This is a genomic window from Streptosporangium sandarakinum, assembly GCF_013409935.1.
In the GTDB taxonomy this organism is placed as follows: domain Bacteria; phylum Actinomycetota; class Actinomycetes; order Streptosporangiales; family Streptosporangiaceae; genus Streptosporangium; species Streptosporangium nondiastaticum.
In genome coordinates this window covers 173015-230519 of sequence record NZ_JACCCO010000003.1, presented here as the reverse complement: position 1 = coordinate 230519, position 57505 = coordinate 173015, and the positions used below count along the sequence as shown (strand labels likewise).

The window sequence follows — 57505 nt, the reverse complement described above, 5'->3', positions numbered from 1 at the left end:
GGTCGTCGCGGCCAGCACGCCGGCCTTGACCAGCGCCTGCAGTTGCTTGGCGAGATAGGCCGCGGGCAGGTCGAAGTACTGGGCGAGCTGTGCCGCCGACGCGGTGTCCCCTGACTTGAGCTGCGCCAGCGACGCGGCGCAGTGCAACAGCCATTCCGTGCTCACGGGCAGCTTCATGACCCCGATCCTATCGGAGACATTGCGGATCTATTTAGTCCGAGATAATATCCGGCGGCAGCGGATAGACAGAGGAGAGATCACCATGCCGACCGTGCGAGTCGCCGTCGCCGGAGCGACCGGGAACATCGGGGCCCTCACCGCCACCGCCCTGGAACGGGCCGGGCACCACGTCATACGCGTCAGCCGTTCACTCGGTGTGGACCTGACCACCGGCGACGGCCTCGACGCCGCACTGACCGGCGTCGAGGTCGTCGTGGACGCCACGAACTGCACGGCGACCGACCGGGACGAGGCGGTGGCGTACTTCGGCGCCACCACCCGGAACCTGCTCGCCGCCGGGGAGCGGGCCGGCGTCCGCCACCACGTGCTGCTCTCGATCGCCGGCGTCGACCGCGTCGAGGGCAACGCGCACTACGCCGGCAAGCGCGAGCAGGAACGCCTCGTGGCCGAGGGCCCGGTGCCGTGGACGATCGTTCCGGCCACCCAGTTCCACGACTTCGCCGCGATGGTGACGAGCTGGACCGAGCGGGACGGCGCCGCCACCGTCGCGCCGCTGCTCATCCAGCCCATCGCGCCCGAGGACGTGGCGGACATTCTCGCCGAGATCGCCGTGGGCGCGCCTCAGGGGCGTCACCCCGAGATCGCCGGCCCCGAGCCGCAGGACCTGGTGGACATGGCCCGGCGCACCAACGACGCGCGCGGCCGCGTGGTCGAACTCGTGCCGACGTGGTCGTCGCTGTTCGGCCCGGAGATGGCCGGTGAGGTACTGCTGCCCCGCGCGGGCGCCCGCATCGCGCCGACCACCTTCGACGAGTGGCTCGCGAAGCAGCGATAGCCACCGGGCGACAGCCGCCCCGCCGCGTCGCCTTTCACCGCGATCGCGGCGGGTGGTACCGCTTCGGGCCTCCCGCGGAACTTCCCGGACGGCGTCTCAGCGGGCTCTCAGCGGGCGTCGGTAAGCTCGCGGGATGCAACGAAGGACGGTCACCTGGATCGCGGCGGCGGTCGTGCTGGTCATCGGTACCGCCGCCTGGCTGCTGTGGCCGTCCGCGCCGCCGGTACGGGCCCAGGACCGGTGGATCACCGTGACCGACGGTCCCCGCGACGACCAGCGGGTCAGGCTCGACACCAGCTTCTTCCCGCCCGCGGGCGGCGGCCGGGCGCCCGCGGTACTGCTGGCCCACGGTTTCGGCGGCAGCAAGCAGAGCGTCCGGGAGGAGGCGGCGCGGCTGGCCGGAGAGGGCTACGCCGTCCTGACGTGGTCGGCCCGCGGCTTCGGCCGCTCCGGCGGGCAGATCGCGCTCAACTCCCCCGACTACGAGGTCAAGGACGTACGGCAGCTCGTCGACTGGCTGGCGCGGCAGCCGCAGGTCCTGCTCGACGCCGCGGGCGACCCGCGCGTCGGCGTCGCGGGCGGGTCCTACGGCGGGGCGATCGCCCTGATGTCCGCCGCCCACGACCCCCGGATCGACGCGATCGTCCCGCAGATCACCTGGTACGACCTGGCCGACGCGCTGTTCCCGGACGCGGGCGGCGGCGGGCCGGAGAACGGCGTGTTCAAGCGGATGTGGGCCGGGCTGTTCTTCAGCCGGAGCGGCCCGGAGCCGCGGTCCGGACCGGGCGGCCCCGGCCTCACGGGCGGCGCGGACGACCCCGGCGACCCCGCCGTTTCCGGGGACTCCGGCGACACGGCCGGTTCCGGCGGTCCGGCCGGTCCCGGCGGTTCCGGTGACCCCGCCGGGACGGCCCCCGCCGTCCCAGCCACCGCGCAGGACGTCCGGTGCGGCCGGTTCCTGCCGGAGATCTGCGACATGTACCAGCGGGTCGCCGAGAGCGGCCGGGCCACGCCGGAGGCGGTCGGCATCCTGCGCCGTTCCAGCCCGGTCTCCGTCCCCGGGAGGATCAAGGTCCCGACGCTGCTGCTCCAGGGGCTGAGCGACTCGCTGTTCCCGCTCGGCCATGCCGACGCCAACGCCAGGGCCATCGCCGAGACGGGCGCGCCGGTCGGCGTCGCCTGGTTCGACGGCGGCCACGACGGCGGCGACGGCGAGGCCGACTGGCTGCACGAGCGGACCCTCGGCTGGTTCGACCGCCACCTGAAGCGGACACCCGGCGCGGGCGATCCCGGCGCCGCGTTCACCGTCACCCGCGACGGCGGCCGCGACCCGGGCACCCGGCGCCCGGTGCAGCTGCACGCCACCGCCGCCCGCTACCCCGGCCTGTCCGGTTCCGAAAGCGCCACGGTGCCGCTGCGCGGCGCGGAGCAGCCGGTGGCCAACCCGCCGGGCGGCTCCCCCGCCTCGATCTCCACCATCCCCGGGTTCGGCGGGCTCGCCGGGCTCGCGGGCGGCGCGGGCGGACTGGGCGGACTGGGCGTGTCGGCCGACATGCCCGGTCAGAGCGCCGTCTTCGACTCCGCGCCGCTCACCGCCCCGCTCCAGGTCACCGGCTCGGCCACCGTGAAGGTGCGGGTCCGCCCGGCGCCCGGCGCGGAAGGGGGGAAGACCTCCTCCGCCCCGGCGGCCGGGGACGAGGTGACGCTGTTCGCCAAGCTGTACGACGTCGCGGACGGGCAGGCGCCGGTGCTGCCCGAGGGGCTCGCCGCCCCCGTCCGGATCACCGTCCCGGCGGACGGCGCCGGAGAGGCCACGGTGCGCCTGCCGGCCGTCGACCACCGCTTCGACGCCGGACACCGGCTGCGCGTCGCGTTCACCACCACCGACCTCGGCTACAGCACCCCGGCCGAGCCGGCCGTGCACGTCGTCGGGCTGGCCTCGCCGTCGGTGACGGTGCCGACCGTCACGGCCCTGCGGACCCCCGCGACGGGCCCCGCCTGGTGGACCTGGGCGCTGCCGCTGGCCTCCCTCGTCGTCGCGGCGGTCCTGGTCCTCACGGGCCGGCGGCGCGGCGCCGCCGACCACGACCCGGCCCTGAGCGACGTCCCGCTGCGGATCAGCGGCCTGACCAAGGCGTACGGCAACGGCGAGCGGGCCGTGGACGACCTGTCCTTCACCGTCGGGCAGGGCCAGGTGCTCGGCCTGCTCGGTCCCAACGGCGCGGGCAAGACCACCACCCTGCGGATGCTGATGGGCCTGATCCGCCCGGACGGCGGCGAGATCCGGATCTTCGGCCACCGGGTGACGCCCGGCGCGCCGGTGCTGTCCCGGCTGGGTTCCTTCGTCGAGGGCCCGGGGTTCCTGCCGCACCTGACCGGCCGGGCCAACCTGGAGCTGTACTGGCGGGCCACCGGGCGTCCCGCCGAGGACGCCCGCTTCGCCGAGGCCTTGGAGATCGCCGGGCTCGGCGGCGCGCTGGACCGGGCGGTGCGCACCTACTCCCAGGGCATGCGCCAGCGCCTGGCCATCGCCCAGGCCATGCTCGGCCTGCCCGACCTGCTGGTCCTGGACGAGCCCACCAACGGCCTCGACCCGCCCCAGATCCGCGAGATGCGAGAGGTCCTGATCGCCTACGCGGCGCGGGGCCGTACGGTCATCGTCTCCAGCCACCTGCTGGCCGAGGTGGAGCAGACCTGCAGCCACGTGGTGGTCATGCGGCGCGGGCGGCTCATCGCGGCCGGGACGGTCGGCGACCTGCTGGCCGGGCAAGCCCCGGCCGGCGGCGCGGGCGCCCGACTGGAGGACGTGTTCCTGGACCTGATCGGGGAGAAGGCATGACCCGGGGAGAGACCGTGAACGGCTCCGCACCCGCCGCGGCGGGACCGCCCGCCGCGGACGGCTCCGCCCGCGGGTACGCGGCCCGGCGCACGCTGCCGCTGGCGGTGGAGGCCGTCCGCCAGCTCAGGCGGCGCCGCACGATGGTCGTGTTCGGCCTGCTGCTGGCGCTGCCGTGGGTCCTGGTGGTGGCGTTCGAGCTCGGCGCCGGGTCCGGGCGGCGGGGCGCGGCGACGCGCGTCTCCGACCTGGCGACCGAGGGCGGGCTGAACTTCGCGGCGTTCACACTGTCGGTGTCGGCGAGCTTCCTGCTGGCCGTCGCGGTGGCGCTGTTCTGCGGTGACACCGTGGCCGGGGAGGCGAACTGGTCCTCGCTGCGCTACCTGCTTGCCGCCCCCGTCCCGCGTGACCGGCTGCTGCGCCAGAAGGCGATCGTGGCGATGGGTTACTCGACGGCGGCGGTGGTCTGCCTGCCGGCGATGGCGCTGCTGGCCGGGACCCTCGCCTTCGGCTGGCACGACGTGCGGGTGCCCGGTACCGGCGAGACCGTCGCGGCGGCGGACGTGCTGCCCCGGTTCGCGGTCGTGGTCGGCTACGTGCTGGTCAGCCAGCTCGTGGTGGCGGCGCTGGCCTTCTTGCTGTCGGTCTCGACGGACTCGCCGCTCGGCGCGGTCGGCGGGGCCGTCGGCCTGGTGATCGTGAGCACCATCCTGCAGGCGGTGGAGGCGCTCGGGGCGCTCCGGGAGTTCCTGCCGACGTTCTGGAGCACGGCGTGGATGGACGCGCTGGCCCCGCAGCCCGACTACGGCGGCATGGTCAAGGGGGTGGCCGTCTCGGTCTCCTACTCGGTGATCCTGGTCGCCGTCGCCTTCCGCAGGTTCCGCCGCAGGGACATCGTCTCCTAGCCGGGCCTGGTCAGCCCCGCCGCCCCACTCCCCGGCGGCGCCCGACCCCGGCCGCGAGGATGCCGCCGAGGTGCAGTGGTCCGGATGCTTCACCCCGGTCGGGGTGAGCGACGGCGGGGCGGTCGACCTGTTCACCGGCATCTACCGCGACGGCCTCGAAGCCCTGCACGACGCGCCGGCGGGCTGAGCCCCCGGGCCCGGACGACGATCCCGGCCCCGCTTTTCTATTGTCACTTCTGTCCGTTTTCTACCTACATGTGTTCCAGTGCCGTTTTCACGGGTATGCAACCGCTAATTCGGGAGCCGCAGGCTTCCGGCACGTTCAACGCGGCAGGCGACCGCCTCGGCGGTGTCTTCCCTCGCATCCGGCCGGCGGAGCCTTCGGACGGGCGGATCCCATGACGGAGTGATCGACTGGGGAGTGGCGATCATGAAGTGCGGACTGCAGGTGGCCCTCGGTGTCGCCGCGGGTTACTTTCTCGGACGGCATCACAAGTTGCGCGCCGCGCTCGCGCTGGCGGCGGCGGGCGCGACCGGCAAGCTCGGAAAGCTGGGCGGCAAGGAAGGCGCCGGCGGCGACCTGCTCCAGCAGGGCATGAAGCTGCTCACCTCCTCCCCCGAGCTGGAGAAGATCACCAACGCCGTCCGCGGCGAACTGCTCGAGGTGGGCAAGGCCGCGGCCCGGGCGGCGGCCAGCAGGCAGATCGACACCCTGACCTCGAAGCTCCACGACCGCGCGGAGTCACTCAGGACCAAGGCGCAGGGCGCCGAGGAGGAACCCGAGGAAGAAGAGGAAGAGGAGGAGCGCCCCAGGCGCCGCGCCGCCCGAGGCAGGGGCAGGACAGCCCGGGAGGAACCCGAGGCCGAGGAGGAGGAGTACGAGGAGGAAGAGGAAGAGGAGGAAGAGGAGGAGCCTCCCCCGCGCCGCGCCGCGGGCAGGGGCAGGCAGGCCGGCAGGACGCGCGCCGCTCGGGAGGAGCCCGAGGAAGAGGAGGAGGAAGAGGAAGAGGAGGAGGAGGAACCGCCGCGAGCCAGGGGAGGCAGGCGCCGCGCCGTACAGCGCGAGACGACGCCGGCCCGTGAGCGGCCGGTCCGCAGGGCGCGGGGGTGACGTCCCATGGCCGAAACCTCCAGGGGCGGCGGACTGGTCCGTGAGGTCGAGCGGGCGCTGCCCGTCGACCAGCTCACCGACGAACTCCGCAACCTCGCCGAGGCCCTCGGTGACCGGGTCCTTTCCTCGGTCACCGACAAGGTCGACGACCTGACCGGTCGGCTGACCGACTACCTGCAGAACAGCGACTCCGGTCTGCTCGGGCTCGCGGGCTCCGTCATCGGTTCCAAGCATCCAGTGGCCTCCGGGCTGAAAGGGGTCGTCAAGATGGCGGGAGGCGGCCTGCTCAAGAAGATCACCGGTGGTAAGGGCGGCGGCGGCAAAGGCAAGAAGCTCAAGGTCACCAACATCGTCGAGTCCATCGACGTCGGCGCCCCGCGACGGCTCGTCTACGACCAGTGGACCCAGTTCGGGGGCTTTCCCAGCTTCATGAAGAAGGTGGAGAACGTCGACCAGGAGTCCGACGAGAAGAACCAGTGGCGGGCGCAGATCTTCCTCTCCCACCGCACCTGGAAGTCGACGATCATCGAGCAGGTGCCGGACCAGCGGATCGTCTGGCGGTCCGAGGGCCCGAAGGGCTACCCCAACGGCTCCGTGACCTTCCACGAGGTCACCCCCGACATGACCCGGGTCCTGCTGGTGGTCGAGTACTACCCCAAGGGGCTCTTCGAATACACCGGCAACCTCTGGCGGGCCCAGGGCCGGCGGGTGCGCCTGGAGCTCAAGCACTTCAGGCGGCACGTCATGCTGCAGACCGTCCTCAACCCCGACGACCTGGAGGGCTGGCGCGGCGAGATCCGCGACGGCGAGGTCGTCAAGGACCAGGAGACCGCGCTGCGCGAGGAGGAAGAGGAGCGCGAGCGCGAGGAGGCCGGCGGCGAGGAGGAGCCCGAGGAGCGGGAGGCCGCCGAAGGCGCCGAGGAGGAGGAAGGGGAGCCCGAGGAGGAAGAGGGCGAGGAGGAAGAGGAAGAGGAGGAGGAACCGCGGGCCGCGGGCGGACGGCGTCGCGTCGCGCCGCGCCGCGAACAGGCCGCGCGAGGTCGCCGGGCCGAACCGGAGCCGGAAGAGGAAGAAGAAGAGGAAGAGGAGCCTCCCGCCCGCCGGCCCCGCCGTAGGGCCGCCGCCCGGAACGCCTGACCGGGAAACCCGGGACGCCCGGCCTGGAAACCCGGGACGTCTGACCCGGAAGGCCGGGGCGCCTGATCGGGGAGGACCGGGACGCCTGACCCGGAGGCGCCGGAACGCGTGGCTCGGGAGACGCGGAGCGAACACGGAATCGGAGGAGGGCCAAATGACCATCGTGCAACCTTCGGCGGGTGGAGGCGGAGGAGGTGGCCGCGGAGGATCCTCGTCGGGCCTGGCAGACGTCATCGACACGATCCTCGACAAGGGCCTCGTGATCGACGCCTTCGTCAGGGTCTCGCTCGTCGGCATCGAGATCCTCACGATCGACGCGCGCATCGTCATCGCCAGCGTCGACACCTACCTCCGCTTCGCGGAGGCCACCAACCGGCTGGACCTGGCGGAGACCGGCGGCAAGGGGCTGCCGGAGGTCCTGGAGGGCACCACGCAGGGCATCAGCAGATCGAAGACCAAGGGGATCGCCCAGGGAGCCATCGAGGCCGCCGGGGAGAAGCTGCGTGACTTCGTCTCCGAGGCCGAGCAGGAGCGCAGGCCGGCGTCCCGTCGCCGGAGGGAGGAGTACTGACATGCCGGGCAGCACCGGAAAGACGGCGACCACCGGATCGGAGCAGACGGCGCGGGAGCCCGCGCGGAGGACGACCGGCAGGACGGCGGACGAGACCGACGGGAAGACGACCGCGAAACCGGCCCGCAAGACGACCGGCAAGGCGGCCGGCAGGACCAGCGGCAAGGCGGCCGGCAGGACCAGCGGCAAGGCGGCCGGCGAGACGAGCGGTAAGGCCGCGCCCTCCCGGTCCGGCGGAGCCGCCCGGCGCGGGCCCACCGGCTACGCCTACGTCTACGGCATCGTCCCGGCGGACGTCGAGACCGAGCCGGGCACGCTCGGCGTGGGCGACGGGGAGGTCACGCTGGTACGGCACGGCGAGATCGCGGCGCTGGTCAGCGACATCGTCCTGGACCGCCCGCTCGGCAGGCCCGACGACCTGCTGGCCCACGAGCAACTGCTGGACGCGACCGCCGCCGAGGTGCCCGTGCTGCCGTTCCGCTTCGGGGCGGTGATGACCGGGCCCAAGGAGGTGGTGGAGGAACTGCTGGCCCCGCACCACGACGAGTTCCTCGCCGCGCTGGAGGATCTCGAAGGGCGCGCCGAGTACGTCATCAAGGGCCGCTACGTCGAATCAGTGATCATCAGGGAGGTCCTCGACGAGATCCCCGAGGCCGGACGGCTGCGCGAGGAGGTCCGCGGGCAGCCGGAGGAGGCGACCTGGGACGCGCGGATCCGGCTCGGGCAGATGATCGGCGAGGCGGTGGCGGCCAAACGCGACGCCGACACCCAGGAGCTCGTCGAAGCCGTCGCGCCGCTGTGCGTCGCGGTCTCGGTGCGGGAGCCGACCCACGAGCAGGACGCCGCGCACGTGGCCGTCCTGGTGGACGAGGAGCGGCAGGACGAGTTCGACGAGGCGCTGGACGACCTGGGCGACCGCTGGGCCGGCCGGATCGACCTGCGGCTGCTCGGCCCGCTGGCGCCGTACGACTTCGTGGCGGCGCCACGACCGGAGGAGTGACACGGTGGACCTGCTGTTCGACCTGACCGTCGGCCTGCCGCTGCTGCCGCTCCGCGCGCTCGTCAAGATCGCCGAGGTGATCCAGGACCAGGCCGAGATGGAACTGCACCATCCGGCCGCGGTCCGGCGGCAACTGGAGGATCTGGAGGAGGCCAGACGCTCCGGGGAGATCTCCGAGGAGGAGGAGAGACAGGCCATGACGGAGATCCTTGAGCGGATGGTGACCCAGCCCGGCCTGCCCCGCGGCGCGCCCGCGCCGTACGACGGGGAAGAGGAGTGATCGGCGTGCCCACCAGGCGGAGAGCCCGCACCGGGGACGACAGGGCCGGCGCCTCCGGAGACTACGAGGACGAGCCGCTGGAGGAGCGCGGCGGTGCCGTCGAGGACGACCTGGCCGAGGACGAGGAGGAGTTCGAGGAGGAGCGCGACGAGCCGGCGGACGGGTCCCGGCGCGCCCGGCGGCGGCCGCGCGCCCTGACCGCGGCCACCGCCGGCCGTGCCGGGCTGGAGCAGATCGGCGACCTGACCGGCCGGGAGCCGGAGGGCGTCACGTTCGTGCAGCCGGACCAGGACGGCTGGAAGGTCGGGATCGAGGTCGTCGAGGACCGCCGTGTCCCCTCCTCCGGCGACGTCCTGGCGCTCTACGAGATCCAGCTCGACGCGGACGGCGACCTCCTCTCCTACCGCAGGACGCGGCGCTACAAGCGCGGCAGGGGCGACGAGTAGCGGAGGTGGCGAAGTGACCGATCCGACACGGTACGGCTCCGCCTCCCCCGCCTACGGGGGCAGGCCGCCCGCCCGGCGCGAGTCCACCACCAACCTCGGCGACATCCTGGAGCGGGTGCTCGACCGGGGCGTGGTGATCGTCGGTGACATCCGGGTGAACCTGCTGGACATCGAGCTGCTGACGATCAAGCTGCGGTTGCTGATCGCCTCGGTGGACACCGCCAGGGAGCTGGGCATCGACTGGTGGGAGCACGACCCGTGGCTCAGCCGGCCCGACCACGACCTCTCCGAGGAGAACCGCCGCCTGCGCAGGCGGCTCGCCGAGGCGGAGAACGACCTCGAATACCGGGACTACCCGCGTGACCTCCGCGAGGGCCGCGAGCGGCGGGAGGAGTTCGAGGAGCGCCGGCGCCGCCAGGAGCTGGGCGACGCTCCGGAGGAGCGCCGCTCCCTCCGGGGTTCGGGCCGGACCGGCGGCGGGCGCCCACGCGAGGCCGGGGAGTGAAGGGGAGAAAACAAAGGAGTGAGATATGCCGGACACCGGCACGTATGTCTATGCGATCACCCGGGACACGGACGCTCCCGGCTCCGCGGGCCTGACCGGCGTGGCCGGCACGCCCGTGCGGACGGTGGCGGACGCCGGCCTGGTCGCGTACGTGAGCACCGTGCCGCTGGACCGGTTCGGCGAGGAGCCGCTGCGGCGCTCCCTGGAGGACCTCGACTGGGTGAGCGAGATGGCCCGTGCCCACCACCGCGTCGTGGAGGCGGTGGCCGGGACCGCCCCGACGGCGCCGGTCCGGCTCGTGACCGTCTACGGCGGCGACGAGCAGGTCCGCGAGCTGCTGCGGGACCGGCGGAAGGACTTCACCGCGCTGCTGTCGCAGGTCGCCGGGCGCAGCGAGTGGGGGGTGAAGGCGTACGCGCGGCGCGAGACCGCCCCGCCACCCGGAGAGGAGGCCGCCGGGGCCGCCGGATCCGACAGCCCCGGCATCGCCTACCTGAAGCGCCGCAGGGCGAGCCTGCGCGGCCGGGAGGACGCGTGGCGGGTCGCGGCCGACCAGGCCGAGCACGTCCACGCCGCGCTGGCGGCCGTCTCCGTCGCGAACAGGCGGCACCGGGCCCAGGACCCGAGCCTGTCCGGCCGCGAGGAGGCGATGGTGCTCAACGGCGCCTACCTCGTCGACGACGACCGCGGCGGCGAGTTCGCCGCCGTCGTCGACTCGCTGCGGGGGCAGGGGGCCGACATCGAGCTGACCGGCCCCTGGGCGCCCTACTCGTTCACCGCCCTCGACCTCGGCGCGGTGGACGCCGGAGGCGTGCGATGACCCACGAGGGGCCGCGGGGCGCGGCGCTGGCCGCGGAGGGGCGCCTGCCCCCGGAGCGCGTGGCGCTCGTGGACCTGCTGGACCGGCTGCTGGCGGGCGGCGTCACCGTCAACGGCGACGTCGTGCTGTCCATCGCCGACATCGACCTGGTGCAGATCTCCCTGCGCCTGCTGATCATGTCCGTCCGCGAGTCCGAGCCCGCCGGGCAGGGGACCCGGCACGGACGGGAGACCTGGCATGGACCGCCGTGAGCCGCCCGGGAGGGGCCCCGGGGACCGCCCGTACGGCACGGCGCCGCCGGACGGCGAGGCCGCGGAGCCCGCGCGCGGGTTCGTAAGGAATCCTCCGGACGAGCCGGGGGCCGCGGAACCCACACGTGGCCTCGTGGGAGATCTGCCGGACGAGCCGGAGGCCGCGGGTCCCGCGCCGGGCGGGGGACGCTCGGCCCCCCGCCGCATCAGGACCGATCCCGAGCACGTCGAGCGTGACCTGAGCTGTCTCGTGCTCACCGTCGTCGAGCTGGTGCGCCAGCTCGTGGAGCGGCAGTGCGTGCGGCGGATGGATCACGGCGACCTGGCCGACGAGCAGGTCGAGGCGCTCGGGCTGACGCTGATGCGGCTGGACGAGGCGATGGACGACCTGTGCGACCGCTTCGGCCTGGAGCGGTCGGACCTCAACCTCGACCTCGGGCCGCTGGGCACCCTGCTCCCCCGCGACTGACGGGCCCGCGGGGAGGGCGGGGCAGGGCCGGGTGCGGCCACCGGGAGGCGGGCCCGCGCCGCCACGGCCGGGCCGGACCCGCCGTGTCCGCCGCCGGTCCGTGTCCGCCGTCAGCCCCAGTGGGGCGGGCGCTCCTCCAGCAGGCGGGCGTCGTCGTCGGACCGCCGCCAGTCGCCCCAGCCGACGTCGGTGTCGTCGGAGGTCTGGTCGGGCAGGATGGGCGGGCCGTCATCGGACAGGTCGACGGGCCGCAGGTCGTCGGGCTCGTACGTGCTCACCCGTCCATGCTAGTCAGAAACGGCCCCGTTTCGGCGTGAGCCTCCGGGGGAGTGAGGGGGCGAGCCGCCGCCCGGCGGTCTCCTCCCCCACCCGAAGGGCACCGCATGGGACAGCGCGCGCCGTACGACAGGGGTGGGCTCGCGGCCGGCGCCGGCTCCGCTCCCCCGGTCCCGGTCCCGCCGGAGGCGTCCGCGTGAGGCGGCGCGCGTCGTCCGGCTGGGACGGGCGGGAGGTCACCGCCGTCGCGGGGATCCCCATGTACGCCGCGGTGCTCGGCCCCGCGTCCGCGCCCGAGGTGGTGTGCGTCCACGGCCTGGGCTGCTCCCACCGCCACTTCCTTCCGCTGGCCCGCCACCTGGCCCCGGCGTCGCGAGTGGTCGCGGTGGACCTGCCGGGGTTCGGCCGGACCCCGGGGCCGCGCGAGCCGCTGGACATCCGCGGCCTGTCCCTGACGCTGGCCGGGTGGCTGCGCGCCACCGCGCGCGGCGGTGGTCCGGGCCCTGCGCTCCTCGGCGCTCGCCGGGGTGATCCCCGCGGCCGGCGCGTCACCGGTCACCGGTCCCGGGGTCCGGCGGAGTCGGGGCCGGGGCCGGGGCCGGCGGGACGGGATCCGGGCCGTCACGCGGGACCCCCGGCCGGGCGGGGCGGATGATCCGCGTGCGGGGACAGCCTGAGGTCCCGGCGGGTACGATGCCAGAGCAGGTGTGATCTCCCCCTGGCACTACCCCCGTGAGGCGGCCATGGCAACGCCATCTGGATGGCGGCGAGACGGCAATCTTCCCAACGAGCTGACCAGCTTCGTGGGGCGCACGAGGCTGCTGGCCACGCTCCGGCAGCGCCTCGGCCGGCACCGCCTGGTCACGGTGACGGGCATCGGCGGCGTCGGCAAGTCGCGTACGGCGCTGCGCATCGCGCACCTGATGCGCAGCCAGTTCAAGGACGGCGTGTGGTTCGCCGACCTGGCCCGGCTGCAGGACTCCGGGATGGTCCGGCACACGATCACCGCGGCCCTCGGGATCGCCGACCAGTCGTCCCGCTCGGCTAACGAGACCCTGATCGAGTGGCTCGGCGACCGCGAGATCCTGCTGATCATCGACACCTGCGAGCACCTGGTCGACGCCTGCGCCGAGCTGTTCGAGGAGCTGCTGAGCAACGCCGGGGGCCTGACCATCCTGGCGACCAGCCGCCAGTCGCTGAACGCCCGGGGCGAGCACACGATCGCCATCCCGCCGCTGGCCGTGCCCGGTGACACGCCCGGCGAGGACGTCTTCACCAACGAGGCCGTGCAGCTGTTCGCCGCCCGGGCGAGCGCCGTGGTGCCCAACTTCGTGCTGGACGAGCACAACATCGGCCCGGTCTCCGAGCTGTGCCGCCGCCTCGACGGCATCCCGCTCGCCATCGAGCTGGCCGCGGTCCGGATGCGGGCGCTGTCTGTGGAGCAGATCCTGGGCCTGCTGGCCGACCGGTTCAGCCTGCTCGCCGGGGCCAGCCGTACGGCGCTGCCCCGGCACCAGACGCTGCGCGCCGCGATCGGCTGGAGCCACGAGCTGTGCGAGCCCGCCGAGCGGCTGCTGTGGGCCAGGCTGTCGGTCTTCGCCGGCGACTTCGAGCTCGACGCCGCCCGCTACGTCTGCTCCGGCGACAACCTGCCCGCCGAGGACGTCATGGACCTCATCTCCAGCCTGGTGGAGAAGTCGATCCTGCTGAGCGACGGCACCCCCTCGGGGCACCGCTACCGGCTGATCGACACGCTGCGCCAGTACGGCGAGGAGTGGCTGGAGAAGCTGGGCGAGACCGACCGCGTCCGCAGGAAGCACCGCGACTACTACCTCCAGCTCGCCAGGCGGAGCGAGGACGCCTGGTCTGGTGCCCGCCAGGTGTACTGGTACGTCCGGATGCGCCATGAGCACGACAACATCAGGGTCGCCCTGGACCACTGCCTGCGCGACCCCGCGGAGGTCCAGGAGGGGCTGAAGCTGCTGTCGTCCCTGTGGTTCATGTGGGTGGACTGCGGCCTGGCCCGCGAGGGCAGGCTCTACCTGGAGAAGACCCTGGAGCTGGCGCCGCAGCCGAGCGCGGAACGGTGCAAGGCCCTGTGGGTGCTGTCCTACGTCCACAGCGCGCAGGGCAACATCGCGGGGGCCGTGGACGCGGCCGAGAAGTGCAGCTCCGACGCGGTCCGGGTGGGCGATTCCGGAGCCGTCATCCTCGCCACCAAGATGCTCGGCACGGCGGCCTTCCTCCAGGGTGACCTGCAGAAGGCCAGCGCGCTGCTCGGCGTGGCGATCGAGTTCCACAAGAGCGGCCGGGAGCTCAACCCGGGCCTGCTGCCCTCGATCGTCGAACTGTCGATGGTGCTGCTCATGCAGAACGACCCGGCGGAGGCCGAGACGCTGCTGCGCGACTGCATCGCGGTCTGCACCCAGCGCGGCGAGCTGTGGCTGCGCTCCTACGCCATCTACGCCCTGGCCAGCGTCTGCCAGGGGATGGGTCGCGTCTCCGAGGCCATGGACAACGCCCGCGAGGCGCTGCGGCTCAAGCGCTACTTCCACGACGTGCTGGGCATCGGCCTGGCGATCGAGGTGGTCGCCAGGCAGGCCCTGGACGCCGGGCAGCCGGGGCTGGCGGCGCTGCTGATGGGCGGCGGGCAGGCCAACTGGCGCACCTTCGGCATGCCGCAGATGAACTCGCCGTTCTTCAACTCCGAGCACGACCGGTGCGTCAAGGAGTGCAAGCGGGTCCTCGGCGAGGAGGAGTTCGAGGAGGCCTTCGCCCAGGGCAGGAGGCTCAACCTGGACGAGCTGATCGAGCTGGCCCTCGGCGGCGACCCCGACGACCCCGCCACCCAGCGGCGGTGACCGCGGCGGATCAGCGGAAGGCGTGACCCGGCCGCCCGGGACGGTCGGCGGAAGGCGTGACCGGCCGTCCCGGATGATCCGCGGCGGTCAGCCGGAGGCGAGCCCGGCCGCCCGTTCCCAGGCGCCGGTGTAGCGGGAGCTGGTCAGCGAGTAGTCGATGCTCCCGCTGATCCAGAACTCCAGGCCGCTCAGGTAGGCGAGCACCGCCTCGGAGCCGAGCGCCTCCAGCGACGGGCGGGCGGCCACCATGTCGGCGATGGCCCGGTCGCGCATCCCGGCGATCAGCTCCATCGCCCGCTGCCGGGAGCAGCGGCGGTGCCGGGCGAGCACGGTCACCAGGTTGTTGCGGGCGTTGACGCCCTCGTTCTCCTTGGCGTAGGAGATGAGGTCGTTGTCCCAGACGACGACGTCGTTGGCGTGCCCGGTGACCGCGCGCACGAGAGGGTGGCGCCATTCGCCGGGGGTGAGGCGGTGACCGTTGACGATGTCGATGAGCGCGAAAACGGTGAGCATCGCCCCGGTCCGCCGCCGCATGAAGACGTAGTCGGCGAGGGAGGGCACCACCCGGTCCTCGCGGTTGGCGGCCTCCCACACCTGCGCGGACAGGTAGTCCCTGGTGGCGGCGCACCAGCGTTCGAGTTGGTCGGCGTCGCCCGAGGCGGCGATCCTCCCCCTGATCTCCAGCAGCGCCCTGGCGAACGCGTCGCCGGGCCGGCCCGCGGACTCCGGCTCGTCGAGGACCGCGAGGAAGCGGGGCAGCGCGCGGGCGATCTCCGCGGCCCGCCGGTCCGACTCGCAGAAGACGTCGTCGAAGGCGAACAGCCACACGCACCAGTCGGTCACCAGGCGGAGCGCGTCATGGTCGGCATGGGGGTAGGTCCGGGCGCAGAGCCAGCCGTATCCGGCCCGGCGATAACGTTCCACCATTTCGTCGTCGAGCATCCCGGAGTCGGCGAGCCACTCCAGGGTCTCCTTGTCCGCCTGGTCGGCGTACGGACTGACCTGGCTGGGGAACGGGCAGGGAAGCGGTGGGATGCGAAGGGGCCGGGATGCCCGTCGGGCGGTCGTGGTCTCCACCCGTCAAGAATGGACGAACACCGAACGTTTTCCTATACACCCGTAAATACCAACTTCAGGTTTTCGGCCGGTTCTGAAACCATTTCAGATATTCGTCGTTTCCGAACATCCGCGCCGTGTCCGCCGCCGACGGGGTGCCCGCGTACGGATCGGCGCCGGCCTCAAGGAGCGCCCGGACCACCTCGGGCTCCTTCTTGAAGACCGCCCCGGCCAGCGGCGTCTGCCCGCGGTCGTTCGGCCTGCCGGGGTCGGCCCCCAGCTCGGCCAGCGCCCGGACGGTCGCCGCGTGACCGTGGTAGGCGGCGAGCATCAGCAGGGTGTCACCTTTGTCGTTGGCCAGATCGACCGGCACCCCGGCCTCGACGTAGGCCCGGAGCAGGTCGGTCTCCCCCGCTCTGGCCAGGCCGAACAGGCGGGTGGCGAACTCCTCCAGCTCCGGGTCAGGCTGCATGTGCTCCATTCTGCCCCGATAGGGTGCCCAGTGATCGCCGTGGACGGCGGAATTCACCGGACGCCCCACGGGTTCTCCTGAAGAGACGACTGACGAAAGGCTGGAAGTACGGTGTCAGACCCGACGGATCTCTACCGGCTCGGCGGTGACCTCCCTGAGCTGACCGATCCGGTGCTGCTCTACCACTTCGACGGTTTCGTGGACGCCGGCGCCGCGGGGCGCCTCGCCATCGGCCACCTGCTCGCCGAGCTGGAGCACCGGGTCATCGCGACGTTCGACGTGGACCGCCTGCTCGACTACCGCTCCCGGCGGCCGGTGATGACGTTCGACACCGACCGGTGGTCCGGCGTGGAGAGCTCCGAGCTCGTCCTGCGACTGGTCCACGACACCACCGGCACGCCGTTCCTGCTGCTGTCCGGTCCCGAGCCCGACTTCCAGTGGGAGCTGTTCGTCGCGGCCGTCGGGACGCTGGTCACCCGGCTGGGCGTGGGCACGCTGGTGACCGCGCACGGCATCCCGATGGCGGTGCCGCACACCCGCCCGCTGGGCGTGACGAGCCACGCCACCCGCCCCGAGCTGGTCGCCGGCCGGACCAGCGTCTTCGGCGAGGTGCGGGTGCCGGGCAGCGTCGCCGCGCTGATCGAGTTCCGGCTGGGCGCCGAGGGGCACGACGCCCTGGGGCACGCGGTGCACGTCCCGCACTACCTCGCCCAGGCGGAGTACCCCGCGGCCGCGGTGACCGCCCTGGAGTCGATCACCGGCAGCACCGGCCTGGTGTTCCCGCTGGAGGGCCTGCGCGAGGCCGCGGCCAAGACCGACGTCGAGATCGCCGAGCAGATCGAGGCGTCCGCGGAGCTGTCCACCGCCATCAGCGGCCTGGAGCAGCAGTACGACGCCTTCGCCGCCGGTTCCGAACGCGGCAACCTGATCGCCGAGCCGTCCGAGATGCCGACCGGCGACGAGCTCGCCGCCCAGTTCGAGGCGTTCCTCGCCGAGCGGGACGAGCGGCACGGTGACTGACGCGGTGACCGACGCGGCGGCCGGCCCGGCGACTGACGCGGTGACCGGTACGGCGGCCCCCGGGGACGGCGCGGCGGCCGGCCTGCGCGTCGGGCTGGTCGGCTACGGCGTGGCCGGGGCGTTCTTCCACGCCCCCCTGATCGCCGCGACGCCGGGTCTGCGCCTGTCGGCGGTGGTGACCGGCAACCCGGAGCGGGCCGTCGAGGTGCGCCGCAGGTACGGCGCGCGGGCGGTGGGCGACGCCGCGGAGCTGTGGGAGGAGAGCGACCTGGTGGTGGTCGCCTCCCCCAACCGCACCCATGTTCCGCTGGCCCGGGCCGCGCTGGAGGCGGGCCTGCCGGTGGTGGTGGACAAGCCGCTCGCCGCGACCGCGGCGGAGGCGCGCGACCTGGCGCGGCTGGCGCGCGAGCGCGGCCTGATGCTGACGGTCTTCCAGAACCGCCGCTGGGACGGCGACTTCCGGACCGTCGAGCGGCTGGTCTCCTCCGGCGAGCTCGGCGAGGTCACCCGGCTGGAGTCCCGGTTCGAGCGCTGGCGTCCCGTCCCCAAGGGCGGCTGGCGCGAGACGGGCGGCGCCGAGGAGCTCGGCGGCCTGCTGTACGACCTGGGCAGCCACCTGGTGGACCAGGCCCTGCGGCTGCTCGGCCCGGCCATCGAGGTCTACGCCGAGTCCGACGTGCGCCGTCCGGGCGTCGCCGCCGACGACGACACCTTCGTCGCCCTCACCCACGCGGGCGGCGCCCGCTCCCACCTGTGGGTCAGCTCGGTCGCCCCGGTGCTCGGCCCCCGCTTCCGCGTCCTGGGCTCCCGGGCGGGATACGTCAAGCACGGCCTGGACGTGCAGGAGGAGCGCCTGCGCGCGGGCGCCGATCCGGGCTCTCCCGGCTTCGGCGAGGAGCCGGAGGAGCGCTGGGGCGTCCTGGGCACCGACGACGACCATCGCCCGGTCCGCACCGAGCCGGGCGCCTACCTCGACTTCTACCGGGGCGTGGTGGCGTGCCTGCGCGAGGGCGCCCCTCCCCCGGTGGACCCGGAGGAGGCCGCCGGGGTCCTCGCCGTCCTGGAGGCCGCCCGGCGGTCCGCTGCCGAGCGCCGCGTCGTCCCGCTCTGAGGGCCCGGCGGCGAGGCTCGGCCCTCCCCGGGCCGAACCCTCGCCGGCGACCGCCGTACGGCCGCGCCGCCCCCGGGTTACCCGGCGGAGTCGTCACCGGTCCGCCGGGTCGCCCGGGGGGCGGGTCAGTCGCGCAGACGTGAGCGCAGGGCCTCGGAGTCGCGGCCGGTCCATCCCTTGGACTCCAGCCACACCAGCGGGCCGCCGAAGCGGTCGTCCAGGACGCGCAGGAACTGCCGGAGATACTCCGGCCGGGGGCGGTGGTCGTCGGCCGGGCGGGAGTCGAGGTCGTCGCGGTAGGTGGCGCTGGAGCGCAGGCGGGCCAGGATGCCCTCCAGACGGTCACCGGTGGCGACGTAGTCGGCGATGATCGCCTCCCGGGTGGCCCCGGCGATCTCCAGGGCCAGGGCGCAGACGACGCCGGTGCGGTCCTTGCCCGCCGCGCAGTGGACGATGGCGGCGCCGTCGTCGTGGGCCATGGCCCGCAGGGCGGCCACCACGGCGTCCGGCCGGTCGCGCAGGTAGCCGTAGTAGAAGCCGGTCACCCGCAGCTCGGCGAGGTCCTCCTCCCCCCGCTCCTTCCAGGGCAGCACCCGCGCGCCGTCGATCGTGTCGGCGTCGACGTCGGTGCTCCCGCCGCTCTCGGCGAACAGCGTGAGGTGGTGGATGTTCACCTCGGGGACGGCCGTGAGCGGCCCCGGCCCTTCCAGCGACACCTCGGCGACCGAGCGCAGGTCCACGACGTGGCGCAGCTTCAGCTCGCCGACCAGCAGCTCGACGTCGCGCTCGGTCAGCCCCTGCAGGTTGTCGGACCGGTAGACCCGGCCGAATCGTGTGGTCCCGCCGTCCACCGTCGCGAGCCCGCCGAGGTCGCGCACGTTGACGGCACCTTCAAGATCGATCCATCGCGTCAGCTCGTTCATCACCGGGAGCCTATACGGCGGAATATGTCCGCGCAGGGAACAACCAGCGCCCGTTGTCGTAAATGTCGGACCGCATCCCCGGAGTCCGGACCAACGGGCACGGCCAATATGTTGATCGGGTGCTTTCCGTATCCCTCGACACCGTCCGTGTCTTCCTTCATGTGCTGGCCGCCACCGTCTGGGTCGGCGGGCAGCTCACCCTCGCCTTCCTCGTCCCCTCGCTCCGTACGGCCGGCGAGGGGGTCACCGGCACCGCGGCCCGCGCGTTCAACAGGGTCGCCTGGCCGGCGTTCGCCGTCCTGGCCGCGACCGGCGTCTGGAACATGCTCGCCGTCGACGGCGGCGACCCGGCCTACAAGACCACCCTGCACGTGAAGATGGCGGTCGTGGTGGTCTCCGGCGTGACGGCGTTCCTGCACGCCCGCGCCCGGAGCCGGGGCGCGATGGCCGCCTTCGGCGCGCTCAGCGGCCTGTCGGCGCTGGCCGCGCTGTTCCTCGGCGTGCTGCTGGGCTGAGTCGCGGCGATCAGACGCTCGGCGCGGGGGACGGACGGTCCGTCCCCCGCGCCGCCGCGTTTACAGGCCGACCACGTGGCAGGTGGCCGTGGCCGTCCGGGTCGGGTCGCTCTCGGAGGTGGCGGTCAGGGTGACCGTGGCCAGGCGGCTGCCACCGTCGGCCCGCACCGCGTTGACGGTCACCGCGGTCCGGTCACCGAAGTCCGCGGTCGCGAGCGCGTTGGGCAGCGACGCCGTCCAGCCGCGGCCCTGGACGACGGCCGACAGCCGGTAGACGTCGCCGCCGAGGTAGGCGCGCACGTCCTCGGGGTGCCCGGCGCCGGTCCCCGCGGCCCGGTCGGTGTTGAACAGCGGGAACCGGCAGCTCGACAGGCCCTTGCCGGCCGGGACGCCGGCGGCCGGGAGCAGCCGCACGCCGCGCCGCTGCGGTCCCGCGCCGTCCAGGGAGCGGACCGCGACCTTGTAGGACAGGACGCCCGCCGCGTCGCGGCGCAGGTCGAGGACGTAGAAGTGGAGCCGGTTGGCCTCGTCCACGTACTCGAACTCCGAGCCGGAATCGGTGCCCGCGTGGAACAGCGCGTCCGACAGCTGGCGGTAGTCGCCGATCGTGATGGGCACGGCGGTGCCGTCGGGCAGGACGTAGTCGGTCATGCCGATGTCCTGCGGGTTGGCGTCGACCACCCACTCGAACGGCGCGCGGTCGGCGTTCTTGGTCTTGGCCAGCAGCACGCCCGAGTCGGGGGTGAAGGAGTCGGCGCCCATCCGGTCGACGACCTCGACGGTGTAGTTGTCGTAGCCGCCGCCGTCGCACATCGGATCCTTCGCGACGTCGCAGGCCGGGGCGCGGTCGCCGTCGCCGAAGGCGATGTTGACCCCGGACAGGCCCTTCGGCCCCGGCTGCGCCACCCGGGCGGTCACCTCGGCGATGACCACGCCCGAGTCGGCGAGCGCCCCGCGCGACAGGCGCAGCACGTTGCGCTCGTCCACCATCTCCAGCTTGATCTTGTTGCGGAGCATGTGCTGGGCGCCCATGGAGCCGCCCCCGGTGGCCGGGATCAGCCAGCGGCTGTGCGGCCCGCCGGGGCCGTTGAAGCTGCCGCGGCTGAGCATCTCCCAGATGCCGGTGTAGGCGCGCCGCGGCGGCACGCCGAAGGGGTTGTTGTAGTTGTCGCCGATGCCGAGGATGTGGCTGAGCTCGTGGGCGTAGACGCCCTGGCCGGAGCTCTCGGCCTGGGTGGACGACCCGCCCCCGGCGTTGGGCCAGATGGAGGCGGCCGAGGCCCAGGAGGTCCAGTCGACGTAGCGGGTGTCGGCCCAGTTGGGCAGGCTCGGGTCGGGCGGGCCGAAGTCGTCGGTCACCGCCTCCTTCGTCGGGAACTTCATCTGGCCGAACTCCTGCCAGGTGGACGACTCGTCCTGGCCGGCGCTCAGGAAGAAGACGAAGTCGAACCCGGCGGGCACCTCGGCGCCCTCGGCGGCGGCCCAGGCCGCCTTCCCGTCGGTCCGGATGTTCCGGTCGCAGGTGTCGCCGGCCGGGCAGGCGCCGCCGCCCTGGAACTCCATGCCGTACTCGTGCGACTTGCCGGGCATCCGGTAGGGGCCGAAGGCCGTCAGGTCGACGCCGTAACGACCGCCGGAGTCCTCCATCCAGTACTCGTGGATGGTGTGGCCGCGGTTGAGCGGGCCGGGGGTGTTGAGGAAGTCCTTGTAGAACCGGGCGACCTTCTCGCGCGGGATGTCGTGCGCCTCCGCGCTGGGGTTGCCGAAGACGGTCGAGCCCTGGGGCCGGGTGACCACGAACGACTGGTCGGGGTAGTCGAGCAGGACCAGCGCGCCGCGGAAGGTCCGCTTGGACCCCTTGACCGCGGGATCGGCCCAGTCGACGCCCGGGGGCTTGGTGTAGTCGGCCCACGTCATGTGGTCCGGGTTCTTCCAGTTCTGCGGGTCGATCGGGGCGGGGAGGCCGGGCTTGGCGCGCAACACGGTCGTGGAGCCGGCGGGGGCGTCCTGCTGCCAGGGCTGGGTCCGGGGCCACTGGTTCAGGCGCCAGGGGGTCGCGGGGTCGGCGGCGGAGGTGGCGCGGGCGGCGGCCTGGCCGGCGGGGTCGGCCGAGGCCGGGACGGAGGCGAGGCCGACCGGGATCAGCACCGCCGCCGCCACGAGAACTTTGAACAACCGTGGGGGGTGAGTCACGACAGACGACGCTATAGACCGCTCCGCCGTAGATCAACGGTCAGCCGCCCTCGTCTCTCCCGCATGCGAGCGGTCCGCCGCCCTCCGCCCCTCTCACACGCGAGCGGCCCGCCGCCGTCGCCTCTCCCACACGCGAACGGCCCGCCGTCCCGGAGGGAGGACGGCGGGCCGCCGCCGCACCTTCGGTTCCCAGGAGGGTGCGACGTCTCAGCGGGGTCATCCGGACCGGACCGCGTTCACGATCACGGCCAGGAAGACCAGTGTGACCGCCCCGGCCACCACCATGCCGCGGACCGCCGACCACGCCGCCGACTTCGCGTCCGTGATCTTCGCCGCGGCCTCGGCCGCCGCGCTCACCGCCTTGCCCCATCCGAGCCAGGCGTCCACCGTCCGCTGGAACCGCCGGCCGACGAAGAACACGACCGTCGCGACCAGGACGAGGATCAGGACCCGACCGTCCGAACCATCCACGGAGAAACCCCCAACCGGGACAAGCACGGGTAAGTTACTTTGCGTATTCTATCGGCTACACAAATGACAGGGAAGGCTCTCTCCACGTCTCCGCCCTCTCCCGCGTCGGGAACCGCCGTGATCCTCCGGGAGGTTTCTGGCAAAGTGACAACGCCCAACCCCTCAGCGAGGACGCGACGATGACCAACCCCTACCAGAGCCAGGACCCGCAGCCCGGTTACGGCCACTACTCCCAGGGCGGTTACACCCACCAGAGCGGTTACGCCCAGGGCGGTTACACCCAGGACCCGTACCAGGCCGGGCAGCCGTACGGCCAGAGCGGCCACACCCAGGACCCGGGGCCCCACTCCCCCGGCCAGACCCCCTACACCCCCGGCCAGTACACCCCGCCCACCTACCAGCAGCCGGCCCCTCCGCCCGGCGGCACGCGGAAGGGGTTCTTCGCCCGCCTCTTCGACCTGAGCTTCGACCACTACGTCACGACGAGCATCATCAAGGTGATCTTCGTCATCCTCGTGGTGGTCGAGGTCCTCTGGGCGCTCTCCACGCTGGCCCTCGCCTTCGACACCGGCCCGGAGAGCGGCGTGATCGCCCTGTTCCTCACACCGATCGGGCTGTTCCTCGCCATCCTGCTGACCCGCGTGTGGATGGAGCTGCTGGTGGTCATCTTCAAGATCAAGGAGGATCTGGGCGCCATCCGCGACCGCGGCGGCCTTTAGAGGGACCCCGTGCCACCGGGAAGGGGGATCCCGGCGGGGCGCCTGCCGCACGGGCCGTCCGGGTGACCCGCGGGGAACCCGCCCCGGGCCGCGCGCCGGGGTCAGAGGACCCGCAGCGCCAGCAGGCAGACGTCGTCGGTCGCGTTCTCCTCTCCGAGTTCCCGCAGGACGCAGACGAGGTTCTTCTCCGGGTCCCCCTCGGCGCAGCGCCCGGCGGCGTCGAGCATCGCGTTCAGGCCGACGTCCAGACTGCGGCCGCGGCGCTCCACGACGCCGTCGGTGTACAGCAGCAGCAGGTCGCCCCGGGCGAGCTGCGTCGTGGTCAGGGTGTAGTCCATGTTCTCGAACGCGCCGAGCATGGTGCCGTTGCTGGTCTCCAGGAAGACGGCCTTGCCGTCGCGGACGAGGACGGGCGGCAGGTGACCGGCCGAGACCCACTCCAGGGTGCGGGTGGCGGGGGTGAAGTGCCCGATGACGGCGGTGCCGGTGACGGTGATGTTCTGGTTGGCGTGGAAGGCGAGCTCGTTGAGCCACCTGGCGAGCCGGTCGGCCGGGGCGCCGGTGTAGGCGAGGCCGGCCAGGCCGCTGCGCATCTGGGCCATCAGGCTGACGGCGCTCAGGCCGTGGCCCATGGCGTCGCCGATGGCCACCAGCACCCGGCCGTCGGGCAGCGGGCGCACCTTGAACCAGTCCCCGCCGAGGTGTTCGAGCTCACCACTGGGCGAGTACCTCACGCCCATGTGCAGGCCGGGCAGGTCGAACACGCCGTGGTGGGTGGGCATGATCGTGTCCTGGAGGGCGAGCGCCACCCGGTGCTCCTCCTCGGCCCGGTGCCTGGCCTGGTGCGTCTGGTCGCGGGCCTCGGCCAGCGCCCGTTCCCGGCGGCGGTCCGCGGTGACGTCCTGGGCCATGGCGCGGACGGCGAACGGGAAGCCGGATCCGTCGAGCACCGGCTCGGCGGCCAGGCGCACGTGCCGGATGCCGTGCCGCTGCTGGACGCGGAACTCGTGCTCGACCGACTCCCGGTGCTCCAGCAGGGTGCGCACCACCTCCTCCACCGCGCCCAGGTCCTCCGCCACGACCGCCTCGGGGAGCTGCTCGAACGGCAGGGGCCCCTCCGCCGTGTCCCGGCCGAACATCTCGTACATCGGGAGGGTCCAGATGGTCCGGCCGCTGGCCAGGTTCCACTCGGCCCAGCCCAGGCCGGCGATCCGCTGGGCGCGTTCCCAGCCGGTGATGAGGCGCTCCTCCTCGTCCAGCTCCTGCCAGGTGAGCAGGATCCCGTCCGCGACCCGGCTCGCCCGGACGCTGATCGAGCGCGGCCACAGCCGGTCGTTCCTGGCCTCGACGTACTCGAACGGTCCCCGCTGGAACGACTCCCCCGTCTCGAAGACCCGGATGCACTCCTCCAGCAGCCCGGCGCGCATCACCCCCGGGGAGAACTCCAGGAGCCGGTGCCCCCGGAAGACCTCCAGGGGGCGGCCGGTGACGTCCTCGCCGCTCTCCGTGGTCGCGACGACGAGGAAGTCCACCAGCCGGCCCGTCTCGTCGGTGACCGGGCTCAGGTACATGGCGCACAGCGACATCGCCTCCATGACGGGGGCCGCCCATTCCGGCGGGTCCACCCGCGGTGCCTCCGGCGGCTCCCCGGCCCGTTCGTCCACGGATCGGGCGACCTCCAGCAGGTCCACCCCGCTCTCGTGCGACAGCCGGGCCAGGTGGGCCGCGGCCTCCTCCGGCCGCACGTTCATCCGTACGGCGAGGCGGCACGTCACCTGGTCGAGGATCGCCGCCCGGCGCATGCGCCGCCTGATCAGCTCGATCCTCTCGCGCACCAGCGCCTGAGCGGCGGCCCGGCGTTCACCGTCCCCCTGGTCGGGAATCGCCATTCCACCTCCCGGGTCCGATTCCCAGCCTGTCGCCAGGATGACCACGAAGAGGTTGGACGAACTTACAGATAGGCCCCTAATAATTCCTCAGCGCCAAATGATGTTTCTTTACTGACAAAAGAACCCTGACACGCCCGGCCGTGATCACCCTCCGGCTCCGTGCCCCCGTCGCGCCGAAATCCGGACGCGCAGGTCACGGGCGGTTCGCACGGCCGCTCCCCCCGTCTCAGAGCAGCCGTGTGCGAATCTTGACACGCACCCGCAACAAGTCCGTTATGTCCAGAGGTTGACCTTGAATGGCGATATGCGGGACCCTCCCTGAGGGTCCCGACCCGTCTCACCCGGAGCCGCCAATGAACAACCTGGCCTCTCCCGTACTCGTTGGACGCACCTCTGAGCTGCGGGTTCTGATCGAGGCGATGGCCCGCCCGCCGGCCGTGGTGCTGGTGGAGGGAGAGGCGGGCATCGGGAAGACCCGGCTCGTCCACGCCGCACTGGACCGTCTCGTGTCCGGCGACCGGCCCGTCCTCCTCGGCTACTGCCACCAGATCCGCGAGCCCTTCCCGTACGGTCCCGTGGTGGAGGCGCTCCGCGAGGTCGCGGGCCGGCTGCCGGCGGCCGAGGTCCTCAACCCGGTCACCGGCGTGCTCCGCGACTACCTGCCCGAACTGTCGCACGCGCTCCCGCCGCCACCGCCGCCGCTGAATGATCCGCGGGCCGAACGGCACCGGCTGTTCCGCGCGATGCGCGCCCTGCTGGCGGCCGTCGGACCGGCCCTGCTCGTGATCGAGGACCTGCACTGGGCCGACGACGGGACGCGGGACCTGCTGCGGTTCCTCGCCGACCAGCCGCCCGAGGGACTGACGGTGGTGGCGACCTACCGGCGGGAGGACCTGAACACGCCGGGCCTGCCGCTCGGCCGCGCCTACCGGCGCCCTCCGGGCACGACGAGCCTGGTGATACCGCTGCGGCCGCTGGACGCCCCGGAGGTGAACAGCCTGGCCTGCGCGCTGCTGGACCGCTCCGCACTGCCGCCCGCCTTCGTCGCGCGGCTGCACGAGCACACGGCGGGCATACCGTTCGTGGTGGAGGAGGTCGTCCGCTCCCTGCCCGACGCGGAGGGGCCCGAAGCGCTGGATCGCGCCGGGGTGCCACTGCTGCTGCGTGAGGCGATGGCCGAGCAGATGGCCGGTCTGCCCGCGGCGGCGGTGAGCGCCGCGCAGGCGGCGGCGGTGCTGCGGCTCCCCGTGGACGAGCGGCTGATCGCCGCGGTCAGTGGGGCCCCCTCCGGGCTGGGCCAGGCGCTGCGCGCCGGCGTGCTCCGTGAGCATCCCGGCGGCCGCTACGGCTTCCGCCACGCCCTCGCCCAACAGGCCGTTTACGACGCGATCCCGGGTCCGGACCGCCGCCTGGCGCATGAGCGCGCGATGGCCGCGCTCGCGGCGGTGACCCCTCCGCCATTGGTCCAGCTGGCCTTCCACTCCCGGCAAGCCGGGGACATCGGCGCGTGGCTGCGCCACGGCAGAGCGGCCGCCGACCGGGCGGCCGCGCTCGGCGACACCGCCCTGGCGGTCGAGGTGCTCGACGGCATGCTCGCCGATCCCGACCTGCCCGCGCCCGAGCGCGGCCCCCTCTCGCTGGCGCTGAGCCGCCTGGCGGCGACCGGGCTGTCGTACCAGCGGGTGGTGCGGCTGCTGCGCCGCCTGCTGCGGGACGACTTCCTCGCCCGCGAGGTGCGCGGCGAGGCACGTCTCAACCTCGGACTGATGCTGTCCAACCAGGCGGGCGACATCCCCGCCGGACGCCCCGAGGTCCTGGCCGCCGTCGCCGAGCTGCACGACCGGCCGACGCTGGCCGCCCGCGGCTGGGCCAGCCTCGCGCTGCCGGAATGGGGGACCGAGTCGCTGGCGACGCACGCGGAGTGGATGGCCCGCGCCGAGGCGCTCGTCGCGATCACCGACGACCCGGAGCTGGCGGCCGCGGTCCTGGCCAACCGCGCCTCGTTCGAGATGTCGATCGGCTCCCGGGACGCGTTCGCCATCGCCGCCACGCTGCCCGTCTCCGACCCGTCCGTGGCGGTCCGGCGACAGGTCGCCCGCGGTTACTGCAACCTTCACGACTCGGCGACCACGCTGGGCCACTACACCGCGGCGGAGGAGTTCGGCAGGCAGGGGCGGCGGCTGGCCGCGGAGACGGGGGTGCTGTTCCCCGCCTACACCGTCGATGTCGCGACGGTCCGCAGGCGTTGGCTGACCGGCCGGTGGGAGGGGCTCCGTGACCAGGCGATCGCCCTGGTGGAGCTGGCCACGGAGGCCCCGCTGATCGCGGTGGACGCCTGGCTGGTGCTGGGGCTGCTCGCCCTGGCCACCGGTGAGTGGGAGGAGGCCCGCAAGTGCCTGTACAGCGCCGGCATGGACGCGCCGGACGCACGCTTCCTGCCGATCGCGGTGGCCGCCGCGGGCGGCCTGGTGGAGCTGCACCTCGCCCGCGGCGCGCTGAAGGACGCGGTCACCGAGGCCGTGCAGGCGGCCGCCCGGATGCGCCGCAAGGGGGTGTGGGCCTGGGGCGCCGGCCTGATCCCCTCCGCCGTCACCGCGCTCGCCCAGGCCGGGCGTGTCCAGGAAGGGGCCGAGCTGGTGACCGAGTTCGCCGACGGGATCACCGGCCGTCTCGCCCCCGCCGCGCACGCCGCACTCGACCACGCCCGGGGCGCGCTGGCCGCCGACCGGCGGCCGGACGAGGCCGCGGACTTCTTCGCCCGCGCCCGGGAGGCGTACGCGGCCCTGCCCCAGCCCTACACCGCGGCGCGGGTAGGCGAGAGCGAGGCGCGCGCCAGGCTCGCCCTCGGCGACCGCTCCGCCGCCGCGGCCCTCGCCGAGACGGCGGAGCGGTTCGGCGAGCTCGGCGCCACCCACGACGCCGCGCGCTGCCGGCGCGCGCTGCGCGACCTCGGTGTGGAGTCCCCGCTGCCGCGGGGCCGCAAGGGCAACGCCGGCGCGCTGTCGCAGCGGGAGAAGGAGGTGGCCCGGCTGGTCGCGCTCGGCCGGACCAACCGGGAGATCGCCGACGTTCTGTTCCTGTCGACGCGCACGGTCGAGACCCATGTCGCCACCGTGCTGCGCAAGCTCGGCCTGCGGTCGCGCACCGAGGTCGCCCCGCCCGTCTGAACGCGCCCGGCCCGCGCGTCGCCCCGTCCGCCTCCGGGGACGGCACCCGTCCGTCGTCTCCGGCCCGGAGACGACGGACCGGAGACGACGGGGCCCCCGGGGCCGATCGCTCGGTCCCGGGGGCGTCTTCCGTTCGTGGGCCGGGCACTCAGACGGTGATGCTCCACCAGTCGAGTTTGCCGGTGTCTCCCGGATACAGGTCGTCGACCTCCAGGACCCACTGTCCGGCCGCCCGCTGAGCGACCGGGACCGTGTAGGTCCGTGTGCCGTACGGGGTGCAGATGTAGCCGCCGCTGGCCTGGAGCGGATACCACAGCCCGTTCGGGCCGCGGAGCCACAGTTGGAGGTCCTCGGCGCAGGGGTGGTTCATCGTGACGGTCACCTTGACGGGCGACGCCGCCGAGCCGGTCGCGGTGGAGGTGATCGGGCTCAGGACGGTGCCGTAGTCGTAGACGGTGTAGTCGGTGTCGTTGCGGAACGTGCGGCCACCCGAGGTGCCCTGCACGGTCAGCGTGTACGTCGAGGTGCGGGTGGCGGCCTCACCGGTGCCGGTCACCGTAACCTGGTAGGTGCCGGAGGGCGTCGCGGCCGTGGTGGCGATGGTGAGGGTGGACGAGCCGCCCGAGGTCACCGACGCCGGGTTGAAGCCGGCCGTGGCGCCGGTGGGCAGACCCGACGCGGACAGGCTGACCGTCTGCGCGGTGCCCGCCGTGGTGGCGGTGGAGACCGTGGCGGTGGCCGCCTGGCCCGCCTGGACCGTCCCCGAGGACGGGTTCATGGAGATCGAGAAGTCACGGCTCGTGGTGGTGCCCGTCGCGAGCTTCCAGATCGCGTACGCCGAGGCGTCGGCGGCCCGGTCCAGGACGGTGTCGTTGATGTTGCTCGTGGTGTCGCACGACTGGTGGTAGCAGGGGTCGTACGCCTGGCCCGCCGTACCGCCCCACTTGGCGGCCTGGGCCGAGGTCTTGGTGGCGCTGGCGCCGGCCGCCACGCCGGAGGTGGCGATCCCCGCGTTCCGGAACGGCGCGTCGTCGGACCGGTTGGCGCCCTCGGTGTTCTCCTCGGGCTGGAGGTTCAGGCCGTCGTAGAAGGCCTTGAGATACTGGGCCGCCTCGGTGTTGATGTTGTTGATGAAGTAGCCGCCGTTGGTCGAGGCCACCATGTCGTAGTTGTGGTAGACCTTGATCTTGCTGCGCTCGGTGGAGCTGAGCGAGTTGACGTAGAACTGGGCGCCGTTGAGGCCCTGCTCCTCGTCGGTCCACCAGCCGAACCGCACGTGCTTGGCCATCGTCGGGTTCTTCGCCGCCAGCGTCAGCGCGACCTCCAGCAGCGCCGACGAGCCCGAGCCGTTGTCGTTGATGCCCGGACCGGCCGAGACGCTGTCCAGATGCGCTCCTGCCATGACGACCTGGTTCGCGTCGCCGCCGGGCCAGTCGGCGATCAGGTTCGGCCCGGCCCCGGAGGTGCAGACGGAGGTGCAGGACTGCCGCACCACGGTGTAGCCGGCGGCGGTGAGCTTCTGCTCGATGTAGGACACCGACGCGGTGTAGCCGGCGCCCGTGGACCTGCGGGTACCGCCGTTGGCGGTGGCGATGCTCTGGAGCTGCTGCAGGTGGGTCTTGACGTTGGCGAGGCTGATGTCCGGCGGGTCGGTCGGGGCGGGCCCCCCGTTGCCGACCGTCAGGGTGTAGGACGCCGTGTGCGTGCCCGACGCGGCGGAGCCGGTGACCGTGACGGTGTACGTCCCGGCCGGCGTCGACCCGGCGGTGCCGATGGTCATGGTGGAGGTGCCGCCCGAGGTCACCGACGCCGGGCTGAAGCTCGCGGTGGCGCCCGCCGGCAGGCCGGAGGCGGTGAGGGCGACCGCCTGCGCGCTGCCCGAGGTGGTCTGCGTGCCGACGGTCGAGGTGACCTGCTGGCCGGGCTGCGCCGTGCCCGCGGCGGGGCTCAGCGTCAGGGAGAAGTCGTTGCCCGTCGCGGCGCAGGTCGGCTCACCGGTCTGCACCGGCACGCTGACCGCGTTCCAGGCCGCCTTGGTGGCGGCGCACTCGGGGCTGCCGTCGCCGTACAGCTCGACCGCCGCCGACAGCGACGCCAGCCTGGCGTTGGTGTACTTCCAGGTCGAGGTCTTGCGCATCAGCGCGCCCATGAAGATCTTTCCGGCCTTCTGGATGCCGATGCCGGTGACCGAGGAGGGCCCGCCGGAGCATATCGGGCTGTTCGGCTTGCCGCCGCCCGGCGCGGAGCCCTCGGCCAGCAGGTAGAACCAGTGGTTGAACGGGCCGGCCGCGGCGTGCACCTCGGTGCTCGAGATCGAGGAGGACCAGCAGTTGGGGTCGCCCACCTTGGACGGGTCGTACATGTACCGGATCGGGCCGTCGCCGACGAGGTCCACCTTCTTGCCGACCTCGTAGTCCGGCGGGTCGTTCGGGTTGTCGGCGTAGGCCTCGGTGAGCGCGCCGAAGACGTCGCCGACGGCCTCGTTGAGGCCACCGTTCTCGTTGCCGGAGCCGGTGCCGCCGGGGGTGTTCTGGAAGACGGCGTGGCCGAACTCGTGGGCCACCACGTCGATCGACGTGGCCTGGCGCTGGTTGTCCTGCGTGTGGCCGAAGTTGGTGGTGCTGCCGTCCCAGTAGGCGTTGACGTCGCTGAGCCCGACCTTGGTCGGGAAGCCGCCGCCGCTGCCGTTGATGCCGTTGCGACCGAGCCAGTCGCGCAGCATGTCCCATTCCTTCTGCACCGAGTAGAGCGCGTCCACACACGCGGTCTCCAGGTTCGTCCCGGAGCCGTTGCCCCAGGCGTCGTCGGTGCCGGTGTAGGCCGAGCCGTTCTGCCCGCCGCAGCGGATGCCGCTGCGGGTCGGGTCGGTCATCGAGTACGAGCTGCCGGAGCCGCTCGTGGAGAGGGTGACCTGGCCGTAGTAGTAGCCGTTTCCGGTGCCCGCCCGCACCTCGTCGTAGGCGTCGGCGATCTCGCCGGTGCGCGCGTCGACGAACACGTGCTGCCTGCTCGGCTTGCCGCCGGCGACGCCGGAGACCAGGGCCTCCCAGGCGAGGCGAGGCTTGGCGCCCCAGGCCAGGACCACCAGGCGCGGTTCGGCGCTGTCGTCGACCCGGGTCAGCCGGCTCTTCGCCTTGGTGCGGGCGTCCTCGGCGGTCACCTTCGGCGAGGTCGTCACCTTCGGGGTGGCGCCGGAGGCCGCCGCGGTGTCACGCACCCTCCCCGCGGAGTCGGTGATCACGACCGCGTCGCCGCCCACCACGGGCAGCCCCTTGTAGGTGCGCTCGTAGACGACGGAGTACATGCCTTCGGAGCCCGGCACCACGGTGGTGCGCCGGTAGATCTCGTCGGGCCCCTTGCGCAGGTCGTCCAGACCGCTCGCGACGGCCTGGTCGGCGGCGGCCACGGCGAGCTGGGGCGGGTCGGCGAAGGAGCGGACATGGAGGGAGCGGGCATGGTCGGCCGGCCCCGGGGAGGGTTTCGCGGCCGCTGGTGAGGAGGGTGCCACCGCGGCCACCACGGCCAGGCCGAGGGTGGCCGCGAGTACGGCTCTGCGTCTCACGCGTGTTCCTTTCGGTCTGTCTCCCGCGCCGCGGCCACCCGCGCGCAGGCGGGAGGGCGGCGACTCCGCAGGCGGGGATCACCCGGCGGCGGGCACGGCGGGAGGCAAGGGGGGTGAGGAGGCGAGGGGGCGGCGGGGTGCGGTGCCCCCGTTTCGTGACGTTAGATCCGCGCTCAGGCGCCGAACATCCGTAGCGACATCCGTATGCCTACCGAAAAAGCGGCCGGGGAACGGCGGCGGGTGGAGGGCGGGAATCATCGGGCCGGGGAGAATCCGTACCGGCCGGCCGGTGCGGTCCCGGCGGCGGAAGCCGTACGCTCTCGTCATGCTGAACACCCGTTACGCGCGTTCCGGAATGGTCTGCACCGTCGATCACCTCGCCTCCGGCGCGGGTGTGGCCATGCTGGAGCGAGGAGGTTCGGCGGCCGACGCGGCGATCGCGGCCAACGCCGTGCTGGCGGTGACCGCGCCGCACATGTGCGGGCTGGGCGGCGACCTGTTCGCGCTCGTCCACGACGGCCCCGGGGCCCCGGCCGCGCTCAACGCCTCCGGCCGGGCCGGTTCCGGCGCGGACCCGGACCGGCTGCGCGCCGAGGGGCACGAGCAGATGCCGCACCGCGGGGACATCCACTCCGTCCCGGTGCCCGGCTGCGCCGACGGCTGGCTGGCCCTGCACGAGCGGTACGGCCGGCTGACCATGACCGAGGTGCTTGCGCCCGCGATCGAGCACGCCATCGCCGGGTTCCCCGCCTCCCCGCTGATGGTGCCGTCCCTGGAGACGGTCGGCCCCCTGCACCACGACTTCGCCGCCGCCCGCCGTACCGGGGACCTGATCAGGCGGCCCGGCGTGGCGCGGGCGCTGGAGGCCCTCGCCGAGGGGCGTGAGGGGTTCTACCTCGGCGAGTTCGGCGAGGGACTGATCGCCCTCGGCGACGGCGAGTACACCGAGGACGACCTGGCCAGGAACAACGCCGACTGGGTCGAACCGCTCAGGATCCGCGCGCTGGGCCACGACGTGTGGACCGCGCCGCCGAACTCCCAGGGCTACCTGCTGCTGCTCGCGCTGGCCATCGCCGAGGAGCTCGACCTGCCCGCCGACCCGGCCGACCCCCTCTGGGCGCATCTGCTGGTGGAGGCCGCGCGGATGGCCGGGCACGACCGGCCCGACGTGTTGTTCGAGGACTGCTCGGTCGAGGCGGCGCTCGCCTCGGCCGCCGAGCGCCGGAGGATGATCGGCCGGGACAAGAGGGTCACGGTGCGCGACCTCACCTCCTCCGGCGACACCACCTACCTGTGCGCGGTGGACGGCGAGGGCATGGGCGTCTCGCTGATCCAGTCCAACGCCTCCGGCTTCGGCAGCCTCGTCTTCGAGCCGAGCACCGGCATCAACCTGCAGAACCGCGGCATCGGCTTCTCCCTGAAGCCCGGGCACCCCGCCGAGTACGGTCCCGGCCGCCGCCCGCCGCACACCCTCGTCCCCGCGCTGGTCACCCGGACCGACGGGTCGCTGCGCTCGGTGGTGGGCACCATGGGCGGCGACGCCCAGCCGCAGATCCTGCTGCAGATCATCACCCGTCTGCTGGCCCACGACCAGGCGCCGGGACAGGCGATCGCCGCCGCCCGCTGGCGGCTGGCCTCCGGCGGCACCGGCTTCGACACCTGGCTCGCCCCCGACCACGCGACGGTCGAGGTGGAGGAGGGCGCCCCGTGGAGCGGGGGTCTGGGCGAGCGCGGACACCCCGTCCGCACCGCGCCGTACGGCTCGTCGTTCGGCCACGCCCACCTGATCGACGTGCTGCCCTCGGGCATCCTCGCCGGCGCGGCGGACCCGCGCTCGATCATCGGGGCCGCCGCGGGCCTCTGACCGCGCCTCCCGCCGCGGGCGGCGCGGTCAGCGCCGGAGGAGGGCGGCCAGGGCGTGCAGGTCGTCGATGACGTGGTCGGCCTCGGCCGCCTCGGGCCGGGCGGCGTGCAGGTGGCCCCACGGGCCGCGGCGGATCAGCGCGGTCCGCATGCCCGCCGCGCGGGCGGGACGGACGTCGTTGTCGAGCCGGTCGCCCACGTAGAGGATCTCCGCCGGCTCGCGGCCCGACACCGCGACGACCTTGGCGAAGAACTCCGGGGCCGGCTTGGCCACGCCCCAGCCGTCGGAGGTGTGGATCGCGTCGACCGGCAGGTCCATCGCGGTCAGCGCGTCGTACGCCTGCGGCGGCTGGTTGCCCGCGATGATCAGCTCGTACCCGAGGTCGCGGAGCGCGGCCAGGCCGGGCCGTACATCGGGGTAGAGGTCGTCGGCGTCGAAGTTCACCCGGAGCCCGTCGGGGTCGTCGCGCTTCCACGCCTCCTGCTCGGCCTCCAGGTCGAACCCGGGCCGCAGCAGCTCGAAGACGTCGGAGAACGGCCGGTCGAGGGCGGCCATGCCGCCCAGCATGCCGAGCACCGTGAACCGGGTGAAGCCGAGCCGGTCGGCCCAGCGCGACCAGATCCGCGTCTCGTCGATCAACGTCTCCCCGACGTCGAACACCACCGCCCGAACCATGACATATCCCCTTTCGGCAGGCCGGACCGATCCTACGGGAGCCCGGCCCGCCGCCCCCGCACGCCCCTTTCCGGCCGTCCTCGGGCCCACCCCTGTCCGGGAACGCGCCGCTCCGGCACGAGCCCGCCGCGCCCCGGCACGAGCCCGCCGTACCCTCGGCGTGACGGAGCGGCCCGGAGCGGGACGCCCTGTTAGCGTGACGGGGTGAGCAAGGTCTTCCTGGAGCCGTCCGAGTGGTACGCCACACTGCCCAGCGTGTTCACCTCGGCCGCCGTGCTGATCACCGACGCCGACGACCGGGTCCTGCTGGTCAAGCCGAACTACCGGCCGGGCTGGAGCTTTCCCGGCGGGATCGTCGAGAACGGCGAGGCCCCGCACGACTGCGCCGCGCGCGAGGCGATGGAGGAGCTGGGCGTGCCGGTCGAGGTGGGCGGGCTGCTCGTGGTGCACTGGTCGCCCCCGGCCGGGGACCGCCCCCGCTCCATGGTGAACTTCCTGTTCGACGGCGGCGTGCTGGACGACCCGTCGCGCATCCGGCTGCAGGCCGACGAGCTGGACGACGCGGCGTTCCTGGCCTGGGACACCGCCGTCACACTGCTGCCGGAGGTCAGCGCGCCGCGCCTGCCCGCCGCCCGCCTGGCCCGCCGCGAGCGGCGCCCCGTCTACCTCCCCGGCGGCGCCCCCGCGGGCGGATGAGCCGTCCCACCGGCCCGGCCCGAACGGTCGCCTGAACCGTCCACCCGAAGGTCCGGTCCGGGGCTCCCGGGGGCACGACGGCGACGCGGATAGCCATCGCGCATACCTCGCGTTCCCCGAATGACTCCGTGGAACACTGAGAGTGTGTGTTCGACTACGAAGGGACATGAGCCATGGCGGTGACGGTACGCGGCGATCTTTTCTCCGGATACGCCCTCCGGGGCGCGTGGCCCCCTCGCACTGTGAGGGAGTTCCGCGATGCGCTCCCCCCCGAGCTCCCCGCGCGGACGGAGATCATCGACGGCAACCTGATCATCAGCGCCTCCGACCGCACAGTCCAGAAGTTCTTCGAATCCCTCTCCCCCGACATCCCCCTGCGCACAGAGATCATCGACGGGAACCTGATCGTGAGCCCTTTCGGAACCCCCCGGCACGCCCGCATCGCCAGAATCCTCAGCCGAGCGCTGATCCCCGTCGAAGACGCCAACGGCTGGGAGAGCTTCGACGGAAACGTCGACATCTGCATCGAAGGGCCCCGCGACGCCATGGCCCCCGACTACTGCATCGTGCCGCTGGACGCCCCCCTGTGGGGCGGCCGGGAGATCCTCTCGTCAGGGGTGATCATGGTGGCCGAGGTCGTCTCACCGGGAAGCACGCGGACGGACCACCTCGTCAAGCCCGGGGTCTACGCCGGATGCGGCATCCCGATCATGATGATCATCGACCCTGTCTCCTCCCCGCCGGCGGTCACCGTCCTCAGCGACCCCGAGGACGGCGCCTACCGGACCGCCGTGCACGCCGAGCTGGGCAAGCCCGTCCGCATCCCCGACCCCGTCGACTTCGACCTGGACACCTCGATCTTCCTGTGACACCCTCCCCCGCCTGAAAAGGCGGGGCCCCGCTCAGAGGCGTTCCATGGCCTTGCGGATGCGCTTGTCGGAGATCGGGTACGGCGTGCCGAGGGTCTGCGCGAAGTAGCTGACCCGCAACTCCTGGATCATCCACCGGACCTCCCGGACGTCGTCGTCCGCACGGCGGGCCGGGGGCAGCTTCTCCACCAGGTCGTGGTACTCGTCCTCGATGTCGTGGAGCTTGTACATCCGCTCCTCGTCGCGGAACGGGTCCTCGGCCATCTTCTCCAGCCGCCGCTCCGCCGCCCTGAGGTAGCGCAGCAGGTCGGGCAGGCGACGGTGGCCGGTGTCGGTCACGAACCCCGGGTAGACCAGGTCGCCCACCTGGTCGCGGACGTCCTCGACCGCGGGGGTGGAGCGCGCCTCGGCCAGGCGGGTGGAGAGGGCGTGCCAGACGGCCAGGATGTCCCGGGCCCGGGAGACCACCTCCTCGGTGGTGTCGAACAGCTCGGCGCGGACCTTGTCGTGCAGGGCTGCGAAGGCCGCCTCGTCCCAGACCGGCCCGCCGTACTCGCTCATGAGCTTGTCGGCGGCGCAGGCGACGCAGTCGTCGAACAGGGCGACGGCGCCGGCGTGCGGGCTGCGGCTGAGGGCGAGCTTGGCCTGGTTGTCCAGGCGGCCGAGCACCCACTTGGCCGGGGAGGGGGTGTTCAGCAGCAGCAGCCTGCGGGTGCCCTCCCACATGGCGCGGCGCTGCTCGGTCTCGGTCTCGAACATCCGCACGGCCACGGTCGCGCCCTCGTCGGCCAGCGCCGGGTACGCCTTCATCCGGCGCTGCTCGAACGTCTTCGGCAGCTCCCCCACGTTCCAGGTGGTCAGGCCCGACTTCTCCAGCCCGTCGGCGGCGCGGGAGAGGGTCTGGCGGAGCCGGGGGGCGAGCCGCCGCTTGAGGTCGGCGAGGTCCTTGCTCTCGGCGATCTTCTTCTTGCGGCCGTCGACGACCCGGAAGGTGATCCGCAGGTGGTCGGGGACCTGGTCGAGCCGCCACGCCTCGCGCGGCACCCACACGCCGGTGAGGGCGGCCAGCTCCCGCTCCAGCACCGTCAGCAGCGGCTCCCGGGTGGGCTCGGCCCGCTGGAGCACCTGCTTGGCGTAGTTGGGGGCGGGCACGAAGTTGCGGCGGATCTCCTTGGGCAGGGACCGGATGAGCGCGGTGAGCAGTTCCTCGCGCAGGCCGGGGATCTGCCAGTCGAAGCCGTCGGGGTTGACCTGGTTGAGCAGGGCCAGCGGGATGTGCGCGGTGACGCCGTCGGCGTCGGCGCCGGGCTCGAACTGGTAGGTCAGCGGGAAGCGCAGGCTCCCCTGGCGCCAGACGTCGGGGTAGTCGCGCTGGCTGACGTCGCCTGCCGCGTCGCTGATCAGCATCGACTTCTCGAAGCTGAGCAGGTCGGGCTGCTCGTTCCTGGTCTTCTTCCACCAGGAGTCGAAGTGGCGGCCGGAGACCACGTCGGCGGGGATGCGCCGGTCGTAGAAGTCGAACAGGGTCTCGTCGTCCACGAGGATGTCGCGGCGGCGGGCCCGTTCCTCCAGCTCCTCGACCTCCGACAGGAGTTTGCGGTTCTCCTTGAAGAAGGCGTGGTGGGTCTCCCAGTCGCCCTCGACCAGGGCGTGCCGGATGAACAGCTCGCGGCTCAGTTCGGGGTCGATGCGGCCGTAGTTGACCTTGCGCTGCGCCACGATGGGCACGCCGTACAGGGTGACCTTCTCGTACGCCATCACCGCGCCCTGGTTCTTCTCCCAGTGCGGCTCGGAGTAGGTGCGCTTGACCAGGTGCTGGGCCATCGGCTCGACCCACTCGGGCTCGATCTTGGCGTTGACCCGGGCCCACAGGCGGGAGGTCTCCACCAGCTCGGCGGACATCACCCACAGGGGCTGCTTCTTCGCCAGCGCCGAGCCGGGGAAGATCGCGAAGCGGGCGTTCCGCGCGCCGATGTACTCGGTCATCGGGCGGCGGGGGCCGTCCGCGCCCTTCTTGTCGATGTCCTTGACGCCGACGTGCGACAGCAGGCCGGACAGCAGGGAGATGTGGATCTTCTGCTCGTCGCCGGGGACGCCGTTCAGGGTGACGCCGAGGGACCTGGACATCTGGCGGAGCTGGCCGTAGACGTCCTGCCACTCGCGAACCCGCAGGTAGTTGAGGAAGTCGGCCTTGCACAACCGCCGGAACGCGCTGGAGGACAGCTCCTTCTGCTGCTCCTGCAGGTGGTTCCACAGGTTCAGGTAGGAGATGAAGTCCGACTCCTTGTCGGCGAACCGGCGGTGCTTCTCGTCGGCGGCCTGCTGCTTGTCGGCGGGGCGCTCGCGCGGGTCCTGGATGGACAGCGCGGCGGCGATGACCATGACCTCGCGGACGCAGCCGTTGTGGTCGGCCTCGATGACCATGCGGGCCAGGCGGGGGTCCACCGGCAGGCCGGCCAGCTTGCGGCCGAGCGGGGTGATCTGCCTGGCCTTGTCGAACGCGCCCAGCTCCAGCAGCAGGTCGTAGCCGTCCCTGACCTGGCGCTGGTCCGGCGGCTCGACGAAGGGGAAGGCCCCGATGTCGCCCAGGCCGATGGAGGTCATCTGCAGGATGACCGAGGCGAGGTTGGTGCGCAGGATCTCCGGGTCGGTGAACTCCGGCCGGGAGAGGAAGTCCTCCTCGCTGTAGAGGCGGATGCAGACGCCCTCGGAGACGCGGCCGCAGCGGCCCTTGCGCTGGTTCGCCGACGCCTGCGAGATCGCCTCGATGGGCAGCCGCTGGACCTTGGTGCGGTGGCTGTAGCGGGAGATGCGGGCGAAGCCGGGGTCCACGACGTACTTGATGCCGGGGACGGTCAGCGAGGTCTCGGCGACGTTGGTGGCCAGCACGATGCGGCGGCCGGAGTGGCGCTGGAAGACCCGGTGCTGCTCGGCGGCCGACAGCCGGGCGTACAGCGGCAGCACCTCGGCGTCCTTGCGTTTGGACAGGGCGTCGGCGGTGTCGCGGATCTCCCGCTCACCGCTGAGGAAGACGAGGATGTCGCCCGGCCCCTCGGCGCACAGTTCGTCCACGGCGTCGCTGATCGCCTGGATCTGGTCGTCGTCCTCCTCCACCGGCCGGTAGCGGACCTCGACGGGGTACGTACGGCCGGACACCTCCACGATGGGGGCGTCGCCGAAGTGCCGGGAGAACCGCTCCGGGTCGATCGTGGCCGAGGTGATGACGATCTTCAGGTCGGGCCGGCGGGGCAGGAGCTGCTTGAGGTAGCCGAGGATGAAGTCGATGTTGAGGCTGCGCTCGTGCGCCTCGTCGATGATGAGCGTGTCGTACTGGGCGAGGTCGCGGTCGCCCTGCAACTCGGCCAGCAGGATGCCGTCGGTCATCACCTTGACGAGCGTGCCGTCGCTCACCTGGTCGGTGAAGCGCACCTTGTAGCCCACGGCCTCGCCGAGCGGGGTGTCCAGCTCCTCGGCGACGCGTTCGGCGACGGTCCGGGCGGCGATCCGGCGCGGCTGGGTGTGCCCGATGAGGCCCTTGACGCCCCGGCCCAGCTCCAGGCAGATCTTCGGCAGCTGGGTGGTCTTGCCGGAGCCGGTCTCGCCGGCGACGATCACGACCTGGTGGTCGCGGATCGCCTCCAGGATGTCGTCCCTGCGGCGGCTGACCGGCAGGCTCTCCGGATAGGTGATCGTGGGCACGCCCGCGCGGCGCTCGGCGACCCGGCGCTCGGCCTTCTCGATGTCGGAGGTGATCTCCGCGGCGATCTTCTGCTGCGCGGCCCGGTTTCTGACCTTGCGGGCGCCGTCGAGCCGGCGCCGCAGCCTGCGCTGGTCACGCAGGGTGAGTTCGGGCAGGCGCGCGTGGAGCTGGGCGAGCGGAGGTGTCAAAGGAGGCGTTCCCATACTGCTTCCAGAGTACTTTCAGCCCGAAGTTCCGGAGCCGACCGCCCATCGTGCCCGACCCACCGCCGTGGCCGCATCCCAATATCGCGCCCCGGGGAAAGGGGCGGGTCCCCGGCCGCCGAGGCGGCCGGGGACCCGGGTGAGAGGGATCAGGCGGAGGTCAGTTGATCGCCGGGTAGGCGTTCCTGAGCAGCTCCTGGAACTGGGCGGAGAACCATTGGCCGGAGACCGGGGCGTTCGCCAGGGCACCGGTCGGGTTGTTGCCGTTGCGCTCGTTGCCGGTGTAGGTCGGGTCGCACATCCGGTCGAAGCCCTTGCCCTCGTCGTTGGGGATGGCGGAGCTGGAGCCGTCGGACTCGCCCGGAGGCTTGATCCAGACGTAGGCGTCGAGACCGGGGGCGGGGCTGGCCTGCGGGCGCTCACCGAGGCCGGCTCCGCTCTGGTTGCACCAGTTGCCGGCGTGGATGCGCCGGTCGACCCGCGACTGGTTGACGAAGGTGTTGACGTCGGTGGAGGTGCTGGGAGCGGTCGGGCGGGCCGAGCCGCCCCAGCCGTTGCGGGAGGTGTCGATCAGCATGCCGATGGTGGACTTGAAGCCCTTCTGGACGAGCAGGTTCCGGAAGGCCTGGGCGTAGCTGAGCTCGTCGACGTAGAAGTTCCAGTCGACCCACCTCGACTGGCGGACGCTCTGGCCGTTCACCGTCGTGTTGATGGTGAAGTGGGGCTCCTTCAGCGCCGAGTAGTTGGCGGTGTTGGTGATGAAGCCGTCCACGCTGTCGAAGCCGGCGGCGGTGCCGGAGACGGTGCTGGCGAACAGGTCGGCCGAGGGGCCGAAGTTGGTGTCCCAGCCCAGCCAGCCATGGTGGCCGGCGTCGACGTAGGTGTAGACGTTCTTGATCGCGTGCAGCTTGTCCAGCGCGTAGCGGACGCCGTCGACGTAGGCGCCGCTCGACTTGGCCTCCTGGCAGTCGGGCACGTTGAGGTTGGTGACCAGGTTGGGCAGCGAGTCGATCTCGACGATCGTCACGATCCGCAGTGCCGCGTACTTGGGGTCCTTCATGATCGCGGCGATCGGGTCGATGTACTCGGTCTTGTAGCGGGCCAGGCCGTTCTGGGAGATGCGCAGCTCACCGTTGGAGGCCAGCGCCGAGCAGTCGCGGTTCGGCAGGTTGTAGATGACGAACTGGATCGTCAGCGGCTTGCTGCCGTTGGCGGCGTCCTGCTTGACCGCCTCGTCGAGGTGGGCGCGCAGGCCCCTGCCCGAGGAGGTTCCCTCGATGGCCGCGATGCGGTCCATCCACACGCCGGTCGAGATGTCGGCCACGGCGGTGCCGCCCGGCTCGGCCTTGGCCTTGGCCGACCAGTCGGGGTTGACGTAGCCGGTGGCGTCGGCGTACGGGTTGTCGACGTGCTCGCCGGGCGGCGGCGTGGTGACGTCGTCGTCGTCCTCGGTCGCGGTGACGGAGGCGCCGGTGTGGCCGGTGGCCGCGGCGGTGATGGTGGCGGTGCCGTTGACCTGGTCGCTGTCCTGGGCGGCCGAGACCGTCACGTTCTGCGCCGTGTTCCAGTTGCTCGGCGTGAAGGTGAGCGTGGACGGCGTGATGGTGATGTCGGAGTCACCCGTCCTGGTCAGGTTGACCGTGACGTTGGAGGTGGGAGCCGCGCTGAGCTTGAACCCGACCGTCTTGGAACCGCCCTCGGGCACGGTGACCGCGGTCGAGGTGGCGACGATCGACGGGGTGCCGCTCCCGCCGCCCACGGTGAAGGAGACCGCGGAGCTCTCGGTGGACAGCGCCGGGGAGGCGTTGTCGTAGGCCTTGGCCTTGGCGGTGTGGCCGCCGGTCCCCACGTTCGCCGCCGAGAAGCCGTACGGGGCGGTGGTGTCGGTGTTGACCAGGGCGCCGTCGATGTAGAACTCGACCTTGCTCACCCCGCCGTCGTCACCGGCCGTCGCCGCGAGCGGCACGGCCGTGCCCGCCGGAATGGTGGCGCCGTTCGACGGGCTGGTCAGGCTCACCGTGGGCGGCTGGTTGGTCGGGGTGGTCCCGCCGCAGGTGACGCCGTTGACCGTGAAGGAGGTGGGCTTGGGGTTGCTTCCGCTCCACGATCCGTTGAAGCCGATGCTGGTCGTCGCGCCCGTGGCGAGGCCGCCGTTCCAGTCGAGGTTCTTCGCGGTGACCTGGTTGCCGCTCTGGCTCCAGGTGGCCGACCAGCCCTGCTGGAGTTGCTGGCTGCCGGGGAAGGCGAAGCCGAGGGTCCAGCCGTTCAGCGGGTCACCGAGGTTCTTCAGGTTGACGGTGGCGGTGAACCCGCCCTGCCACTCGTTGGTGGTGTAGCTGACGTCGCACGCGACGGCGGCGTGCGCCATGGTGGCCGGCCCGGCGGCCAGGCCCGCGGCGGCCACCAGCAGGGCCGTCGACGTCGCCGCCCGGTGCCGCCAGGCGCGGCGACGCGGATGAGCTCTCATACGTGATCATCTCCAGGACGTGGGTGGGAGCGCTCCCATAGTCCGGAGGTTTCGGGAATGTGTACAGGGTGTTGCGCACCGGAGGCGCTTCCCCGGGACCGTCCCCGCCGCTGACCTCACCGAACGTCCTTCGAGTCCGATGAAACTTTCAGTCCGGCCGTACGGTTCCGGCCGGCCGTACGGGATCGGCGCGGGCGGAGCCGGACCACGGGTCGCCGGGGAACGGTCCGCCCGGCCGGTCTACGCCTTCGCCGCCGCCATGGCGGCCCCCACGATGCCCGCCTCGTTCAGCAGGGCCGCCGGGACGACCGGGGTGCGCAGCCGTACCTTGGGCAGGAACTTCTCCGACTTCTTGCTGACCCCGCCGCCGATCACGATCAGCGCCGGCGAGAACAGCATCTCCACGTGCCGCAGGTACTCCTCCACCCGCTCGGCCCACCTGTCCCAGCTCAGGTCGTGCGCCTCGCGCGCGTGGTCGGAGGCCCGCCTCTCGGCCTCCTTGCCGTGAAGCTCCAGGTGTCCCAGCTCGGTGTTGGGCACCAGCCGGCCGTCGGCGAACAACGCGCTGCCGATCCCGGTGCCGAACGTCAGCATCAGCACCACCCCGGCCGCCTCCCTGGCCGCGCCGTGCGTCACCTCGGCCACCCCGGCCGCGTCGGCGTCGTTGAGCACCGTCACGGACAGGCCCGTGGCCTTGGCGAACAGCGCCCGCGCGTCCACGCCGATCCACGACCGGTCCACGTTGGCGGCCGACATCGTGACCCCGTCGACCACGACCCCGGGGAAGGTGATCCCGACCGGCCCGGCCCACTCGAAGTGCCCGGTGATCCGCGCGACCACCTCGGCGACCGCCTCCGGCGCGGCGGGCACCGGGGTCGGGACGCGCAGCCGGTCCCGGGTCAGCCTCCCCGTCGCGACGTCCACCGGGGCTCCCTTGATCCCCGAGCCGCCGATGTCGATTCCCAGCGCCTCCATGGCGTCACCTCCCTGGGTGGCCCCCTTCCCCGCGACGGGCGGGTGATGCCCACGCACCGCGCGTCCCGGTGGCCCCGGCGCCGGGCCCCGGTGCGGGAGCGGCCTCCGCACCGGCCACCGGCGGCGTCAAGTCCGCCGATACTCGCCTGCAGGCGCGGTCAAGCCCGCTGAAAGCAGCTCATAACACACTGCGGATACCACCGCAGGAAAGGACCGCTCCGATGATCGCCACCCGCCTCCTCACCGGCCTCGCCCTCGCCGCCGCCGCGCTCTCGGCCGTCTCGCTCCCCTCGGCCGCCCAGGCGGTCACCCCCGCCACCCCCGCCGCCTTCGTCGTCGCCGGAGACGCGGACTCCGCCGCGGCCCCCGCCGTCATCTGGGGCCCCCGTTACTCCCCGGGGCGCGGGGCCAAGGCCTCCGGCTCCCTGCGCGCCACCGGCGAGGACCACGCCGACATCCCCGCCGCCGAGACCGTCCGGATCTCCGGGCGCGTCCAGGACCTGACCCGCGCGAGCGCGACCTGCGGCCTGGCGGTCTTCCGGATCACCTACCGGACGTCCGACGGGAACCTGCCCTTCACGCACCGCACCGTCCGCGACTGCTCGTACGGCACGCCGAAGCCGTTCACGTTCGACCACCGGAACGTCTACCAGGTGGAGCTGAAGGTCTGCTCCGAGGCCAGGGCGGCCCAGCCGTCGCTCAACTGCCTCTACTCCGGCACCTGGAAGACCCTCTACCTCTCGCGGTGATCCCCGGCCGCCCGCCCGGCGTCCTCAGGGACTCCGGGCGGGCGGTGACGTTCCGGCGTCCCCGGAGGGCGCGTTCAGGAGGCGGAGGCGCCCGGCTGCTCCGTGATCCGGCCCGCCTCGACGTGGATGTGCCGGGTGGTGTGGACCGCCTCCAGCATCCGCCGGTCGTGGGTGACGAGCAGGAGGGTGCCGGGGTAGACGGCGAGCGCCGACTCCAGCTGCTCGATCGCGGGCAGGTCGAGGTGGTTGGTCGGCTCGTCGAGGACCAGGAGGTTGACGCCCCGGCCCTGGAGCAGCGCCAGGGCGGCCCGGGTCCGCTCCCCCGGCGACAGCGTGGCCGCCGGGCGCAGCACGTGCGCCGCGCGCAGCCCGAACTTGGCCAGCAGCGTCCGCACGTCGGCGGGCGTCATCTCCGGCACGGCGGCGCCGAAGGCGTCCAGCAGCGGCTCGCCGCCCAGGAACAGCCCCCGGGCCTGGTCCACCTCCCCGACGACCACGCCGGGGCCGAGCGAGGCGTGGCCCTCCTGGAGGGGGAGCCGCCCGAGGAGCGCGCCGAGCAGGGTGCTCTTGCCCGAGCCGTTCGCGCCGGTGATCGCCACCCGCTCGGCCCAGCCGATCTGCAGGTCCACCGGCCCGAGGGTGAACCCGCCGCGCCGGACCACCGCGTCGCGCAACGTGGCGACGACCGCCCCGGACCTGGGGGCCACGGCGATCTCCATCCGCAGCTCCCACTCCTTGCGGGGCTCCTCGACCTCCTCCAGCCGCTCGATCATCCGCTCGGTCTGCCGGGCCTTGGCGGCCTGCTTCTCGGTCGCCTCCGTGCGGAAGTTCCGGCCGACCTTGTCGTTGTCGGAGGCCTTGCGCCGCGCGTTCTTGACGCCCTTCTCCATCCAGGCGCGCTGCGTGAGGGCCCGCTGCCGCAGGGCAGTGAGGGTGCCGGCGTACTCCTCGTAGGCGTCGCGGGCGCGCTGCCGGGCGATCTCCCGCTCGGCGAGGTAGCCGTCGTAGCCGCCGCCGTAGGACCGGACCTGCCGCTGGACGAGGTCGAGCTCGACGACCCGGTCGACCGTCCTGGCGAGGAACTCGCGGTCGTGGCTGACCAGGACCGTCCCGGCGCGCAGGCCGGCGACGAAGCGTTCGAGCCGTTCCAGGCCGTCGAGGTCGAGGTCGTTGGTGGGCTCGTCCAGCAGGAAGACGTCGTAACGGCTGAGCAGCAGGGACGCCATCCCCGCCCGGGCGGCCTGCCCGCCGGACAGCGCCGCCATCGGCAGGCCGAGGTCCACCGCCAGGCCGAGCTCGGCGGCGACCTCCCCGGCCCGGTCCTCCAGGTCGGCCCCGCCCAGGGCGAGCCACCTGTCCAGGGCGGCGGCGTACTCGTCGTCGGCGCCGGACCGTCCCTCGACGAGGCCCTCGGTCGCGGTGTCGAGGGCGCGCTGCGCGGCGGCCACCCCGGTCCGCCTGGCCAGGAACTCGGCGACCGTCTCGTCCGCCCGGCGCTCACGCTCCTGGGGGAGGTAGCCGACGGACGCGGTGGGCGGGCTGAGCCGTACGGTGCCGTGCTCGGGCGGCAGCAGACCGGCCAGGATCCGCATCAGGGTGGACTTGCCGGCCCCGTTCACCCCGACCAGGCCGACCACGTCGCCCGGGGCGACGACCAGGTCGAGGCCGGAGAACAGGGCGCGGTCGCCGTGGCCGGCGGCGAGGTCCTTCGCGACGAGGGTGGCGCTCATGAGGGCAACGCTATCGGCCACGCCGTCCGGATCTCCCCGCGGTTTCCGGCCGTACGGCGGCGCCGCGCCCCCTTCCGCGCCCGGCGGAGCCCGCCGCGCGGGGCCTTCCGCCCCTCGGAACACTCCATAGGAGATTTCGTAAATTCCGCTGATTTCGGGAGATGGAGCATTACGCTCTGCCTAAAGATCTTCACACGGGATCTTCCGGAGCTTTCGGGTGGAGGCGGGGCATGGCAGACGAAGAGTGGACACGCCGCGGAATCGACGTCAACACTCCCAGCGTCGCCCGCCTGTACGACTACTACCTGGGCGGCAAGGACAACTTCGCCGCCGACCGCACCGCGGCCGAGGAGATCCTCGCGGTCGCCCCCGAGGTGCGCGCGGCCGCGCGGGAGAACCGCGCCTTCCTCGGCCGGGCGGTCAGGTTCCTCGCCGGCCAGGGGATCCGGCAGTTCCTGGACATCGGCACGGGCCTGCCCACCCAGGGCAACGTCCACGAGGTGGCCCGGGAGACCGCCTCCGACTCCCGCGTCGCCTACATCGACAACGACCCGATCGTCCTCACCCACGCCAGGGCGCTGCTGCAGGAGGACCGGCACCAGGTCATCGTCACCCCCGGCGACCTGCGGACTCCCGAGGGGATCCTCAAGTCTCCGGAGATCCAGGACCATCTCGACTTCTCCCGGCCGATGGCCGTGCTACTCGTGGCGGTCATGCACTTCATCACCGAGGCCGACGATCCCCGGCGCATCGTGGCCACCCTGCGCGACGCCCTGCCCTCCGGCAGCCACCTGGTGCTGTCCCACGGCACCAGCGACTCCCGGGTCGAGGCCGTGGACAAGGGCACCAGCGTCTACAAGCGGGCCAACTCCCCCCTCGTCCTGCGGAACCGCCAGGAGATCACCGAACTGTTCGACGGGTTCGACCTGGTGGAGCCCGGAGTGGTCTGGCTGCCGGAGTGGCGGCCGGAGGAGCCGGGGCTCCACGAGGACCCCTCCCGGTCGCTGATCCTCTGCGGAGTGGGGAGAAAGCCCTGATGACGGTCGGCTTCGGGCTGGCGGTGCCGCAGTACGGCCGGTTCGCCTGCCCCGGGGCGGTGGTCGCCGTCGCCCGGGAGGCCGAGGCCCGGGGCTTCAGCGGGCTGTGGGCGGGCGACCGGCTGCTGACCCCGCTCTCCCCCCGGGACCGCTACCCCGGCGGCGACGGCACCATCCCGCCGGAGCACCGCACGTTCCTGGACCCGCTCGCGGTCCTCACCACCGCCGCGGCCGTCACCTCCCGGATCCGTCTGGGGACCAGCACGCTGAACGCCAACTGGTATCCCCCGGTGCTGCTGGCCCGCTCGCTCACCACGCTCGACGTGCTCAGCGGCGGCCGCCTCGACGCGGGGCTGGGCCTCGGCTGGTCGAGGGACGAGTACGCCGCCACCGGGGTGCCCTGGAAGGGACGCGCCGCACGGCTCGACGCCGCGATCGACACGCTGGAGGCGGTCTGGCGCGACGACCCGGTGGCCGTCACCGCACCCGGCTGGAGCGTCCCGCCGAGCCACATCGGCCCGAAACCCGTCCAGCGTCCTCACCCGCCCATCCTGCTGGCGGGCTTCTCCCCCGCGGCTCTGGAGCGCGTCGGCCGCCGCGCCGACGGCTGGCTCGCGGCGGCCATGCCGGTGCCGCTCCTCGCGGACATGCGGGACACGATACGGCGGGCCGCCGAGCGGGCCGGGCGCGACCCGGACGGGGTGCGCGTCATCGTGCGGGCCAACCCGGTCGTCAGCGGTACGGCCGGCGCGACCGTGGAGGAGATCGGCGGGCGGCTGCGGGCCATCGCCGAGACCGGCGTGCACGAGATCTTCGTCGACCTCCAGCTCACCGCGCGCGACCCCGCCCACCTGCTCGACCTCGCCGAGACCCTGCGCGAGGCCGTTCTCCGTTAGCGATCCCGCCTTCCCGCACCGGTCAGCGGTCGCGCCGGGTGGCCAGACGGGCGAGCGTGGCCAGCTCGGCGACGGGCCGCCGCACCGAGCCCGCCGCCTCCAGGTGGCCCAGCGCCCGGCCCAGCAGCTCGTCGGCCCGCTCCCGGCTCCAGGCGCGGGCGCCCGCGGCCTCGACGAGGTCCGCGGCGCGGGCCAGGTCGGCCTCCGTCAGGGGTTCCTCCCTGGTGTAGAGGCCGGCCAGCTCCCGCCCCGCCGCGGTGCCGGAGGCGAGCGCCGCCACCACCGGCAGCGACTTCTTCCGGCTCCGCAGGTCGGAGTGGACGGGTTTGCCGGTCACCGCGGGGTCCCCCCAGATGCCCAGCAGGTCGTCCACGAACTGGAACGCCAACCCCAGATCCGCGCCGAAGGCCCGCAGGCCCTCGACGCGCTCGGGGTCCGCGCCGCCGAACAGCGCGCCGAGCGCGCACGCGGCGGCCAGCAGCGCTCCGGTCTTGCCCGCCACCATGTCCAGGCACTCGTCCGGCTCGACGTGGCCGCGCCTTTCGAAGGCGACGTCGGCGTGCTGGCCCTCCAGCAGCTCCTGGACCGCGGCGCCGAAGATCCGCGCCGCCTCCGGAGCCGCCGGCCCCCCCGCCACGAGCACGTCGAAGGCCAGGGCCAGCAGGGCGTCGCCGGCCAGGATCGCCGGGCTCACCCCGAAGACGGCCCACGCCGTGGGACGGTGGCGGCGGGTCCGGTCGCCGTCCATCACGTCGTCGTGCAGGAGGGAGAAGTTGTGCGCCAGCTCGACGGCGGCAGCCGCGGGCAGCGCCGCCGCGGCGGCGCCCCCCACCGCCTCGGCCGCCAGCAGAGCCAGCGCGGGCCGGATCGCCTTGCCGCCGTCCGCCTCGACGGGACCGCCGTGCTCGTCCCACCAGCCGAAGTGGTAGCCGGCGATGTGCCGCATCGACGGGGGCAGCCCGTCGGCCGCCGGTCGTATGACGGACTCGACCATCCGGCGGCTCCAGGTCAGCACCTCGGTCGCCGATCGCCCCTCGGCCGTCAGCTCGACAGCGGTCATCTTTCCCTCCAGTGTGTCCCCCGCCCCCGCGGAGGACCTCGCTCTTGCCCGCGGCCACCCCGCGGGACGGTCAGTAGTGGCCGAGCTCGACGTCCTCCAGCACGCCGAGCGCGTCGGGGACCAGGACGGCGGCCGAGTAGTAGGCGCTGACCAGGTAGGAGATGATCGCCTTCTCGTCTATACCCATGAAGCGCACCGACAGGCTCGGCTGGTACTCGTCGGGGATGCCGGTCTGGTGCAGGCCGACGACCCCCTGGTGCTCCTCCCCCACCCTGAGGGCGAGGATCGACGTCGTCCGGTTGTCCGTGATGGGGATCTTGTTGCAGGAGAAGATCGGAATGCCGCGCCAGGCGGGCACCGTGTTCCCGCCGAGGTCGATGCCCAGGGGGTAAAGCCCCCGCCTGCTGCACTCCCGGCCGAAGGCCGCGATGGCCGCGGGGTGGGCGAGGATGAAGTGGGTGCTCCTGCGGCGGCTGATCAGCTCGTCCAGGTCGTCCGGCGTGGGCGGGCCGCCGCGGGTGTGGATCCGCTGCTTGAGGTCGGCGTTGTGCAGGAGGCCGAACTCGGGGTTGTTGACCAGCTCGTGCTCCTGGCGCTCGCGCAGCACCTCGATCGTCAGCCGGAGCTGCTCCTCCACCTGGTTCATCGGGTCGTTGTACAGGTCCGCCACCCTGCTGTGCACGCGCAGCACGGTCTGCGCCACGCTGAGCTCGTACTCGCGGGGCGCGAGCTCGTAGTCGACGAACGTGCCGGGCAGGTCGGGTTCCCCGCTGTGCCCGGAGGCCACCTCGACGGCGGCCTCGCCGTACCTGTTGCGCGGGCCCCCGGGCTCGGCCAGCAGACGCAGGTGCGCCTGCAGCGGCTCGGAGCGCTCGGTCACCTCCTGGAAGGCCGCCAGCGGCAGGATCATCACGGTGCCCGAGGTGACGGCCCTGGCGGTGAACTGCCACTCGTCGTGCGGGTCGGTCAGCGTCTCGTCGCCGAAGTGGTCGCCGCCGGCCAGCACCCCGAGGATGACCTCGTCGCCGTAGGGGCCCGTGCCGATCTTGTTGACCTTGCCGTGGGCGATGATGACGATCTGGTCGGCCGGCTGCCCGGCCTGCACCAGGGTGTCTCCGGGCGCGAACTCGCGCTGCTCGAACCGGGCGGCCAGCGCCTCCAGCGTCGCCGAGTCGTCGAAGGCCCGCAGCAGCGGCAGCTCGCACAGCTCCGCCGGGACGACGCTGATCTGCGATCCCGTGGTGACGAAGCTGACCCGCCCGTCTCCCACGGTGTAGGTGAGCCGGCGGTTGACCCGGTACGTGCCGCCCGAGACCTGCACCCACGGAAGCATCTTCAGCAGCCACCGCGAGGAGATCTCCTGCATCTGCGGGACCGTCTTGGTCGTCGTCGCGAGATTGCGCGCCGCCGCCGTGCTCAGGCTGAGCCGCCCCCGGCCCGCGTCGGACTCCGTCACAACACACACCACCTATCCGCACTCGTATCGAAGGGGAGGGATGAAACATGGATCGGAAAATGCGGAATCGACAGATCGCCGGCGGTCGAATCAGCGAGACTTCCAGCGCCCGTAACGGTCGATCATACCGATCGACGTCAGGGGCGGGCTCAATTTTGGGTTCCCCCTAAATGAACTGTCAAGTTCCGGATATCGCTTGGCAAATTATAAAAGGCGCCATTTTCACAAACCGGCCATAAGGAATAAGGCGGGATTTATACCGACACCTTCCAGATCCGGAGAGCGCGCGGCCGGGTCCCGCCCGGCGGCCTCACCGGCCTCCCACCGGCCTCGCGCCCTTCCCCGAACCGACCCCGGACCGACCCCGGACCGACCCCGGGCCGACCCCGGACCGACCCCGGGCCGATCCCGGGCCGACCCCGGATCGATCCCGGGCCGACCCCGGATCGGCGGCCCGCGAAACCACGGGGAAAAAGACTCTTCCATCCCAGCTGGGATCATCATCATGGAAATAATCCGAAAAAAACGGCACCGCCCGCATAAAACCCGCCGGAGGTGCCCGACCACGGCCCGGGAGGTTTTCCCGGCGCCGCACCGGCGAACCTTCCTGAAACGGGGTGTCCGGCCCCGTGCCGCGGGTAGGGCCCCTCCCCGCGGCACGGACGCGCCGGGCGGGACGGCTCCCACCGCCCCGCCGCGGCGTCCTCCCGCGCCGCCCACCGGCCCCGCCGTACGGCACGGCACCGCCGCGTCCGGAAGACACCCGACCGACCGTGAGGAGAACAGGTGACCCACGACGAACGGCCCACCGGCCCCGCCGTGAGCCAGGCCCCCTCGGAGCCCTCCGAGGACCGCACCGCCCCGGACATCGACGATGTGACCGCGGAGGCGCTCGGAAAGCTCTCGGAGGCCCTGGAGACGACCGAGCGCGCCCGCGGGCACCTCTACTCCTTCCACCAGCTCACCGGCCACGCCGACTTCCAGCTCGACGAGGCCGTGAAGCTGCTGCGCGCGGCGGGGCACGCCGAGCCTGCCGACACCGTGTCCAGGGAGCTGATCGGCCGCGACGTGCTGCCCGGCCACTGGACCTTTCAGATCGTGGAGGGCTACGACGACTCCTACTACCGCCTCTTCACCGACCTGGAGCGGCGGATCAGGGAACGGCTCGCCGGCGGGCGCCGGCACATCCACGAGGCACGGCTGCGGGAGCGGCGCCGCACCCCGGATCCCCGCTCCGGCGAGTGAGGTCCGTACCGGCGGCCGGCCGTCCGGACCACCGGCCCCGACCTGGCGCGACGTCCCGGTCCGGGGCCGTGCCCGCCCGGTGGGGACCCGCCGCGCGAACCGGGGAAGGCGCTCGCCGGGCCCCGGGGCCGTGCGCCGTACAGTGGGCCGCATGAGCGTAGTCGAAACGGTGGGGCTGGTCCTGCACCCGAGGCGCGACTCCAAGGAGGCCATCGACACGATCGTCAAATGGGCGAGCGCGCGGGGTGTCACGGTGTTCGGCCTCACCGACGAGGTCGGGCGGATCCACTGCAGCGCCGTACCGGTCAACACCCAGGAACTGGTGGAACGCTGCGACCTGCTGGTCAGCCTGGGCGGCGACGGCACCATGCTGCGCACCATGCGGCTCATCGCCGGACGGCCCACCCCGATCCTCGGCGTGAACCTCGGCAAGCTGGGGTTCCTGGCCGAGATCGACGTCGACGAGCTGACCTCGGCGCTGCAGGCGATCGAGGACTACCACTACATGGCCGAGCCCCGCATGGCCATCCGGGCGACCCTGCCCGACGGGGAGACGGTGACGGCGTTCAACGACGTCGCCATGGTCCGCATCCCCGGCTGCGGGCTGGCCGCGGTGGCGGTGTCCGTGGAGGACCACCCGTTCGTCCGCTACGCGGCCGACGCCGTGATCGTGGCGACCTCCACCGGATCGACCGCCTACAGCTTCTCGGCGGGCGGGCCGATCGTCTCCCCGATGGTCGAGGGGTTCCTGGTCGTGCCGTCCGCCGCGCACTCGGCCTTCAACCGTGCGCTGATGCTCTCCGCCGACGAGAAGCTCACCCTTGAGGTGCTGCCGACGAGCGGGCAGCTCGCCCTGGAGGTGGACGGCGCGGTGGGCACCCACCTGACGGCGGGCGACCGGATCACGGTCACCGCGGTGCGCGCCGCCGCCTGGGTCGTACGGCTCGGCGGCTCCAGCTTCTACGAGCGCGCCCGCCGCAAGCTCCGCGTCAACGGCAGCGCCGAGATCGAGCCGTAGCCCGGACGGGCGGCGGTTCAGGCGGACGGGGACGAGCCGTTCACCGTGAGGATCCGCTCGGACGTCTCGATGGCGGGGAACGTCCCGGTGTCGATGATCCCGTGCTCCCGGTAGGCGGTCTCGATGAGGGCGTGGGCGCGGGGCTCCAGCTTCCACAGGGCGCGGAGCTCCCGGGCGGCGGCCGGCGAGATGCCCGTCTCGTGGGCGATGTCGGCCGCGCGGGGGACGAACTTCCGGTCGATCTGCCGGTCCCAGTACTCCCGAGCCGCCCGGATCAGGGCCGCGCGCTGCGCCGTGTCGACGACCGGGGCGGGATCCGGCGCCGCGCCGTCGGCGGTCTCGATGTCCTCGTCGTCGTCATCGTCCAGCAGCGCCGCCGGGGCCGGCGTGGAGGCGGGCAGCGCCCCCTGGGCGGCGGGTGGCCCCTGCGGCTCGGGAGCCCACGGGACGGGCGGCCGCAGGTCGATCAGCGCCGAGGTGTTGAACAGTGCGCCGATCTGGGACAGCAGCGCCTCCTGGCGGGCCGGGTCGGCCGCCAGGCCGGTGTGCTCCACCGCCTGGTCCATCGCGCGGTCCAGCTTGGCGAGCGCGGCGCGCATCTTGCGGTCGGACGCCCCGGCCGCGCGGAGCGCGCGGGCGCGCTTGGCCGCCAGGGCGACCCGGGTCAGCCTCCGGTGGGCGTCCACCTCGCTGGCGGTGCGGTCGCTGACCTCGGCCAGCCCGACCCGGACGAGCACGCGCTCGGGGGTGATCCGCCAGTTGATGCGGGAGCGGCCGGTGATGCGGTGCCGTTCGATCGCCATGCCGCGCTCCCACAGCCAGGCGGCCACCAGCGGGGCGGAGAGCCGGAAGACGGCCTCGGCGGGGCTGCGGGCGTCCATGCTCGACAGGACGGCGGTCAGGCAGGTGAGCGCCCACACGGCGACGCCGTCGATGCCCGCGGAGAAGTTCTCCCTCATGTTGCGGCGGGCGCGCACGGCGCTGGTGACCACGGCGACTTCGATGAACGCGAACAGCAGCAGCCGCAGCGGCCCGTCGAAGCCCAGGACGTCGCCGGAGAAGCGCCACATGCCCTGGGCGGACACGCCGGTGGCGATGCTGGCCGCGACGATGGTGAGGATGTCCTCGGCGGGGCGGGGCGCCACGTGGGTGCGGAGGAAACGGCCGGTCGCGCGAAAGGCGGCGCGGAGCGCGAAGCAGAGAAGGGCCAGGACGGCCAGGGCGAGCACGCAGATGACGGCCGTCAGGACCGGTTGGTCCGAGGTGAAGGCGGTGATCTGATCGATGGGAGGCATCAGTTGCGGTCCGTCAGTCTCGGGGTCCGACAGGAGATCTCCAGATCATTCCAGAATGTTCGCCGTGTTTCGCGTGAAACGGATACTCATTCCGGTGGCTGCGGTGACATCCCGTGACGTTCCCGGCGGCGCCGTACGGCGGGACGGCGCGGCCCGTGCGACGGGACGGCGCGGCCCGGGCGGCGCCGTACGGCCGGGCGGCGCGGGCCACGCGGTCCGGGCGCGTGACGGGATGAGCGGCGCGGGAGCACGGCGGCCGGCGCGGGAGCACGGCCGATGTCCGGTCCGTCTCAGTCGGCGAGGACCTCCAGGATCCGCTCGCCGTACTTCGCCAGCTTGTTCTCGCCGACCCCGCTCACCTCGCCGAGCTCGGGCAGCGACGACGGGGAGCGGGTGGCGATCTCGCGCAGCGTGGCGTCGTGGAAGACCACGTAGGCGGGCACGCCCTGCTCCTTGGCGGTGGCCGCGCGCCAGGCGCGCAGCCGCTCGAACATCGGCAGGGCCTCCTCCGGCAGCTCGGCGGGCACGGCGGAACGCGCCCTGGCGGCCTTGGCGGGCTTGGCGGCCCGCGCCGCCCGCGCGGGGTCGCGCCGCAGCGGGACCTGCCGCCTCCGGCCCAGCACCTCCCCGCTCGCCTCGGTGAGCACGAGCGTGCCGTAGTCGCCCTCGACGGTCAGCAGGCCCTGCGCCAGGAGCTGGCGCACCACGGCGCGCCACTCGCCCTCGCTCAGCTCGGTGCCGATCCCGAAGACCGTCAGGGAGTCGTGGCCGTGCTGGAGGACCTTGGGGGTGCTCCGGCCGAGGAGGATGTCGATGATCTGCCCGGCGCCGAACTTCTGGCGCCGCTCGCGCTGGAGCCGGAACACCGCCGACAGGAGCTTCTGGGCGGCGATCGTGCCGTCCCACGCCTCCGGCGGCGTGAGGCAGGTGTCGCAGTTGCCGCAGGCGTCGCCCCGCTGGCCGAAGTAGGCGAGCAGCCCGGTCCGGCGGCACTCGACCGTCTCGCAGAGCGCGAGCATGGCGTCGAGGTGGGCGGCCAGGCGGCGGCGGTGGGCGTCGTCGCCCTCGGAGGTGTCGATCATCCTGCGCTGCTGCACGACGTCCTGCAGGCCGTAGGCCAGCCAGGCGGTCGAGGGCAGGCCGTCGCGCCCGGCGCGGCCGGTCTCCTGGTAGTAGCCCTCGATGGACTTGGGCAGGTCGAGGTGGGCGACGAACCGCACGTCGGGCTTGTCGATGCCCATGCCGAACGCGATGGTGGCGACCATGACGACGCCGTCCTCGCGCAGGAAGCGCGCCTGGTTGGCGGCCCGGGTGGGCGCGTCGAGCCCCGCGTGGTAGGGCAGCGCGGTGAAGCCCTGCTGCACCAGGAACTCGGCGGTCTTCTCCACCGAGGCCCGCGACAGGCAGTAGACGATGCCGGAGTCGCCGGGGTGCTCGGTGCGCAGCAGCTCCAGCAGCTGCCGTCTCGGCTCGTTCTTCGGGACGATGCGGTACTGGATGTTCGGGCGGTCGAAGCTCGCCACGAAGTGGCGGGCCTCCCCGAGGTTGAGCCGGGCGGCGATCTCGGCGTGGGTGGCCGGGGTCGCGGTCGCGGTGAGCGCGATCCGCGGAACGTCGGGCCAGCGCTCGTGCAGGGTGGACAGCGCGAGGTAGTCGGGCCGGAAGTCGTGGCCCCACTGGGCCACGCAGTGCGCCTCGTCGATGGCGAACAGCGAGATCTTGCCGTTGCCGAGCAGCCGCAGCGTCTGCTCGGACCGCAGCCGCTCCGGCGCGAGGTAGAGCAGGTCGAGCTCCCCGGCGACGAACGCCTCCTCCATCCGGGCGCGCTCGTCGGGCTCCTGGGTGGAGTTGAGGAACCCGGCGCGCACCCCGAGCGCGGTCAGCGCGTCGACCTGGTCCTGCATCAACGCGATGAGCGGCGAGACCACCACGCCGGTGCCCGGGCGGACGAGGGCCGGGATCTGGTAGCACAGGGACTTGCCGCCGCCGGTCGGCATCAGCACCAGCGCGTCGCCGCCCGCGACGACGTGGTCGATGATCTCCTGCTGGCCCTCCCGGAACGAGGGGTAACCGAAGACGCGCTGCAGCACTCGCGCCGCGTCGCTCACCTCGGGATCCGGGCCGGAGTACGGCTCGAAGTCCGGCCCGGGGTCCGGTTCGGGGTCCGGTTCGGGGTCCGGCCGACGCGTCCCGGGAGTCACGTCCGGGCGCGACTCGGAGCCTCGCCCCACCTCGAAGCTCGATTCGGGGCTCGGCTCGGGACTCGGCTCGGGACCGCTCTCAGGCGAAGACATCGCGTCATTCTACGAGGCCCCGCGCACCTCCCGCGGAACACCGCCCGCTCCCGTCCCCATCCGGTCACGCCGCGATCTCATGCCCGGGCGGCCCCCGGGAGCGGCTCATCCGTCCGGAGCGGCCCGTGGGCCCGGAAGCGGCCCGTGCCACGGCCGCGGAGGCGGCTTCGCCCCGGGTCCGCGCCGTCATCCGACCGGAACTTTATCTTTGCTTTATCCGTCCTCCGGGAAAACGGGTTCTTCTCCGGGAAAGGCGGAACGCCGATCGACACCTCAGGCCCACTTCCCGAATACGAAGGGGAGCTCCGCCCGCGGAGCGATCACACCGGCCGGTCGTCACGTCCGGCCACCGTGCTCACATGGGACGGGGGCACGCTCGTGGCGGCCGACCCGGCCAACGCGCGAACCGTACGGCTCACGCCCGCCGCGTTCCACCATTACCGGTACGAGCAGGCGCTCGCCGACGCGAGCGGCAAGAAGAGGGAACCCGCGGTCGTCGGCGGGCTCGCGGCGCTGGACGCCGACGGCCTGGTGCTCCTCGACCTTCCGGGTGAGTGGCAGGGATGGGAGGTGGCACGCTTCGCGTCCGCGCGAGGGGTGCCCGTGCACGACGGGCCCACGGGTCGCCCGGAGCCGGTACGGGTGACACTCGCCAGGCGTGCGCCCGGGTGGACACGGCTCACCGGACGCTCGCGCCCCCGCCCGTCCAGGCGGCGAAGGATCGCGGTGCTCTGCCTGGGCGTCGGGGGCCTGCTGATGATGGCCTACGTCACGGCGACGCTGGGCGGGGTCACGTGGCGCGGCCTGTCCTGGCTGGGCCGGCTGCTGCTGGACGTGGCGGAGGCCAAGTGGCTGCTGGTCCTCTTCAGCCCCCTGGCCTTCCTGCTGGCTCCGCTGCGCCGGCGACTGCACCGTGGACGGGCCAGGCGCGGCGCCGTCCTGGGGCCGCCCGGCGGCCCCTTCCTCTCCGTCGGCAGGGATGACGTGCTGTGCGTCCAGCCCGGCCCTCCGATGGCCGCCGAAAGGCTGACCATCGGTCTGGGGCCCAGGGACGTGGCGAGTCTGCTGGTCTACCGGTACGAGAGCCTGCGCGGGCTCTTCGTGTTCGACGTGAACGGCCGCCCGCTGCGCCACCTGCCCGGTCCCTGGCCGCCGGAGGACACGCATCGCTTCGCCGTACGGCACGGCCTGGGCTGCGAGATCCGCGCCCTGAGCCGTGAGGAGTACCTCGGCCTCACCGCCCGCGTCGGCGACGCGCTCCCCTGACACCGCGACCGGCCACGCACGGGCCCGGTGCCTTCCGGCCGCCGACCGGCCAAGGTCCAGGTCAGGGCCGGACGCGCCGTACGGTGTCGGGGCGCCGCCGGTAGGAACGCGTCGCCCACCCTGGCGGCGGGCACCATCGTGAACGTGGAAGTACTGAGCAGCCGGATTCTGATACGTCCCTCCGACCCGGAGGGCAGCCGTCGTTTCTACCGCGACGTACTCGGCCTCGCGGTCTACCGCGAGTTCGGCCCGCCCTCCGACCCCGGCGTGGTGTTCTTCCTCGGTCAGGGGTTCCTGGAGGTCTCCGCGCACTCCGGAGGAACAGGCGGACGCACGGACGGCGATGCCCACGAACGGGTGGGCGGAGGAGCGGGCGGGCAGGCGGGTGACGACCGGCCGGAGAGGACGGCCGGGATCTGGCTCCAGGTC

48 protein-coding genes (2 of these 48 cut by a window edge) are annotated in these 57505 nt (G+C 72.9%); 30 read left to right on the top strand and 18 right to left on the bottom strand.

Translation table 11 applies throughout. The features are described from left to right. Window positions 1-177, bottom strand: the start of a protein-coding gene (locus HDA43_RS27590; protein ID WP_179826833.1) for an RrF2 family transcriptional regulator. Its footprint begins 297 nt before the window's first position; the window shows 177 of its 474 coding nt (coding positions 1-177); its start codon is at window positions 175-177; its stop codon lies off the left edge, out of view. 85 nt (window positions 178-262) lie between these two features. On the opposite strand from HDA43_RS27590, the gene HDA43_RS27585 reads away from it, so the two are divergent. From HDA43_RS27585 to HDA43_RS27520, 13 genes are all read left to right on the top strand, one after another. Then, the gene (locus tag HDA43_RS27585) at window positions 263-1015 is read left to right on the top strand and encodes an SDR family oxidoreductase (protein ID WP_218912659.1); all 753 of its coding nucleotides are present in this window, start codon (window positions 263-265) and stop codon (window positions 1013-1015) included. 133 nt (window positions 1016-1148) lie between these two features. Further along, window positions 1149-3854, top strand: a complete 2706-nt coding sequence (locus tag HDA43_RS27580; RefSeq protein WP_179826831.1) for a CocE/NonD family hydrolase — start codon at window positions 1149-1151, stop codon at window positions 3852-3854. Continuing rightward, a complete protein-coding gene (locus tag HDA43_RS27575) occupies window positions 3851-4756 on the top strand; it encodes an ABC transporter permease (protein ID WP_179826829.1) in 906 nt (301 codons plus the stop codon). Before HDA43_RS27580 ends, HDA43_RS27575 begins: the two co-directional genes overlap by 4 nt. Before the next feature lie 406 nt (window positions 4757-5162). After that, window positions 5163-5867 carry a hypothetical protein gene (locus tag HDA43_RS27565; protein WP_179826827.1) on the top strand — a complete coding sequence of 235 codons (705 nt, stop codon included), beginning with the start codon at window positions 5163-5165 and terminating at the stop codon, window positions 5865-5867. Between the two features lie 6 nt (window positions 5868-5873). Then, window positions 5874-7004: an SRPBCC family protein gene (locus tag HDA43_RS27560; protein WP_179826825.1), complete on the top strand. Its 1131-nt coding sequence runs from the start codon at window positions 5874-5876 to the stop codon at window positions 7002-7004. 154 nt (window positions 7005-7158) lie between these two features. Further along, the gene (gvpJ, locus tag HDA43_RS27555; RefSeq protein ID WP_179826823.1) at window positions 7159-7575 is read left to right on the top strand and encodes a gas vesicle protein GvpJ; all 417 of its coding nucleotides are present in this window, start codon (window positions 7159-7161) and stop codon (window positions 7573-7575) included. A gap of 1 nt (window position 7576) precedes the next feature. Beyond that, complete coding sequence (locus HDA43_RS27550) at window positions 7577-8575, top strand: GvpL/GvpF family gas vesicle protein (RefSeq protein WP_179826821.1); 999 nt, start codon at window positions 7577-7579, stop codon at window positions 8573-8575. Between the two features lie 4 nt (window positions 8576-8579). Then, entirely contained in the window at window positions 8580-8855 is a 276-nt protein-coding gene (locus HDA43_RS27545; RefSeq protein WP_179826819.1) for a gas vesicle protein GvpG, read from the top strand. Window positions 8856-8860: 5 nt separating this feature from the next. Continuing rightward, entirely contained in the window at window positions 8861-9301 is a 441-nt protein-coding gene (gene gvpO, locus HDA43_RS35460; protein ID WP_312873571.1) for a gas vesicle protein GvpO, read from the top strand. Window positions 9302-9314: 13 nt separating this feature from the next. Further along, entirely contained in the window at window positions 9315-9806 is a 492-nt protein-coding gene (locus tag HDA43_RS35455) for a gas vesicle protein (RefSeq protein WP_179826818.1), read from the top strand. A gap of 25 nt (window positions 9807-9831) precedes the next feature. After that, window positions 9832-10626 carry a GvpL/GvpF family gas vesicle protein gene (locus tag HDA43_RS27530; protein WP_179826816.1) on the top strand — a complete coding sequence of 265 codons (795 nt, stop codon included), beginning with the start codon at window positions 9832-9834 and terminating at the stop codon, window positions 10624-10626. Further along, complete coding sequence (locus tag HDA43_RS27525) at window positions 10623-10877, top strand: gas vesicle protein (protein WP_179826814.1); 255 nt, start codon at window positions 10623-10625, stop codon at window positions 10875-10877. The genes HDA43_RS27530 and HDA43_RS27525 overlap by 4 nt, the downstream gene beginning before the upstream one ends. A gap of 133 nt (window positions 10878-11010) precedes the next feature. Continuing rightward, on the top strand, window positions 11011-11346 hold the full coding sequence (locus tag HDA43_RS27520; RefSeq protein ID WP_312873570.1) for a gas vesicle protein K: 336 nt from the start codon (window positions 11011-11013) through the stop codon (window positions 11344-11346). A gap of 110 nt (window positions 11347-11456) precedes the next feature. Here the strand turns inward: HDA43_RS27520 and HDA43_RS27515 are convergent, their stop codons facing one another. After that, complete coding sequence (locus tag HDA43_RS27515) at window positions 11457-11624, bottom strand: hypothetical protein (protein ID WP_179826812.1); 168 nt, start codon at window positions 11622-11624, stop codon at window positions 11457-11459. Window positions 11625-11818: 194 nt separating this feature from the next. Between HDA43_RS27515 and HDA43_RS27510 the strand changes: the two genes are divergently transcribed. Next, window positions 11819-12277, top strand: coding sequence for an alpha/beta fold hydrolase (locus HDA43_RS27510; protein WP_218912658.1), 459 nt, complete (start codon window positions 11819-11821; stop codon window positions 12275-12277). Window positions 12278-12365: 88 nt separating this feature from the next. Next, window positions 12366-14483: an ATP-binding protein gene (locus HDA43_RS27505; RefSeq protein WP_179826810.1), complete on the top strand. Its 2118-nt coding sequence runs from the start codon at window positions 12366-12368 to the stop codon at window positions 14481-14483. Window positions 14484-14570: 87 nt separating this feature from the next. Here HDA43_RS27505 and HDA43_RS27500 read toward each other — a convergent pair whose 3' ends face one another. Beyond that, window positions 14571-15560, bottom strand: coding sequence for a 4-epi-cubebol synthase (locus HDA43_RS27500; protein ID WP_179826808.1), 990 nt, complete (start codon window positions 15558-15560; stop codon window positions 14571-14573). Window positions 15561-15615: 55 nt separating this feature from the next. Further along, window positions 15616-16020, bottom strand: a complete 405-nt coding sequence (locus HDA43_RS27495) for an ankyrin repeat domain-containing protein (protein ID WP_179826806.1) — start codon at window positions 16018-16020, stop codon at window positions 15616-15618. 102 nt (window positions 16021-16122) lie between these two features. Here HDA43_RS27495 and HDA43_RS27490 point away from each other — a divergent pair, with 102 nt between their 5' ends. Together HDA43_RS27490 and HDA43_RS27485 are read left to right on the top strand one after the other, a co-directional pair. Further along, window positions 16123-17031, top strand: a complete 909-nt coding sequence (locus HDA43_RS27490) for a proteasome assembly chaperone family protein (protein WP_179826804.1) — start codon at window positions 16123-16125, stop codon at window positions 17029-17031. A 40-nt stretch (window positions 17032-17071) separates the two neighbouring features. Continuing rightward, window positions 17072-18142, top strand: coding sequence for a Gfo/Idh/MocA family oxidoreductase (locus HDA43_RS27485; protein ID WP_446697296.1), 1071 nt, complete (start codon window positions 17072-17074; stop codon window positions 18140-18142). 125 nt (window positions 18143-18267) lie between these two features. Here the strand turns inward: HDA43_RS27485 and HDA43_RS27480 are convergent, their stop codons facing one another. Beyond that, the gene (locus tag HDA43_RS27480; protein ID WP_179826801.1) at window positions 18268-19065 is read right to left on the bottom strand and encodes a tyrosine-protein phosphatase; all 798 of its coding nucleotides are present in this window, start codon (window positions 19063-19065) and stop codon (window positions 18268-18270) included. Window positions 19066-19184: 119 nt separating this feature from the next. Between HDA43_RS27480 and HDA43_RS27475 the strand changes: the two genes are divergently transcribed. Next, window positions 19185-19580, top strand: coding sequence for a hypothetical protein (locus HDA43_RS27475; protein WP_179826799.1), 396 nt, complete (start codon window positions 19185-19187; stop codon window positions 19578-19580). A gap of 60 nt (window positions 19581-19640) precedes the next feature. Here HDA43_RS27475 and HDA43_RS27470 read toward each other — a convergent pair whose 3' ends face one another. Continuing rightward, window positions 19641-21773, bottom strand: a complete 2133-nt coding sequence (locus tag HDA43_RS27470) for a M6 family metalloprotease domain-containing protein (protein WP_312873569.1) — start codon at window positions 21771-21773, stop codon at window positions 19641-19643. A gap of 216 nt (window positions 21774-21989) precedes the next feature. Then, window positions 21990-22244, bottom strand: coding sequence for a hypothetical protein (locus tag HDA43_RS27465; protein WP_179826797.1), 255 nt, complete (start codon window positions 22242-22244; stop codon window positions 21990-21992). Window positions 22245-22423: 179 nt separating this feature from the next. Here HDA43_RS27465 and HDA43_RS27460 point away from each other — a divergent pair, with 179 nt between their 5' ends. Continuing rightward, on the top strand, window positions 22424-22963 hold the full coding sequence (locus HDA43_RS27460; protein WP_179826796.1) for a DUF4282 domain-containing protein: 540 nt from the start codon (window positions 22424-22426) through the stop codon (window positions 22961-22963). A 101-nt stretch (window positions 22964-23064) separates the two neighbouring features. Here HDA43_RS27460 and HDA43_RS27455 read toward each other — a convergent pair whose 3' ends face one another. After that, entirely contained in the window at window positions 23065-24852 is a 1788-nt protein-coding gene (locus HDA43_RS27455; protein WP_179826795.1) for a PP2C family protein-serine/threonine phosphatase, read from the bottom strand. 353 nt (window positions 24853-25205) lie between these two features. Here HDA43_RS27455 and HDA43_RS27450 point away from each other — a divergent pair, with 353 nt between their 5' ends. Then, window positions 25206-28019, top strand: coding sequence for an ATP-binding protein (locus HDA43_RS27450; RefSeq protein WP_179826794.1), 2814 nt, complete (start codon window positions 25206-25208; stop codon window positions 28017-28019). Window positions 28020-28167: 148 nt separating this feature from the next. Here HDA43_RS27450 and HDA43_RS27445 read toward each other — a convergent pair whose 3' ends face one another. Further along, window positions 28168-31581, bottom strand: coding sequence for a M28 family peptidase (locus tag HDA43_RS27445; RefSeq protein ID WP_179826793.1), 3414 nt, complete (start codon window positions 31579-31581; stop codon window positions 28168-28170). Window positions 31582-31906: 325 nt separating this feature from the next. On the opposite strand from HDA43_RS27445, the gene HDA43_RS27440 reads away from it, so the two are divergent. Then, the gene (locus HDA43_RS27440; protein WP_179826792.1) at window positions 31907-33445 is read left to right on the top strand and encodes a gamma-glutamyltransferase family protein; all 1539 of its coding nucleotides are present in this window, start codon (window positions 31907-31909) and stop codon (window positions 33443-33445) included. Window positions 33446-33472: 27 nt separating this feature from the next. Here HDA43_RS27440 and HDA43_RS27435 read toward each other — a convergent pair whose 3' ends face one another. Beyond that, window positions 33473-34120: an HAD family hydrolase gene (locus HDA43_RS27435; RefSeq protein ID WP_179826791.1), complete on the bottom strand. Its 648-nt coding sequence runs from the start codon at window positions 34118-34120 to the stop codon at window positions 33473-33475. A 204-nt stretch (window positions 34121-34324) separates the two neighbouring features. On the opposite strand from HDA43_RS27435, the gene HDA43_RS27430 reads away from it, so the two are divergent. Both HDA43_RS27430 and HDA43_RS27425 read left to right on the top strand, forming a co-directional pair. Then, entirely contained in the window at window positions 34325-34816 is a 492-nt protein-coding gene (locus HDA43_RS27430; protein ID WP_179826790.1) for an NUDIX domain-containing protein, read from the top strand. A gap of 242 nt (window positions 34817-35058) precedes the next feature. Beyond that, window positions 35059-35685 carry a Uma2 family endonuclease gene (locus HDA43_RS27425; RefSeq protein ID WP_312873568.1) on the top strand — a complete coding sequence of 209 codons (627 nt, stop codon included), beginning with the start codon at window positions 35059-35061 and terminating at the stop codon, window positions 35683-35685. Between the two features lie 33 nt (window positions 35686-35718). Here HDA43_RS27425 and hrpA read toward each other — a convergent pair whose 3' ends face one another. The 3 genes from hrpA to ppgK form a co-directional block, all read right to left on the bottom strand. Next, window positions 35719-39588, bottom strand: a complete 3870-nt coding sequence (gene hrpA, locus HDA43_RS27420; protein ID WP_179826787.1) for an ATP-dependent RNA helicase HrpA — start codon at window positions 39586-39588, stop codon at window positions 35719-35721. Between the two features lie 160 nt (window positions 39589-39748). Continuing rightward, window positions 39749-42055, bottom strand: coding sequence for a glycoside hydrolase family 6 protein (locus HDA43_RS36540; protein WP_179826785.1), 2307 nt, complete (start codon window positions 42053-42055; stop codon window positions 39749-39751). A 240-nt stretch (window positions 42056-42295) separates the two neighbouring features. After that, a complete protein-coding gene (gene ppgK / locus HDA43_RS27410) occupies window positions 42296-43030 on the bottom strand; it encodes a polyphosphate--glucose phosphotransferase (RefSeq protein ID WP_179826783.1) in 735 nt (244 codons plus the stop codon). A gap of 221 nt (window positions 43031-43251) precedes the next feature. Between ppgK and HDA43_RS36105 the strand changes: the two genes are divergently transcribed. Then, window positions 43252-43779 (top strand): hypothetical protein, encoded by a 528-nt coding sequence (locus HDA43_RS36105; RefSeq protein ID WP_179826781.1) that lies wholly within the window; start codon window positions 43252-43254, stop codon window positions 43777-43779. A 74-nt stretch (window positions 43780-43853) separates the two neighbouring features. On the opposite strand, the gene HDA43_RS27400 is transcribed toward HDA43_RS36105, so the two are convergent. Next, window positions 43854-45509: an ABC-F family ATP-binding cassette domain-containing protein gene (locus tag HDA43_RS27400; RefSeq protein WP_179826778.1), complete on the bottom strand. Its 1656-nt coding sequence runs from the start codon at window positions 45507-45509 to the stop codon at window positions 43854-43856. A 230-nt stretch (window positions 45510-45739) separates the two neighbouring features. Between HDA43_RS27400 and HDA43_RS27395 the strand changes: the two genes are divergently transcribed. Both HDA43_RS27395 and HDA43_RS27390 read left to right on the top strand, forming a co-directional pair. Next, on the top strand, window positions 45740-46546 hold the full coding sequence (locus HDA43_RS27395) for an SAM-dependent methyltransferase (RefSeq protein ID WP_179826776.1): 807 nt from the start codon (window positions 45740-45742) through the stop codon (window positions 46544-46546). Further along, on the top strand, window positions 46546-47442 hold the full coding sequence (locus HDA43_RS27390; protein WP_179826775.1) for a TIGR03619 family F420-dependent LLM class oxidoreductase: 897 nt from the start codon (window positions 46546-46548) through the stop codon (window positions 47440-47442). Before HDA43_RS27395 ends, HDA43_RS27390 begins: the two co-directional genes overlap by 1 nt. 22 nt (window positions 47443-47464) lie before the next feature. On the opposite strand, the gene HDA43_RS27385 is transcribed toward HDA43_RS27390, so the two are convergent. Next, the gene (locus HDA43_RS27385) at window positions 47465-48502 is read right to left on the bottom strand and encodes a family 2 encapsulin nanocompartment cargo protein polyprenyl transferase (RefSeq protein WP_179826774.1); all 1038 of its coding nucleotides are present in this window, start codon (window positions 48500-48502) and stop codon (window positions 47465-47467) included. Window positions 48503-48572: 70 nt separating this feature from the next. Continuing rightward, the gene (locus tag HDA43_RS27380; protein ID WP_179826773.1) at window positions 48573-49958 is read right to left on the bottom strand and encodes a family 2B encapsulin nanocompartment shell protein; all 1386 of its coding nucleotides are present in this window, start codon (window positions 49956-49958) and stop codon (window positions 48573-48575) included. A gap of 786 nt (window positions 49959-50744) precedes the next feature. On the opposite strand from HDA43_RS27380, the gene HDA43_RS27375 reads away from it, so the two are divergent. Both HDA43_RS27375 and HDA43_RS27370 read left to right on the top strand, forming a co-directional pair. Next, window positions 50745-51203 (top strand): hypothetical protein, encoded by a 459-nt coding sequence (locus HDA43_RS27375; RefSeq protein ID WP_246424740.1) that lies wholly within the window; start codon window positions 50745-50747, stop codon window positions 51201-51203. A 151-nt stretch (window positions 51204-51354) separates the two neighbouring features. Continuing rightward, window positions 51355-52221, top strand: coding sequence for an NAD(+)/NADH kinase (locus HDA43_RS27370; RefSeq protein WP_179826772.1), 867 nt, complete (start codon window positions 51355-51357; stop codon window positions 52219-52221). A 17-nt stretch (window positions 52222-52238) separates the two neighbouring features. Here the strand turns inward: HDA43_RS27370 and HDA43_RS27365 are convergent, their stop codons facing one another. Then, complete coding sequence (locus tag HDA43_RS27365) at window positions 52239-53516, bottom strand: hypothetical protein (protein ID WP_179826771.1); 1278 nt, start codon at window positions 53514-53516, stop codon at window positions 52239-52241. Window positions 53517-53806: 290 nt separating this feature from the next. Continuing rightward, window positions 53807-55810 (bottom strand): DNA helicase RecQ, encoded by a 2004-nt coding sequence (gene recQ, locus HDA43_RS27360; protein WP_246424739.1) that lies wholly within the window; start codon window positions 55808-55810, stop codon window positions 53807-53809. 351 nt (window positions 55811-56161) lie between these two features. Here recQ and HDA43_RS27355 point away from each other — a divergent pair, with 351 nt between their 5' ends. After that, window positions 56162-57076, top strand: coding sequence for a hypothetical protein (locus HDA43_RS27355; RefSeq protein ID WP_179826770.1), 915 nt, complete (start codon window positions 56162-56164; stop codon window positions 57074-57076). Window positions 57077-57220: 144 nt separating this feature from the next. Next, window positions 57221-57505 carry the 5' portion of a VOC family protein gene (locus HDA43_RS27350; protein WP_179826769.1) on the top strand. 180 nt of this gene lie beyond the right edge of the window, so the window shows 285 of its 465 coding nt (coding positions 1-285); it begins with the start codon at window positions 57221-57223; its stop codon lies beyond the right edge, outside the window.

Excerpts from the sequence above, each read along its gene's own strand:
- HDA43_RS27585 (WP_218912659.1), top strand. The coding sequence starts at position 263 with ATGCCGACCGTGCGAGTCGCCGTCGCCGGAGCGACCGGGAACATCGGG.
- HDA43_RS27580 (WP_179826831.1), top strand. The coding sequence starts at position 1,149 with ATGCAACGAAGGACGGTCACCTGGATCGCGGCGGCGGTCGTGCTGGTC.
- HDA43_RS27575 (WP_179826829.1), top strand. The coding sequence starts at position 3,851 with ATGACCCGGGGAGAGACCGTGAACGGCTCCGCACCCGCCGCGGCGGGA.
- HDA43_RS27560 (WP_179826825.1), top strand. The coding sequence starts at position 5,874 with ATGGCCGAAACCTCCAGGGGCGGCGGACTGGTCCGTGAGGTCGAGCGG.
- gvpJ (WP_179826823.1), top strand. The coding sequence starts at position 7,159 with ATGACCATCGTGCAACCTTCGGCGGGTGGAGGCGGAGGAGGTGGCCGC.
- HDA43_RS27550 (WP_179826821.1), top strand. The coding sequence starts at position 7,577 with ATGCCGGGCAGCACCGGAAAGACGGCGACCACCGGATCGGAGCAGACG.
- HDA43_RS27530 (WP_179826816.1), top strand. The coding sequence starts at position 9,832 with ATGCCGGACACCGGCACGTATGTCTATGCGATCACCCGGGACACGGAC.
- HDA43_RS27525 (WP_179826814.1), top strand. The coding sequence starts at position 10,623 with ATGACCCACGAGGGGCCGCGGGGCGCGGCGCTGGCCGCGGAGGGGCGC.
- HDA43_RS27505 (WP_179826810.1), top strand. The coding sequence starts at position 12,366 with ATGGCAACGCCATCTGGATGGCGGCGAGACGGCAATCTTCCCAACGAG.
- HDA43_RS27495 (WP_179826806.1), bottom strand. The coding sequence starts at position 16,020 with ATGGAGCACATGCAGCCTGACCCGGAGCTGGAGGAGTTCGCCACCCGC.
- HDA43_RS27480 (WP_179826801.1), bottom strand. The coding sequence starts at position 19,065 with ATGAACGAGCTGACGCGATGGATCGATCTTGAAGGTGCCGTCAACGTG.
- HDA43_RS27460 (WP_179826796.1), top strand. The coding sequence starts at position 22,424 with ATGACCAACCCCTACCAGAGCCAGGACCCGCAGCCCGGTTACGGCCAC.
- HDA43_RS27455 (WP_179826795.1), bottom strand. The coding sequence starts at position 24,852 with ATGGCGATTCCCGACCAGGGGGACGGTGAACGCCGGGCCGCCGCTCAG.
- HDA43_RS27450 (WP_179826794.1), top strand. The coding sequence starts at position 25,206 with ATGAACAACCTGGCCTCTCCCGTACTCGTTGGACGCACCTCTGAGCTG.
- HDA43_RS27440 (WP_179826792.1), top strand. The coding sequence starts at position 31,907 with ATGCTGAACACCCGTTACGCGCGTTCCGGAATGGTCTGCACCGTCGAT.
- HDA43_RS27435 (WP_179826791.1), bottom strand. The coding sequence starts at position 34,120 with ATGGTTCGGGCGGTGGTGTTCGACGTCGGGGAGACGTTGATCGACGAG.
- hrpA (WP_179826787.1), bottom strand. The coding sequence starts at position 39,588 with ATGGGAACGCCTCCTTTGACACCTCCGCTCGCCCAGCTCCACGCGCGC.
- HDA43_RS36540 (WP_179826785.1), bottom strand. The coding sequence starts at position 42,055 with ATGAGAGCTCATCCGCGTCGCCGCGCCTGGCGGCACCGGGCGGCGACG.
- ppgK (WP_179826783.1), bottom strand. The coding sequence starts at position 43,030 with ATGGAGGCGCTGGGAATCGACATCGGCGGCTCGGGGATCAAGGGAGCC.
- HDA43_RS36105 (WP_179826781.1), top strand. The coding sequence starts at position 43,252 with ATGATCGCCACCCGCCTCCTCACCGGCCTCGCCCTCGCCGCCGCCGCG.
- HDA43_RS27400 (WP_179826778.1), bottom strand. The coding sequence starts at position 45,509 with ATGAGCGCCACCCTCGTCGCGAAGGACCTCGCCGCCGGCCACGGCGAC.
- HDA43_RS27395 (WP_179826776.1), top strand. The coding sequence starts at position 45,740 with ATGGCAGACGAAGAGTGGACACGCCGCGGAATCGACGTCAACACTCCC.
- HDA43_RS27390 (WP_179826775.1), top strand. The coding sequence starts at position 46,546 with ATGACGGTCGGCTTCGGGCTGGCGGTGCCGCAGTACGGCCGGTTCGCC.
- HDA43_RS27385 (WP_179826774.1), bottom strand. The coding sequence starts at position 48,502 with ATGACCGCTGTCGAGCTGACGGCCGAGGGGCGATCGGCGACCGAGGTG.
- HDA43_RS27370 (WP_179826772.1), top strand. The coding sequence starts at position 51,355 with ATGAGCGTAGTCGAAACGGTGGGGCTGGTCCTGCACCCGAGGCGCGAC.
- HDA43_RS27365 (WP_179826771.1), bottom strand. The coding sequence starts at position 53,516 with ATGCCTCCCATCGATCAGATCACCGCCTTCACCTCGGACCAACCGGTC.
- recQ (WP_246424739.1), bottom strand. The coding sequence starts at position 55,810 with ATGTCTTCGCCTGAGAGCGGTCCCGAGCCGAGTCCCGAGCCGAGCCCC.